This window comes from Komagataeibacter oboediens (assembly GCF_018491655.1).
GTDB classification, from domain to species: domain Bacteria; phylum Pseudomonadota; class Alphaproteobacteria; order Acetobacterales; family Acetobacteraceae; genus Komagataeibacter; species Komagataeibacter oboediens.
The window spans coordinates 57,672-114,313 of sequence record NZ_JABLUU010000061.1; the positions used below are offsets into that span (position 1 = coordinate 57,672).

Annotated in this window: 57 protein-coding genes and 4 pseudogenes (2 of these 61 cut by a window edge); 40 read left to right on the forward strand and 21 right to left on the reverse strand. The window is 59.2% G+C overall.

Features of this window, described 5'->3' with window-relative positions; all coding sequences use genetic code 11:
- Together HNO79_RS16645 and HNO79_RS16650 are read right to left on the reverse strand one after the other, a co-directional pair.
- Positions 1-460, reverse strand: the 5' portion of a protein-coding gene (locus HNO79_RS16645) for a segregation and condensation protein A (RefSeq protein ID WP_025813003.1). It extends 320 nt beyond the left edge of the window; the window shows 460 of its 780 coding nt (coding positions 1-460); its start codon is at positions 458-460; its stop codon lies beyond the left edge, outside the window.
- Complete coding sequence (locus HNO79_RS16650) at positions 447-1,787, reverse strand: site-specific integrase (protein WP_183481479.1); 1,341 nt, start codon at positions 1,785-1,787, stop codon at positions 447-449. The genes HNO79_RS16645 and HNO79_RS16650 overlap by 14 nt, the downstream gene beginning before the upstream one ends.
- A gap of 433 nt (positions 1,788-2,220) precedes the next feature.
- Here HNO79_RS16650 and HNO79_RS16655 point away from each other — a divergent pair, with 433 nt between their 5' ends.
- Positions 2,221-3,666, forward strand: coding sequence for a tyrosine-type recombinase/integrase (locus tag HNO79_RS16655; protein WP_183481476.1), 1,446 nt, complete (start codon positions 2,221-2,223; stop codon positions 3,664-3,666).
- A gap of 489 nt (positions 3,667-4,155) precedes the next feature.
- On the opposite strand, the gene HNO79_RS16660 is transcribed toward HNO79_RS16655, so the two are convergent.
- Positions 4,156-4,578, reverse strand: a complete 423-nt coding sequence (locus HNO79_RS16660; RefSeq protein WP_159104947.1) for a helix-turn-helix domain-containing protein — start codon at positions 4,576-4,578, stop codon at positions 4,156-4,158.
- Positions 4,579-4,679: 101 nt separating this feature from the next.
- Here HNO79_RS16660 and HNO79_RS16665 point away from each other — a divergent pair, with 101 nt between their 5' ends.
- Positions 4,680-5,387: a hypothetical protein gene (locus tag HNO79_RS16665; RefSeq protein WP_148299273.1), complete on the forward strand. Its 708-nt coding sequence runs from the start codon at positions 4,680-4,682 to the stop codon at positions 5,385-5,387.
- Between the two features lie 203 nt (positions 5,388-5,590).
- Here HNO79_RS16665 and HNO79_RS16670 read toward each other — a convergent pair whose 3' ends face one another.
- The 4 genes from HNO79_RS16670 to HNO79_RS16685 all read right to left on the reverse strand — a co-directional run bounded on the left by HNO79_RS16670 (position 5,591) and on the right by HNO79_RS16685 (position 7,553).
- Positions 5,591-6,244, reverse strand: coding sequence for a GNAT family N-acetyltransferase (locus HNO79_RS16670; protein WP_183481473.1), 654 nt, complete (start codon positions 6,242-6,244; stop codon positions 5,591-5,593).
- Between the two features lie 180 nt (positions 6,245-6,424).
- On the reverse strand, positions 6,425-6,730 hold the full coding sequence (locus HNO79_RS16675; RefSeq protein WP_025437987.1) for a CcdB family protein: 306 nt from the start codon (positions 6,728-6,730) through the stop codon (positions 6,425-6,427).
- Positions 6,731-6,931 (reverse strand): type II toxin-antitoxin system CcdA family antitoxin, encoded by a 201-nt coding sequence (locus tag HNO79_RS16680; RefSeq protein WP_010510340.1) that lies wholly within the window; start codon positions 6,929-6,931, stop codon positions 6,731-6,733.
- 259 nt (positions 6,932-7,190) lie between these two features.
- Entirely contained in the window at positions 7,191-7,553 is a 363-nt protein-coding gene (locus tag HNO79_RS16685) for a winged helix-turn-helix transcriptional regulator (RefSeq protein WP_025811845.1), read from the reverse strand.
- A gap of 115 nt (positions 7,554-7,668) precedes the next feature.
- On the opposite strand from HNO79_RS16685, the gene HNO79_RS16690 reads away from it, so the two are divergent.
- From HNO79_RS16690 to HNO79_RS16705, 4 genes are all read left to right on the forward strand, one after another.
- On the forward strand, positions 7,669-8,793 hold the full coding sequence (locus HNO79_RS16690) for an alkene reductase (protein WP_025811846.1): 1,125 nt from the start codon (positions 7,669-7,671) through the stop codon (positions 8,791-8,793).
- Between the two features lie 16 nt (positions 8,794-8,809).
- On the forward strand, positions 8,810-10,180 hold the full coding sequence (locus tag HNO79_RS16695) for an NAD-dependent succinate-semialdehyde dehydrogenase (protein ID WP_025811848.1): 1,371 nt from the start codon (positions 8,810-8,812) through the stop codon (positions 10,178-10,180).
- 960 nt (positions 10,181-11,140) lie between these two features.
- The gene (locus HNO79_RS16700; protein WP_025811850.1) at positions 11,141-12,424 is read left to right on the forward strand and encodes a chloride channel protein; all 1,284 of its coding nucleotides are present in this window, start codon (positions 11,141-11,143) and stop codon (positions 12,422-12,424) included.
- Positions 12,425-12,490: 66 nt separating this feature from the next.
- Positions 12,491-13,813, forward strand: a complete 1,323-nt coding sequence (locus HNO79_RS16705; RefSeq protein WP_183481470.1) for a ClC family H(+)/Cl(-) exchange transporter — start codon at positions 12,491-12,493, stop codon at positions 13,811-13,813.
- A gap of 45 nt (positions 13,814-13,858) precedes the next feature.
- Here HNO79_RS16705 and HNO79_RS16710 read toward each other — a convergent pair whose 3' ends face one another.
- Complete coding sequence (locus HNO79_RS16710; protein ID WP_025811852.1) at positions 13,859-15,121, reverse strand: cation:proton antiporter; 1,263 nt, start codon at positions 15,119-15,121, stop codon at positions 13,859-13,861.
- A gap of 157 nt (positions 15,122-15,278) precedes the next feature.
- On the opposite strand from HNO79_RS16710, the gene HNO79_RS16715 reads away from it, so the two are divergent.
- Positions 15,279-16,556, forward strand: coding sequence for a hypothetical protein (locus tag HNO79_RS16715; protein ID WP_014106948.1), 1,278 nt, complete (start codon positions 15,279-15,281; stop codon positions 16,554-16,556).
- A gap of 322 nt (positions 16,557-16,878) precedes the next feature.
- Positions 16,879-17,685, forward strand: a complete 807-nt coding sequence (locus HNO79_RS16720) for a helix-turn-helix domain-containing protein (RefSeq protein ID WP_244987592.1) — start codon at positions 16,879-16,881, stop codon at positions 17,683-17,685.
- 23 nt (positions 17,686-17,708) lie between these two features.
- Here the strand turns inward: HNO79_RS16720 and HNO79_RS16725 are convergent, their stop codons facing one another.
- From HNO79_RS16725 to HNO79_RS16735, 3 genes are read right to left on the reverse strand one after another with little or no spacing between them, the layout of a single operon-like run.
- Positions 17,709-17,873 (reverse strand): hypothetical protein, encoded by a 165-nt coding sequence (locus HNO79_RS16725; RefSeq protein WP_214165966.1) that lies wholly within the window; start codon positions 17,871-17,873, stop codon positions 17,709-17,711.
- 18 nt (positions 17,874-17,891) lie between these two features.
- Positions 17,892-18,980 (reverse strand): AbrB family transcriptional regulator, encoded by a 1,089-nt coding sequence (locus HNO79_RS16730; protein ID WP_183481467.1) that lies wholly within the window; start codon positions 18,978-18,980, stop codon positions 17,892-17,894.
- 3 nt (positions 18,981-18,983) lie between these two features.
- On the reverse strand, positions 18,984-19,553 hold the full coding sequence (locus tag HNO79_RS16735; RefSeq protein ID WP_025811855.1) for a hydrolase: 570 nt from the start codon (positions 19,551-19,553) through the stop codon (positions 18,984-18,986).
- Between the two features lie 116 nt (positions 19,554-19,669).
- On the opposite strand from HNO79_RS16735, the gene HNO79_RS16740 reads away from it, so the two are divergent.
- Positions 19,670-20,275, forward strand: a complete 606-nt coding sequence (locus HNO79_RS16740; protein ID WP_025811857.1) for a TetR/AcrR family transcriptional regulator — start codon at positions 19,670-19,672, stop codon at positions 20,273-20,275.
- A 159-nt stretch (positions 20,276-20,434) separates the two neighbouring features.
- Here the strand turns inward: HNO79_RS16740 and HNO79_RS16745 are convergent, their stop codons facing one another.
- Positions 20,435-21,328: an alpha/beta fold hydrolase gene (locus HNO79_RS16745; RefSeq protein WP_025811859.1), complete on the reverse strand. Its 894-nt coding sequence runs from the start codon at positions 21,326-21,328 to the stop codon at positions 20,435-20,437.
- A 952-nt stretch (positions 21,329-22,280) separates the two neighbouring features.
- Here HNO79_RS16745 and HNO79_RS16750 point away from each other — a divergent pair.
- Both HNO79_RS16750 and HNO79_RS16755 read left to right on the forward strand, forming a co-directional pair.
- Complete coding sequence (locus tag HNO79_RS16750; RefSeq protein ID WP_082084927.1) at positions 22,281-23,219, forward strand: replication protein RepA; 939 nt, start codon at positions 22,281-22,283, stop codon at positions 23,217-23,219.
- A gap of 87 nt (positions 23,220-23,306) precedes the next feature.
- Positions 23,307-23,990: pseudogene (locus tag HNO79_RS16755) on the forward strand (IS630 family transposase); the annotation flags it as partial.
- 547 nt (positions 23,991-24,537) lie between these two features.
- Here the strand turns inward: HNO79_RS16755 and HNO79_RS16760 are convergent.
- Both HNO79_RS16760 and HNO79_RS16765 read right to left on the reverse strand, forming a co-directional pair.
- The gene (locus HNO79_RS16760; RefSeq protein WP_007400691.1) at positions 24,538-25,236 is read right to left on the reverse strand and encodes a hypothetical protein; all 699 of its coding nucleotides are present in this window, start codon (positions 25,234-25,236) and stop codon (positions 24,538-24,540) included.
- Positions 25,233-25,907, reverse strand: coding sequence for a ParA family protein (locus tag HNO79_RS16765; RefSeq protein ID WP_232275864.1), 675 nt, complete (start codon positions 25,905-25,907; stop codon positions 25,233-25,235). The genes HNO79_RS16760 and HNO79_RS16765 overlap by 4 nt, the downstream gene beginning before the upstream one ends.
- Positions 25,908-26,456: 549 nt before the next feature.
- Between HNO79_RS16765 and HNO79_RS16770 the strand changes: the two genes are divergently transcribed.
- The 16 genes and pseudogenes from HNO79_RS16770 (at position 26,457) to HNO79_RS16840 (ending at position 42,008) form a co-directional block, all read left to right on the forward strand.
- A complete protein-coding gene (locus HNO79_RS16770) occupies positions 26,457-31,556 on the forward strand; it encodes a lactate dehydrogenase (protein ID WP_183481464.1) in 5,100 nt (1,699 codons plus the stop codon).
- A gap of 177 nt (positions 31,557-31,733) precedes the next feature.
- Positions 31,734-33,659 carry a ParB/RepB/Spo0J family partition protein gene (locus tag HNO79_RS16775; RefSeq protein ID WP_183481461.1) on the forward strand — a complete coding sequence of 642 codons (1,926 nt, stop codon included), beginning with the start codon at positions 31,734-31,736 and terminating at the stop codon, positions 33,657-33,659.
- Positions 33,660-33,842: 183 nt separating this feature from the next.
- The gene (locus tag HNO79_RS16780; protein ID WP_025813057.1) at positions 33,843-34,181 is read left to right on the forward strand and encodes a hypothetical protein; all 339 of its coding nucleotides are present in this window, start codon (positions 33,843-33,845) and stop codon (positions 34,179-34,181) included.
- Positions 34,174-34,587, forward strand: coding sequence for a hypothetical protein (locus HNO79_RS16785; protein WP_025813059.1), 414 nt, complete (start codon positions 34,174-34,176; stop codon positions 34,585-34,587). Before HNO79_RS16780 ends, HNO79_RS16785 begins: the two co-directional genes overlap by 8 nt.
- A 157-nt stretch (positions 34,588-34,744) precedes the next feature.
- Positions 34,745-35,776 (forward strand): phosphoadenosine phosphosulfate reductase domain-containing protein, encoded by a 1,032-nt coding sequence (locus tag HNO79_RS16790; RefSeq protein WP_183481458.1) that lies wholly within the window; start codon positions 34,745-34,747, stop codon positions 35,774-35,776.
- Positions 35,777-35,807: 31 nt separating this feature from the next.
- A complete protein-coding gene (locus HNO79_RS17565) occupies positions 35,808-36,116 on the forward strand; it encodes a DUF5983 family protein (protein ID WP_010515656.1) in 309 nt (102 codons plus the stop codon).
- Positions 36,117-36,239: 123 nt separating this feature from the next.
- A complete protein-coding gene (locus HNO79_RS16795) occupies positions 36,240-36,710 on the forward strand; it encodes a DUF3085 domain-containing protein (RefSeq protein WP_025813101.1) in 471 nt (156 codons plus the stop codon).
- 261 nt (positions 36,711-36,971) lie between these two features.
- Complete coding sequence (locus HNO79_RS16800) at positions 36,972-37,442, forward strand: DUF6878 family protein (protein WP_034959396.1); 471 nt, start codon at positions 36,972-36,974, stop codon at positions 37,440-37,442.
- A 1-nt stretch (position 37,443) separates the two neighbouring features.
- Entirely contained in the window at positions 37,444-37,812 is a 369-nt protein-coding gene (locus tag HNO79_RS16805; RefSeq protein WP_183481455.1) for a DUF6915 family protein, read from the forward strand.
- 282 nt (positions 37,813-38,094) lie between these two features.
- Entirely contained in the window at positions 38,095-38,505 is a 411-nt protein-coding gene (locus tag HNO79_RS16810) for a hypothetical protein (RefSeq protein WP_214165967.1), read from the forward strand.
- Positions 38,498-39,142, forward strand: a pseudogene (locus HNO79_RS16815) (antitoxin of toxin-antitoxin stability system). The gene HNO79_RS16810 and the pseudogene HNO79_RS16815 overlap by 8 nt, the downstream one beginning before the upstream one ends.
- A 408-nt stretch (positions 39,143-39,550) precedes the next feature.
- Positions 39,551-39,706: a hypothetical protein gene (locus HNO79_RS16820; protein ID WP_010512122.1), complete on the forward strand. Its 156-nt coding sequence runs from the start codon at positions 39,551-39,553 to the stop codon at positions 39,704-39,706.
- Positions 39,707-39,778: 72 nt separating this feature from the next.
- Positions 39,779-40,678, forward strand: coding sequence for an ArdC family protein (locus HNO79_RS16825; RefSeq protein ID WP_025812354.1), 900 nt, complete (start codon positions 39,779-39,781; stop codon positions 40,676-40,678).
- A 57-nt stretch (positions 40,679-40,735) separates the two neighbouring features.
- Positions 40,736-41,119, forward strand: a complete 384-nt coding sequence (locus HNO79_RS16830) for a hypothetical protein (protein WP_242402487.1) — start codon at positions 40,736-40,738, stop codon at positions 41,117-41,119.
- Positions 41,116-41,505, forward strand: coding sequence for a hypothetical protein (locus HNO79_RS16835; RefSeq protein ID WP_025812352.1), 390 nt, complete (start codon positions 41,116-41,118; stop codon positions 41,503-41,505). The genes HNO79_RS16830 and HNO79_RS16835 overlap by 4 nt, the downstream gene beginning before the upstream one ends.
- Complete coding sequence (locus HNO79_RS16840; protein WP_025812351.1) at positions 41,502-42,008, forward strand: hypothetical protein; 507 nt, start codon at positions 41,502-41,504, stop codon at positions 42,006-42,008. Before HNO79_RS16835 ends, HNO79_RS16840 begins: the two co-directional genes overlap by 4 nt.
- On the opposite strand, the gene HNO79_RS16845 is transcribed toward HNO79_RS16840, so the two are convergent.
- Positions 42,005-42,517 carry a hypothetical protein gene (locus HNO79_RS16845; protein WP_025812350.1) on the reverse strand — a complete coding sequence of 171 codons (513 nt, stop codon included), beginning with the start codon at positions 42,515-42,517 and terminating at the stop codon, positions 42,005-42,007. The two genes, HNO79_RS16840 and HNO79_RS16845, sit on opposite strands and share 4 nt — an antisense overlap.
- A gap of 364 nt (positions 42,518-42,881) precedes the next feature.
- Between HNO79_RS16845 and ssb the strand changes: the two genes are divergently transcribed.
- The 5 genes from ssb (at position 42,882) to HNO79_RS16870 (ending at position 48,385) form a co-directional block, all read left to right on the forward strand.
- Positions 42,882-43,352, forward strand: coding sequence for a single-stranded DNA-binding protein (ssb, locus tag HNO79_RS16850; protein WP_025812349.1), 471 nt, complete (start codon positions 42,882-42,884; stop codon positions 43,350-43,352).
- A gap of 580 nt (positions 43,353-43,932) precedes the next feature.
- Positions 43,933-45,132: a DUF3991 and TOPRIM domain-containing protein gene (locus tag HNO79_RS16855; protein WP_183481453.1), complete on the forward strand. Its 1,200-nt coding sequence runs from the start codon at positions 43,933-43,935 to the stop codon at positions 45,130-45,132.
- 82 nt (positions 45,133-45,214) lie between these two features.
- The gene (locus tag HNO79_RS17355; protein WP_034958453.1) at positions 45,215-45,772 is read left to right on the forward strand and encodes a hypothetical protein; all 558 of its coding nucleotides are present in this window, start codon (positions 45,215-45,217) and stop codon (positions 45,770-45,772) included.
- Positions 45,769-47,820, forward strand: a complete 2,052-nt coding sequence (locus HNO79_RS16865) for an ATP-dependent helicase (protein ID WP_183481450.1) — start codon at positions 45,769-45,771, stop codon at positions 47,818-47,820. The genes HNO79_RS17355 and HNO79_RS16865 overlap by 4 nt, the downstream gene beginning before the upstream one ends.
- 13 nt (positions 47,821-47,833) lie before the next feature.
- Positions 47,834-48,385 (forward strand): hypothetical protein, encoded by a 552-nt coding sequence (locus HNO79_RS16870; RefSeq protein ID WP_244987594.1) that lies wholly within the window; start codon positions 47,834-47,836, stop codon positions 48,383-48,385.
- Here HNO79_RS16870 and HNO79_RS16875 read toward each other — a convergent pair.
- Positions 48,379-48,984, reverse strand: a complete 606-nt coding sequence (locus HNO79_RS16875) for a nuclease-related domain-containing protein (protein ID WP_244987595.1) — start codon at positions 48,982-48,984, stop codon at positions 48,379-48,381. The two genes, HNO79_RS16870 and HNO79_RS16875, sit on opposite strands and share 7 nt — an antisense overlap.
- A gap of 108 nt (positions 48,985-49,092) precedes the next feature.
- Between HNO79_RS16875 and HNO79_RS17570 the strand changes: the two are divergent.
- The 4 genes and pseudogenes from HNO79_RS17570 to HNO79_RS16895 form a co-directional block, all read left to right on the forward strand.
- Positions 49,093-49,215, forward strand: a pseudogene (locus HNO79_RS17570) (zinc-binding alcohol dehydrogenase family protein); the annotation flags it as partial.
- Positions 49,200-49,457 (forward strand): annotated as a pseudogene (locus tag HNO79_RS17465) (cupin domain-containing protein); the annotation flags it as partial. The pseudogenes HNO79_RS17570 and HNO79_RS17465, both read left to right, overlap by 16 nt.
- A 524-nt stretch (positions 49,458-49,981) precedes the next feature.
- On the forward strand, positions 49,982-50,662 hold the full coding sequence (locus HNO79_RS16890) for a hypothetical protein (protein ID WP_183481447.1): 681 nt from the start codon (positions 49,982-49,984) through the stop codon (positions 50,660-50,662).
- 70 nt (positions 50,663-50,732) lie between these two features.
- Complete coding sequence (locus HNO79_RS16895; protein ID WP_025814456.1) at positions 50,733-51,035, forward strand: hypothetical protein; 303 nt, start codon at positions 50,733-50,735, stop codon at positions 51,033-51,035.
- A gap of 352 nt (positions 51,036-51,387) precedes the next feature.
- Here HNO79_RS16895 and HNO79_RS16900 read toward each other — a convergent pair whose 3' ends face one another.
- The 5 genes from HNO79_RS16900 to HNO79_RS16920 all read right to left on the reverse strand — a co-directional run bounded on the left by HNO79_RS16900 (position 51,388) and on the right by HNO79_RS16920 (position 54,635).
- The gene (locus HNO79_RS16900) at positions 51,388-51,795 is read right to left on the reverse strand and encodes a hypothetical protein (protein ID WP_025811717.1); all 408 of its coding nucleotides are present in this window, start codon (positions 51,793-51,795) and stop codon (positions 51,388-51,390) included.
- 13 nt (positions 51,796-51,808) lie between these two features.
- Positions 51,809-52,621, reverse strand: coding sequence for a hypothetical protein (locus HNO79_RS16905; RefSeq protein WP_025811715.1), 813 nt, complete (start codon positions 52,619-52,621; stop codon positions 51,809-51,811).
- Between the two features lie 110 nt (positions 52,622-52,731).
- Complete coding sequence (locus tag HNO79_RS16910; protein ID WP_010511944.1) at positions 52,732-53,226, reverse strand: hypothetical protein; 495 nt, start codon at positions 53,224-53,226, stop codon at positions 52,732-52,734.
- A complete protein-coding gene (locus HNO79_RS16915) occupies positions 53,226-54,056 on the reverse strand; it encodes an FAD-binding oxidoreductase (protein ID WP_214165968.1) in 831 nt (276 codons plus the stop codon). Before HNO79_RS16915 ends, HNO79_RS16910 begins: the two co-directional genes overlap by 1 nt.
- A 3-nt stretch (positions 54,057-54,059) precedes the next feature.
- Entirely contained in the window at positions 54,060-54,635 is a 576-nt protein-coding gene (locus HNO79_RS16920) for a hypothetical protein (protein ID WP_214165969.1), read from the reverse strand.
- A gap of 404 nt (positions 54,636-55,039) precedes the next feature.
- Between HNO79_RS16920 and HNO79_RS16925 the strand changes: the two genes are divergently transcribed.
- The 4 genes from HNO79_RS16925 to mobF all read left to right on the forward strand — a co-directional run.
- Positions 55,040-55,792: a BRO-N domain-containing protein gene (locus HNO79_RS16925; protein ID WP_183481444.1), complete on the forward strand. Its 753-nt coding sequence runs from the start codon at positions 55,040-55,042 to the stop codon at positions 55,790-55,792.
- Positions 55,793-55,851: 59 nt separating this feature from the next.
- On the forward strand, positions 55,852-56,145 hold the full coding sequence (locus HNO79_RS16930; RefSeq protein ID WP_025811710.1) for an HU family DNA-binding protein: 294 nt from the start codon (positions 55,852-55,854) through the stop codon (positions 56,143-56,145).
- Positions 56,146-56,272: 127 nt separating this feature from the next.
- Positions 56,273-56,494 carry a hypothetical protein gene (locus HNO79_RS16935; protein WP_407637079.1) on the forward strand — a complete coding sequence of 74 codons (222 nt, stop codon included), beginning with the start codon at positions 56,273-56,275 and terminating at the stop codon, positions 56,492-56,494.
- Positions 56,494-56,642, forward strand: the start of a protein-coding gene (gene mobF / locus HNO79_RS16940; protein WP_025811706.1) for a MobF family relaxase. Its footprint extends 3,070 nt past the window's final position; 149 of the gene's 3,219 nt are visible here — the first part of the coding sequence; its start codon is at positions 56,494-56,496; its stop codon lies off the right edge, out of view. Before HNO79_RS16935 ends, mobF begins: the two co-directional genes overlap by 1 nt.

Here is a 56,642-nt window from a genome sequence, read left to right on the forward strand (position 1 = left end):
CCTGCCGTGCAGAAACACTGCTATCCGCACGTGGCCCGCCCCGCGCGAAAACTGACACGCCAAGTTGTGGCCTACCCTCCAGCCAGTCCGCCGCCGCGCGCATCTCCAGCAGCTGCTCGATCTGGCCGACCGTCCGGCGCGCCTCATTTTCGGCAAGCTGTTTTTCCGTCTGCGTCGCAAACAGCCGCCGCGAGCGCAGGAACACCAGCCGGGCGATCCAGATCACCCAGTCCGCGCGCTGCATGAGCGGCGTCGTCTGGGACAGCCGCTCCGCCTCAGCGACAAACTGGGCCGCCAGGTCCGCGATGGATAGCACACCCAGATCCAGACGCTGCCGTTCCGCCAGGTCCAGCAGTAGATCCAGCGGCCCGTCAAACCCCTCGACATGGAACTCGGGCACCGCCGGGCGCGGCAGCCGACGTGGCGGAGCACCCCAGTCTTCGTCCTCATCCAGATGCATCGGCAGTCTCTCCAGCGTCAGCGCGCGCGTATTGCGGCTGGATGTCGAACACCAGCTCTGGCCAGTCCGTCCGCACCCGCTCCAGCGCCTGCCATGGCGTCCATTCCGCCGACCAGAAGCGGTAGACCAGCCGGGCGCTGCGGCGGGCGCGTTGGTCGCGCACAGCTTCGACCTCAACCCGGCGCAACGGCAGCAACGTGCCCCAATGCGCCTGCAGCCAGACCACCGCCGTGCGGGAGTCCGACCCGGCTTCTAGAATGGAACCTGGAACCGGCACCAGCCGGTGCAGGTCAAACGCGCATGACGGCGTGCCTGCGGCCTGATGCGACAGGGCAATCCGATGCAGGCGTTCGGATGCCTGGCGCAGCAGCCGGGCCAGCGTCACCGCCTGCGCCCCCTTCCCCGCCATCGGCGTCAGCAGGCGCGCCTGTTCGTAGTCAAAATCCACCTGCCAGGGGATGATCCCCGGGCCCTGAGCCGCCGCCCGGAACCGGGCTACCGCGTCCACCGGACCGCTTACCGTGAGCGTCGTCCGGACCCAGTCCGGGGCGGGCGTTGTCGTGCGTCGATGCGCCGCCGTCCCAACTGGGGACTCTGGCGGGGACGCAGATTTTGTCCGACGCGCGCGGTGGGCCGGGCGATCCGGGCGCCCCAGCGCCCGGTCCAGCACAAACCGGATCCCGGGCACCGAGAGCGGATCCCTGACCGTGCCATGCGCATCGATCCCCCGGAACGCCGCACCCCAGCGCAGTTGCGCGGCCTCGCGCCAGGCGGCCCAGTTCCGCACCGGACAGACGGCCGGATCCCGACGCCGCCGCAACCGGCGCAACTGATGATGCCCCGACCGGGGCCGCAGCAGGGCGACGGTCATCCCGTCTGTCGTGTCGCTGATGTCTTCCACCGTCAGACGGGCCAGCGCCTCGGCGCCGATGTCCAGCGTGGCCGCCAGTAACAGCAAAGCCCGGTCGCGCAGGCCGGACAGGTCGGGGCCGCAGCGTCGCGCGGCGGCCAGCAGCGAAGCCATATCGACCCCGGCCCCGGTCCGGCGCACTCCTGTGGCGGGCAGGGCGACATCCAGCTCCTCACCATTGGCAGCACACCAGGCCGTCAGCGCCGCGCGATCCACCACCAGGCTCTGCCGCGGCCGTCCCGCCTTCGCCCGGGCCTCCAGCCACGCTGCTACCGCGACAAGACCGACCGGAAAGCCGCTATCGGCTGGTTGGGTCCTGACAAAGGCGCGCCAGGAGGCTGCATAGGCCCGTGCCGTGGCCGGCGACAGGCCAGTCGGCGGTCGCGCCGCCTGCAGCGGTCGACCGGTCTCAGCCATTCTGATCGGATCCGCGGTTTTCGGCCCCGAACACCCTGGGGGCCAGCAGCGGACAGGCGCCCGAAGCGGGCAGTTCGTCCATCCTCAGCGAAAAACCGCGCCGCCTGACACAGACCATATTAAGGCGTTGGCGCATCATATAACACGTCGTATCACGTTAACGAGTTTTGGAGAACGGAAAAGCGCCCGATTGATCCCGAAAGGCGTGGTTTTCCGGACTTTCTGCCCCCTCCCCTCCCCGCCGGGCAAAATCCGACCAATCAAAAAACTACTTCCGATAAGTTATCTTGTCGGAAGTAGATGAAAAATTCCAAAATGCCTGCTAAAATTCCGAAATGTGCCTGTTTCCGAGCCTTTTCGCCAAGCCTGTCTGCGGACCCCTTCCCTGCTGCCCAGGTGACGGCCAGGGACCATACGCGCAGGCAACCCTGCCATGCTGAGCGACGTCCGGATCCTCGGCACCAGCAGGCGCGCGCAGGCCGCGCTGCATGCCCGCGTTGATCCGCTGACGCAGCAGCGTTTGGCCGAGACACAAGACCCGGCGCGCTGGCGCGAAATCCTCTCGACCGCGCGTTTCACCCCACCCCTGCCCCTGCTTCTGGCCGGCATCGAATTGCCGGACGGTACCTATTCCCCGGATACCCCCCTCGCCCAAGGCGTGCCGTATGCGTCGGCCGCCCAACAGATGGCTCAGGACCATGTCGCCGATATCCCATCAGGGTTTGAACTGGCCGTCGGTCTGGAAATCGATGATGGCGTGCCCAGCTTCCTGGCCTGGTTCCGGCCACTCCAGCCCGTAGAGCCCTGTCCCGGGACGGCAGACGCAGCGCCGCCTGCGCCGGTTGGCCAGCCGGCCGCAACCGTCGCGCAATGGTTTTCCGCCGTCTCGGCACAGCCCGTCCCCGAACATGATGGCCGCCTGGCCACGGCCCGTCAGGCGGCCGATGCCTATATGCACCGCAGCAAGGCCGAAAACACGCTGCGCACCTATCGCGCTGCCGTGCGGTCCTGGTGCCGCTGGGCTGCCGGTCATGCCCTGCCCGCCCTGCCGGCCCGCAGCGAGGATGTTGCCGCCTATCTGGCCGACATGGCGCTGCAGGGGCGCAGGACCAGCACCATCGACCTGCATCGTGCTGCCCTGCGTTACCTGCACCACCTGGCGCAGATTGCCGTACCCACCGCCCACCCGATGGTGACCGCAACGCTTGCCGGCATCCGGCGGGAGGCAAAGGAGGTGCTGCCCCGCCAGAAAACCGCGCTCACCTGGGACAGGCTGGTCCGGGTCGTCGAAGCCATCAGTTCCCATGATCTGGTCGGTGCGCGGGATCGGGCCATTCTTCTGCTCGGTTTTGCCGGTGCGTTCCGACGCTCCGAGCTTGCGGCACTGAAGGTGGACGACATCACGGTGGACGAGGATGGCATGCAGATCCGGCTGGGCCGGTCCAAGGGCGATCCCCAGCGCAAGGGTACTCTGATCGGCATCCCGCGGGGCCTGACCCGGAACTGCCCGGTTCTGGCATACGAGACCTGGCTCCGGCAGGCCGGGATCACGGAAGGTCCGGTCTTCCGGCGCATCTGGTCCGCGCGGGGCTACAGGGCAGGCGCCACGCCCGTCGGAACCCCGCCCAGGATCGGGCCGCACGCCCTGTCGGACCGGGCGGTCACGGACATCATCCGCAAACGCTGCGGCGACACTCACCTTGAGGGGGACTTTGGCGGACACAGCCTGCGCCGCGGCGCCATCACCACGGGCGCAAAGGACGGGTATGATCTCCTGGAACTGAAGCGCTTCTCGCGACACAAAAGCCTTCAGGTCGTCGAAACCTATATCGACGAGGCCAGCATCAAGGCCCGGCATCCGGGAAGGTCAAGATTCTGAGCCTGTCTTGACCCCATTTTCCAGAACGCCTCCACTCGCCTTCACATGTGAAGACGCACCAGTAGACATATCTGCTTCATAGATCATGCCAGCCTTATTCGAAGATAATTTCTCCCCGCATGAACCGCCGGACTGGAACGTCTGACTTGGGGGGATAGCGGAATGTCATCTTCGCGGCATGGAGAATCGAAAGCGGACGATATCTGTCAATCCCGGAGCGGTTCATTCTCTCAAACTCGCAACATTAAATTCGTACCAAAGACGCTGATGTAGGATGCTTGTTTGGCCACGCCGTCGTCTGTCGGCTTTGTATTGATTTGGCAGGCAGATCAAAAAGAAGTTTGGATGGATAATTTAATGGTGCAAACAGTTGAAAGCAGTATTTTCTGTGTATGTTCAAATGCACTAGGAACTCTTACTTTTAAGAAAATTATTTACCACACTATATGAAATGAATTTCATGAATGGCAGAATTTATATTATTTTGACTTATTTTTTATTCTTTAATTTAAACGCATGAGCAATCGAAGATCCAAATTTCTCGAATGGGAATGATATAAACAGCGCAGCCAATGCGGCTCCGGCTAATGAAATAGCTAAGGAACTATTCTCTTTTGTAATTCGATCTACTTCCGTGCGATATTTTTTTGTTATCACGCCTCTTTCTTTTAAAAAAAGAATTTTTGTTTCAACATCCCTCAACAATTCACTTGGTGTTATACACATCACTTCGGCAGCAGCGGCTAATTGCTCGACAGTCATAGCAGTTTCACCGTTTTCAATGCGCGACCAAGTTGACGTATTTACTCCAGCTTCTCTCGCTATATCGCCTTGTGAAAGGGTTTGCTTCTTTCGATAGAACTGCAGAACCGCGCCCAAGACAGCAGGATAAGAAGTGATAATTTCAGGCACGCTGTTCTCCAAAAAAGGAAATTTGCAATTTAGGGAAATTCCCCATATAGGGTATAGCTTGCGCTCGAAAACTCAAGAGCAAACATGGTGGGAGAAGGAATATGAGTTCACAAACTGGGGACGAGGTGCACAACAGGGACCAGCTTTCGACAAAGATAGGGACATCTGCAGATGCTGCGGAAACAAAGAATAGTGACCAAAATTCAAACCCTTGGTCCCCGCACACTTACGCGGACAACCTTCTTGAAGCCGTAAAAGAAGTTTTTTCTAATTCGCCAGGTCGAACAAACCGCGAATGGACACGAGGTGTCTTGACGGCCATTACTTTGGCAGGTCAACGGACAGCCCAGCAAAAAGCATACCCGTCTAACGAACCCGTCAACATATCTGCTCGATATCACGGTGCAACAGATCTTATGAAGGAGGCACAGGAGAAGACCCCTGAACTGTCCGGATTGACAATCATAGAGACAGGTCACACTCCGCCACTCGACGCGGCCATTTATGATCCGTCAGGCCAACGTGTCGTCATTGCAGAGCCGGAACAGGGTGGCCCTAAGGCTAGGGCAACCGATAACAGAAAACTCGTCCAAGTAGACCACGGAGAGATTGCAGTATCCGTTTTTCGACCAAGCTCAAAGAAGGACGCAGCATCGGCCCAGAAAGCAGCCAGACAACAGCTTGGACAACGCATAGCTCCATCAATATCTTTAGGTATTCATATCCCAAAAAAGGGTAAGATGTCTGATTTTGAAATTATGAACATTGATCGAATTAATTTTCCGCCAACTACGCCTCCTTTAGGTTAATTCGATTAATCAGCGGCGCGTTTTTGTCCGCTTATGGGAACAAGATGATGCGCTCGCCATGTCCGCAAAGAGGCGACTACAGCCTGTCTGCTGCCATTCATTGAGCAGGAAGGCTGTTTACAGAGGAAGGAGGCATTGAATGGTCGCTCAAGAGCAAACGTACACTGGAGTCATTATCGACGGAGATCTCCGATGATCGGAAATCAGCGCGGTTTCTGTCTGACCATGATCCAGTTCGGGAAACTACGGCCATTGATGGCAATGGGTTCGTCGTTCGTCACCTGAAATCCCAGCTTCTCATAGAAGGTCACATTTTGAGGTTTCTGGGTAACAAGTGATGCCGGGAATGGGGATGTATCCACTACGTATGACAGTTCGCGCCGCAATATGCTGGAACCCAACCCGCGCCCCTGGCAATCGGCACGAACAACCATATTATTGAGATACCAACTTGGGTGCCCATTCAGGCATGCTTTCCGCCGGGCCTCGATCATGTTGATGACTTTCAACGTGCATCGAAAGGTCTCCAACCCATGGCGGAAGGGCAACGCCAGAAGACCATGACGTGCCAACAGAGCAGGAGATGCTTCAGGAGAGCCGGGTGGGTGCCAGAACCCCATGGCGGCAACCCTTTCCCTATGGTCACGCGCCGCAAAACTCCGTCCCAGCGCGAACTGGACGCCAAGGTTCGCCTTCATCAGCCACATCAGGCGCGCGCGCCGGGTTACGGCATTGGGATAGAGGAAAACATGGGCCGGATTGTCAAAAAAAGCCTGGGTGAGGAGAACAGAGACTTCATCGCGATCGAAAATGGTCAGGACCGCATCACTGAAAGCACCTATCATAGTATCCTTCATTTCAAGGCAGTCATTAGTTGACGTTCTATTGATCTCCCAATCTTTACATCTCTTTGGGCTCCCTTCAGAATTGAATCCGTTTTTTCAAGAGAAGTCACCATCACGAATATCTGCTTTCTGGTTTATCTGGAATGACCTCAATGTCCGAAATGAAGGCATAAGCCAGATCACCATCGCGTTTCAGAAACCTGTGAGAAGGAGATCAAGCGCCTGAGTAATTTCGTCCTGGCAAAGCGACAATGAAGCAATGATCTTCTTCAGATCACGGTCAGGAACTGCGGCCATAAACTGCGTCATCATGACAAAGGGACAATCGTCAACCATAAACACCGGGTTCAGCCTCTTTGCAGGCTTTGGTGCGGTTCCCTGCGGCAGCAGCGGAACAACGACACGGGTACCCAGAGCATCCAGAAGATCTGCCTGCACATCCAGAACGAAACGTGCTTCTCCCCGTCCGGCCAGACGATACACATCAAAACGGGCCACTTAGAAGTTCCGATAGTCCGCCAGGGGAAGCCCGTTCTCTTCAACATATTGCCGTGAAGCTTCGAGGGAAGCGCGATTGTCTGCCAGCCATTGCTGAGCACGGATCGACGCGATCGCTGACTTAAGCCCCTGCTCGCAGGCCTGCGATATATTGAGATCTAATGACTTGGCTTCTTCGAGCAACTGAACGGGTAGCGTCACATTTGTGGGGCGACGTGATGGAGTGCCGGAATGCACGCGAACCATAGCTTTGCTCCTATAGACTGGTGGCCAAGATATAGCACATGTTTATGTGCATTTGTATGCCCATATTTTTGCGCAACGGTATGACCGCTTTCGGAAGGCCTCGACGGCTTTTCTTATGACCCACATGAAAGCGACTGCTGCCTGTCTGCTCCTGCATCACTGAGCAGACAGGCAGGTTGCTGCAGAAACTATCCATAACGCTTAGCCGTTAATCTCAATCAGCGGCTGTGTTCCGCTGGACAGAATGGGCATAGCGATCTCCCCAGGTCTTGAGCGCCTGAATGACCGGCTTCAGCGTCTTGCCCAACTCGGTCAGGGCATATTCCACATGTGGCGGCACCTCAGGGAAGACAGTGCGTGACACCAGGCCGTCGGCCTCGAGTTCGCGCAACTGGTTGGTCAGCATCCGCTGTGTGACGTTGGGCAGGCGGCGGCGCAGTTCGCCGAACCGCAGCACCCCGTCCTCGAACAGGTGATACAGGATCAGCGCCTTCCACTTGCCCCCGAACAGTTCGAGCGTGGCTTCCACCGTGCAGCCGGGGCTGCAGGCCAGCGTGGTGTGACGGATGCGGGGCATGGTATCATTCCTGACACTAGTGGCGGTTTATGTGCGTTTTTGCGCACACCGCAGGCTGGGTCAATGTTTACATGCGGGCCGGACGGATGGCCTGCATTTGTGAACAGGGTTGATTATGTCTTCATCTTCGTTATTCGGTCCCGTGCGACTGGGCGACCTGTCGCTGGAAAACCGGATCTTCCTGCCACCGCTGACACGCTGCCGCAGCACCCAGCCCGGCGATATTCCCAACGCGCTGATGGCCGAATATTACGCGCAGCGCACGCAGGCTGGCTTCCTGATTACCGAAGGCACGCAGATCGAACCCCGCGGGCAGGGCTATGCCTGGACACCGGGCATCTATTCACCCGAACAGGTCGCTGGCTGGAAACTTGTCACCGACGCCGTGCACGCAAAGCGGCGGCCCATCTTCGCGCAGTTATGGCATGTCGGCCGCGTGTCCCACCGCGCATTGCAGCCCGGCCATGAGGCGCCGATCGCCCCGTCCGCCGTGGCTGCAACAGGTGTCAACGTGTTCATCCCCACGGGGCCGGGCACGGGAAAGCTGGTGCCTCCCGACATGCCGCGCGCGCTGTCCATTCCTGAAATCCATGAACTGGTGGAGATGTATGCGCAGGCGGCGCGTAATGCACTGTCCGCCGGGTTCGACGGCGTGGAGATCCACGCGGCCAATGGCTACCTGATCAACCAGTTCCTATCCGAACGGGCCAATTTCCGCACCGATGCCTATGGCGGCAGCCTGTCCAACCGCCTGCGCTTCCTGCGCGAGGTGGTCGAGGCCGTTTCCGCCGTGGTCACGCCTGACAGGATGGGCGTGCGGTTTTCCCCGCTGTTCGGCACGACCACACAAAAGCGCGTCTATCTCGGCCTGCTGGAGGACAATCCGGCAGAGACCTACACCGCAGCCGTGCGCGTGCTGGCGGATGCGGGCATCGCCTATGTCTCGCTGGCCGAGGCCGACTGGGACAATGCGCCGGAAATGCCGGACGCCTTCCGCGCCAGCGTGCGCGACATTTTTGGCGGCCGCATCCTGTGCGCGGGCCGTTACGACCTGCACAAGGCACAGCATGTGCTGGCGCATGGCTGGGCGGACATGATCGGCTTTGGCCGGAAGTTCATCGCCAATCCGGACCTGCCCGCGCGGCTGGAACATAACTGGCCGCTCAATCCTCTGGACCCGGCGACGATGTATGGCGGCGGCGCGCATGGCTACACCGACTACCCTTTCCATAACCAATAAACAGGGAAACGGACCAATGAGTTTTTACCAGACCCTCAACCCGACCACGGAAACCGTGGAACGCACGTTCGAACTGCATACCGCCGCGCAGATGAAGGCGATTGTCGATCGCGCGGACCATGTGTGGAAGACCGACTGGAAAAAGCGCGACATCGCGGCCCGCAAGGTCATCATGTCAAAGGCCGCCGACCTGCTGCGCCGCGACCGCGTGGCCCATGCGCGCCTGATCGCGACCGAAATGGGCAAGGCGCTGCCTGATGCACTGGAAGAAATCGACATCACGGCCGATATCCTGTCCTTCTATGCCGATGGCGCGGCAGAATTCCTTGCCCCCACGCATCTGAAGGTCAGGGAAGGCCATGCAAAGATCATCAATCAGCCGCTTGGCCTGATCTACTGCATCGAGCCATGGAATTTCCCCTACTATCAGTTGGCCCGCGTGGCGGGGCCGAACCTGATGGCGGGCAACGTGGTCATCGCCAAGCACGCGCCAAACGTGCCGCAATGCGCGCTGGCGTTTGAAAAGCTGTTCCATGACGCGGGCGCGCCTGCTGGCGCCTATACCAATATCTTCCTCGACAATGACCAGTCCGCTGAACTGATCAAGGATTTTCGTATCCGTGGCGTCGCCCTGACGGGCAGCGAACGCGCGGGCCAGACGGTCGCGGCCGAAGCGGGGGCTGCGCTGAAGAAGGACACGATGGAACTGGGTGGCAGCGATGCCTTCATCGTGCTGGATGACGCGGACCTTGAACTCGCGGTCAAATGGGCGACGTGGGGCCGGTTCGCCAATAACGGGCAGGTCTGCACGGCGGCCAAGCGGATGATCGTGCATGAGAAGGTCTATGACGCCTTCCTCACGGGGCTGAAGAAAGCCATCACACAGTTCCGCATCGGCGACCCACTGGCCGAGGGCACGACCCATGGCCCGATGAGCAGTAGGAAGGCACTCGATACCGCACTGGCGCAGACCGACGAAGCGGTCAAGGCAGGGGCAACACTGGTTGCTGGCGGCAAGCGGATGGAGCGGACGGGTTTCTTCATGGAGCCAACCATCCTGACCAACGTGTCAAAGGACAACCCGGCCTTCTATCAGGAGATTTTCGGCCCCGTTGCGGTCGTGCACAAGGTCGCATCGGAACATGAGGCCATCGAACTGGCCAATGATTCCCCCTATGGCCTTGGCGGGTCCGTGTTCTCCCGCGACCTTGGCCGGGCGGAACGGGTGGCCGAGGCGGTCGAGACCGGCATGATGTTCATCAACACAGCTACAGCTGCGGCCCCCGAACTGCCCTTTGGCGGGATCAAGAATTCGGGCTTTGGCCGCGAACTGTCCTTCCTCGGCATTGAGGAGTTCATCAACCGCAAGCTGATCCGCGTTGCCTGAAGATTAGGCGAACGCTGCTTTCTGTCCCGGATAAAATCCTGTCCGGGGCAGAGGTGTGCTACTCATCAAGTTAAATGCCACCAGCGGCTCAAGTGATACGAAGAAATGGTATATGCCTGCTTTGGCAACCGCACGATTAGTCATCGAATGACCGGAACAAGGGCGAGACCTGACCCGGAACTGCCCGGTTTTGACGTAAGAGACCTGGCTCCGGCTGGGCGGGATCACGGAAGGTCTGGCCTTCCGGCGCATCTGGTCCGCAGAGGGCTATAGGACGGGAGTCACTCCCGCCAGGGGCCCTCCCAGGATCGATCAGAGCGCCCTGTCGGATCGGGCGATCACGGACATCATCCGCAAACGATGCGGCGACACCCACCTTGAGGGAGACTTTGGCGGACACAGCCAGCGCTGCGGCGCCATCACCACGGGGGCGAAAGACGGGTATGATCTCCTGGAACTGAAGCGCTTCGCGCGATACAAAAGCCTTCAGGTCTTCGAGACCTATATCGACGAGGCCAGCATCCGGGAAAGTCGAACTTCTGAGCCTATCTTGACCCCTGCCTCCAGAGCGCCTCAACACTCCTTCAGCTACGGGGGAATTAAAGAGGCCTGTTGCCCGCCCTTCAGGCCCGCTAAGCTGCTCCGGTCCGCGCGTTCTCGTAGAGCCAGAACTACAGGATGCATGAATGATCTACGTAGCAGTCCCATAGATTTTAAGGGTGAATATCAGCCGTCTTCCCGGTATGGGTTCCGAGTGGGCGCATATGAACATATGGTATATGCCTCATTTCCTGCATCACAGTGTGGAACTTCCCTACCGTGGCCGTTTTCCCGACATTGTCATATCCTGGTGCAGTTCCGGCTGGCCGCCAGTCCACTGAAGGTGGAAATCGCTCCAGACGTACCCGTCGCCTTCGTCGCCTGGCTCGTGTCAGAACACTGAAATGGCAGAGAACATTCATGTACTGCTCTGGGGCAGTGCTGATCGGTATTATTTCGGTGATCTTTGCCCATCTGGGAGATGCGGCAGCCGGTCTTCGTTACCGCATTGTCGCCCTGAATGCCTGGTCTATGCTTCTGATTGCACCACTTGGAATGATCACCATTACCTGGTTGACGCGCCTACTGTTCAATGGTGCCCAAGGCTCCGGCATTCCCCAGACAATCGCAACATTGCACATGCATAATTTCATGCTGGTGGACAAAATTCTGACATTGCGCATTGCGCTAGGCAAGGTCCTGATGACTTGCCTCGGGCTGATCTGCGGTGCATCGATTGGTCGCGAAGGACCCAGCGTTCAGATCGGGGCATCCATCATGCACGCTTTCTCGCGGGCCATGCGTCAGCACAACGATGTCACCCGGCATGGCATGATCCTGGCAGGTGGGGCCGCAGGCATGGCGGCGGCTTTCAATACACCTCTCGCAGGCGTTGTTTTCGCCATTGAGGAACTTGCCCACTCCTTTGAACAGAAATCGTCGGGCCGGACACTGACCGTCATCATCTTTTCCGGGATTACCGCAATCGCCCTTCTGGGAAATTATACATATTTTGGTCGTGCCAATACCTCTATCCCCATCGGGGTCGCGTGGCTGGCTGTTCTGGTATGTGGCGTAAGTGGTGGCTTGGCGGGCGGCCTTTTCGCGCGTTGTGTCATTCGCCTCTCCAAGGGACTGCCAGGATCACTTCGCCCGTTTGCGGCACGTTTCCCTCTCGGTTTTGCCGCTTTATGTGGTCTGCTTCTGGCCCTGATCGGCCTGGTTTCTGACGGGGCGACCTATGGTACGGGTTATCTCCAGGCGCGAGGAATCATAGACGGCACCCTCCATTATCCAGCCTCCTTCTTTCTCCTGAAATACCTCTCCATGCTAATCACCTTTTGTTCTGGCATACCTGGCGGCATGTTCGCGCCCTCCCTAGCCATCGGTGCTGGCATGGGCGGGTGGATCGGACAGTTCCTACCCCATACCTCCCCAGGCGCTGTCGTTCTGCTTGGGATGGCGGCATATTTCTGTGGCGTCGCCCAGTCTCCGCTCACAGCGACGATCATCGTGATGGAGATATGCGATAACCAGCAGGTCACGCTGGCGCTTCTGGCAACCGCGTTTCTGGCGTTCGGAGTGTCGCGAATGATCTGTCCCCATCCACTATATTCCGTCCTTGCTACAGGTTTCATGGAAAAGACCGAGCAGAAGGAGATTCAGAAAAAAACTGATCCGAGCCCGGAAACGGGTCCCTCATGAACAGCGACCCGGATCGCAGATGTCGCATTCGAAGCCGGGGAACCTCAGTCAACGAAAGAAGACGCCGTGCTACAGCAGGTGCCAGATAGAACACCGCACTCAGAACGAACCGACAGTTCCTGCAGTCTGGTTTTCCTCGCGTCAGCGTCAATCCTGATCGGTATCGCAACCGGTACGATCTGCGGAACCTTTCGCCTGTTTCTGGAGTGGCTGGAATTCACGCGAACGGAGATGGCCCCTCGGTTTCTGCATGGTTCGCCGTGGGGAGGCTTCTTTCTGGTCGTCGGCGTTGCCCTGGCAGCTCTGGCAGCTGTAGAAATGGTACGCCGCCTTGCACCGCTGGCGGCAGGCAGCGGCATTCCTCATGTCGAAGCCGTGCTATCAGGCATTACCGGCCCGGCGTCATGGCCACTCATCCCGGTCAAATTCGTCGGCGGTCTACTGGCGATTGGGAGCGGTCTGGCCCTGGGACGCGAAGGGCCTAGCGTACAGATGGGAGCCGCAGTAGCCGATGCGATCGCACGACGGCTCTCACTGGGACGTGCAGACTGCCGTGCCCTTCTTGCCGCTGGCGCGGGAGCAGGTCTTGCAACGGCCTTCAATGCGCCAGCCGCAGGTGCTGTTTTTGTCCTGGAAGAACTGGTGGGGCAATTTGAGGCGAGAATGGTCTGCGCAGCGCTCGGAGCGTCCATCTCAGCCATTATGTTCAGTCGTGGCATTCTAGGCAGTCAGCCCGATTTCATCGCATCTTATCCGGTTCTACCTACAGCAGTTGCGAAGCAGTTATTCTTTGTCATGACTGGTCTCATGACAGGCCTACTGGCAGTCGGATACAACCGAACAATTCTTGCAGCACTGCGCCTTGCCGACCGTCTGCCTGTCAGCATATACACCAGAGCCACCCTAATCGGCGGACTGGCCGGACTTGTCGTACGGCTTGATCCCCATCTGGCGGGTGGAGGCGACTGGATCACCCAGGCCGCAATAAGTAATACGATAAACTGGCATCTTATTCCCCTCCTGTTCGTTTTCCGCTTGGTATTCGGGGCAGTTTCCTATGCTGCCGCGACACCTGGCGGATTATTCGCGCCTATGCTTGCCTTGGGGGCACTATCAGGGTTGGCCTGCAGCTTTGTCGCACAAATACTGAGCCCGGACACAGCACTGGCAACTGCGCCGTTCGTGATTGTTGGCATGGCTTCAATGTTCGCAGGATCCGTTCGATCACCCGTGACGGGCATTATCCTCGTCATGGAAATGACCGGATCATCCGATCTTGTATTACCGCTCCTGTGCGGAAGCTTCTCAGCAATGGTGGTGGCAGGTGCATGCGGAGATACCCCGATCTACGAGGCCTTACGACTTAGAGCAGCAGTCGGCAGACGCTGACTGATTGACCTGCAGGCATTTTGTCGCCGCATGTTGCATGAGAAATCATTCTGGCCCGGATGTTGATGATGGGTAAAGCCTGCGGACGACCCATTCCATGGTCAGTCCCTGTACGATCGTGGTAAACACCACCACACCGTAACAGACAGGCAGCAACAGGTTGCGCAATTCACCTGGTGGCAATCCAAGCGCCAGTGAGACCGAGATGCCACCGCGCAAACCACCCCAGGTCAGGATACCAAGAACACGGCCCCGTTCCCATTGTCTGAGATGAATCGGAAGAGTGGAGAACAACACGCTCAGTGCGCGCACGACAATAGACAGCGGAATCACCATGAGCGTCGCCATCATGGTAAACAGACGCGGCGTGATCTCCAGAATTTCAAAACCGATAAGCATGAATAGCAGGACATTCAGCACTTCGTCCATAAGGGTCCACGCGACATCGAGGTTCTGGCGGGATGCTTCATCGAAAACGGAATCGCTATAGCTGGTTCCAAAACACAATCCAGCCACGACGACAGCTATCGCGCCTGACATGCCAAGATGGCTGGCGATACTGAAGGTTCCGGTCGCTAGGGCCAATGACGTCAGCAGATCGATATGCGGATCCCGTTGCTCCTTGAGTACACGAAGCGCGATCCATCCGGTCATGGCACCTAACAGACCACCACCAAGCGCCTCACGGCAAAAGCTGAGCACAATCGCAGAAGCGGCCAGACCCTGACTGTCTCCGGTCGCCAACTCGATCGTCACACCAAAAATAACAACTCCCACACCGTCATTGAACAGACTCTCGCCCGCGAAAACTGCCTGAAGTGGTCCCGGAAGTCGCAGACGCTTCAGCATGCCCACGACCGAAACCGGATCTGTGGGTGCGAGAATCGCACCGAGCACGATGCACCATGAAAACGGAACGGCATGGCCCATCAGGGGCAAAATACTCCAGACTGCACCCGCCAGAAGGACCACAGCCAACACCGTTCCAAGGACAGAGAGGGCTGTCACGGACATCAATTTGGCACGCAGGTGCCCGACATCAACCTGCATGGCTCCCGCAAAGAGAAGAAGTGATAACACACCGTTCAGAAGCGCTACGGGTAGATTGATGATCCCCAGCATAGACCGCGACAGAGCCTGCAGATCATAGTCCGGAATCAGCAGGTTCAAAGCCACAACCAGCAGGGATGCCAGCAGCGAAAAGATCAGGACACCGATTGTCGCTGGAACGCGAAACGTGTGGTGATTGAGAATGCTAAAGGCTGCGGCGAGCACGAAAAGCAGGGCAATAAGGCTGATAGTATCCATTATATGATCGCTGGCCCTTCTGATGTTTTGCGTCAAGGAAAACCGGCGTCGGCACCCTAAGCGAAATGCCGGCCACTATGCGAGACCCGGCAGGTATTGACCTATATCCCTGTTACAATCAGTATCTGGGGAGAACGGAATGTTAGTTTGCGGGTAAATGACAGACCTCATTCGAGACCTTATCCTTCGCTGGCGGGATGATCCGGCAGGGACCTATCAGAGTTGGTTCTTGTGGGATGAACGCCTCAAAAACTTCCGGTCTATCCGTCGCGGTCTGCAGCTGGTTGTGGCTGAGATAGCCGCTGGTACATTCGGGGTTGCCTATCGTGGCTCCTCCTTGGAAACAGTTGTACATTCGATTGCTGAGCAGCGTCAGATTTTCAAGGGTGCGGATCATGCATTCTTGTGGAAACCGAAGTTACGCATTCCCGACATCTACGAAAATCCCGCCAATCAGAAAGCATTTGGGCAGCTTCTCGATACCTGTCTGTGCTGCAATACCGAAGAGCATGTAGTCTCGGCCATTCATGCAATCGACGCCAGGAAGATAAAAGGGCTGGGGCCAGCTGTCGCCAATCTGCTGTATTTCCTGCATCCCACGATCATGCCACCTTTCAATACGGCGATCGTGAAGGGCTATAACGCCCTGACCGGATCAAAGGTGAAGCTGGGGCGATGGGAGGAATATCTTGCCATGCGGCAAGGGATACTAAAGCTGAATGCAACCTATCGTGCGCTGCTTTCCAATGATCTTGGTGCTATCGGAGGACTGCTGTTTGATCTCGGAAGCGGACGTTATACAGCGCCGCCTCTCGAAGATAACGAAACAGCACGAAAACTCTGGGAAGCCGATCTTCACCAGGTTAGGGAGCAGAGCGCAAAAGAGGCCCGAACTCTCGCTGCGGAGCGGGAAACAGATCATACTCATACCGAGATTCAGGGATGGCTTCGTGATCTGGGGCTCTCCTTGGGTTACGATGTCTGGATTGCCGCCAATGATCGCAGCCGTCCATGGCAGGACGGCAAGCTGGGGGATGGTTGCCTGTCGGTATTGCCGGGGTTCACGACGGAAACGCAGGGAGCGGAATCCGTGCGTCTGATCGACGTCTTATGGCTTGACCAGGAAAGCCATAGGATTGTTGCAGCATTCGAGGTTGAGCACTCAACGACCATCTATTCCGGTATCGTGCGGATGCTCGACCTTGCTCTCGGGTCAGCGGCGCAGGCTCTGGAAGGGATGTTCCTTGTCGCGCCGGACAAGCGGGAGATTGATGTGCGGGAACAGTTGAAGCGACCGGCTTTCAGCAGGATTGCTGATCTGAAAGTCCGGTATCTGCCTTATGGAGCACTGGAGAAGGATCGTGAGGCAATCAGGCGTTTTGGCCATGGTCTGAAACCGATACAGAGCATTTCCCATCTTCTGACCCCAGTGTGATATCTGCAGTACATCGCCTGTTCTGACGCAAGTTACGATAAGATTGAAGCGACTGCAGCCCACCCTCGCATTGACCCCTTATCGGTCGTATTAGGCTTCGCCTTATTCGCGGCCGTAACCGCGGCTTTCGCCATCGAATCAGCCTCGCCTGCAGTGATCATGATTGGTATCACGATATGGAGGCTGACATTTGGCGAAGTCACGACGTTGCTCCAAACCGCGCTGGCCGATACGGCCAGGAAGACGCCGGGATGATGATCCGGGCCTTTCCAATCTGGAACTTTAGGGTCGTGAAAGAAAGCCTGTTCCAGACCAACATTTTATGATGCGGATATTCCGTCGGCCGCAACACGAAGATGAAGAGCTTGTCCCGGCTGTGGCCGAACATTTTCTGGTGCGGATCATCTCAGGAGAAGCACAGGTCGAGGAACGCGAACTGACAGGTGAATGGACGAAAAGTGAGGCCGGGTCCGGATCATTTTTCCTGACACAGACCGATGCGCCTTACCTCCTGCGCTGGCAGGCTGATCCGGACCGTCCGTTTGAAGTCCTGCATCTTTATCTGGGCCCTACTCTGGTGAACCGCGTCGCCCGATCGTTAGGGCTTAATCCATCACGGCTTTCCATGCGCGAAATTTCCGGTGTTCAGGACGCATTTATCTCTGGCGTTCTGACAGGCCTGACGGCCGAGATCCAGACGACTCATTCGGCCAGTTCTCTATTTGTGAACGGACTTCTGGAAAGTCTGACTGTCCATCTTCTGCGTCATTATGCCCAGACACAGCCTTCGCCCACACCCAGACCCGCACAACTGCCAGCGTGGAAGCTGCGCAAGGCGCTTGATCATATGGAGGCCCATCTCGCCGAACCGTTCGATCTCGATTTTCTGGCCGGGTTGTGCGGGATGAGCCGGTTTCATTTCAGCCGGTCATTCCACAACACCATGGGGCAAAGCCCTTCACGCTGGTTTATCCGGCGGCGTGTGGACCATGCGAAGGACCTTCTATCGCAGACCAACAGGTCCATCATCGAGATTGCCCTGACCAGGGGCTATGAGAGTGCGAGCCATTTTGCACAGATGTTTCGCAGGGAAACCGGCATCAGCCCACGCGACTACAGGAAGCTATGACATCATCGGAATGGATATGACCGTCAAACGGGGATACAGCGAAAGAAGATGCTGCGCGCCAGACACGCGGGGTAAATGACTGCACCCTGATGGTCAAATCGCTGCTCCCGCCATCGACCAAAATTGTCGTCACGCCTCAGCGCGAGCGGGTTTGCAAGGGCGGGATCTGTCGCATTGGTCTTCAGCAAGCCCCTCCTCCTTTTCGCCTATTTCCCGTGTATTTCTTGCGACACATCGCGCTGCCCTTTTCCCGACGATCTGCGGGACAGAAAACGCGCCAGAGCTGGCCCGGTGACCAGAACACAGAAAAATCGGGCGACCTGCATGGCAATGACGAAAGGCATGTCCACTTTTGTGGTCGAGGCGATAATGGAGACGGAATCAGCTCCACCAGGACTGGTTGCAAGATAAGCCGTCAGCAGATCCACATGCGCCAGCCGGGCAAGTATCAATGCAAAGCCGCCACACACCGCAATCAGCGCGAGGATGGAACCCAGCACACGTGGAAAGACACGTCCGGCATAAGCCAGCACATCTGGCGTAAACCGCATGCCGATGCCCCACCCGACCAGGGCATAGGCCGCGACCAGCAGAAGATGCGGCTGTTCGATCGGCAGATGGGCGCCGAGCCTTACGGCCATCCCGATCCCCATCGGCACAAGCAGTCCCCCGGCCGGCACGCGCAGACGGGTGCCCAGGGCGCTCCCTGCCAGCGCGATCACCAGCGCCAGTAAAGCCCCCTGCCATGAGAGGGTCTGTGCCACGACCAGCGGGGCGGACGGCGTTCCGGCCACACGCGCAATAACCGCCGCAATGACGGCGCAGCAGGCCACGCGCAGATACTGCATGAAGGCGACGAGCCGCATATCCGCTCCATATGATTCCGCCATCAGCGTCATGACCGTGGCCGCACCGGGTGACGAACCCCAGATCGCGGTATTGCCGGGTAGCAGGCGCGAGCGTGTCAACAGCCAGCCGAGAAGGGCTGCCGCAGACAGGGTAGAAAACGTACCGGCAACAAAGACCGGCCAGCTGGCTGCCATTTCGTGAAAGATCGAGGCTGAAAGATAGCTGGCGATCATGACCCCGACCACGCCCTGTGCGCCGAGAAAGGCCCAGCGGGGAATACGGACCGCACTACCCCGTGTGGCCAGTACGACCGCCGCCCCCAGTGGTCCCAGCAGCGGCGCGGCCGGCAGGCGTAAGACGGCCAGAAGCATACCGAAAACCAGCGAAAGCAGCGCCAGTAAGCCCCATCGCCCGGTCAGCAGCCACGCTGATGGCCCTACCCTCACTGCTTAACCGCCAAACACGATTGTATCGGAAGGCAGCACGCGTGCAATCCGCGGGAGGATCGAGCGGACGGAAACATCATGAAGGTCTGCTGACAGGCTGGTGCAGAGATCCTCGGCGATGACAATATGGTAGCCAAGTTCCCAGCCGTGCCGTGCGGTGGATTCAACCCCGAAATTCGTAGCAATACCGCCCAGTACGACCGTTCGGATGCCCCGCCTGCGAAGCTGAAGGTCAAGTTCCGTGCCTGTAAATGCCCCCCACTGATGTTTGGTGATGACGATATCGCCAGGTGCTGCCAGCCCGTCCGCCAGGTGCGCCCAGTCCGCTGGCAGGCCGCCTTCCGGCGGGCTTAAGGGCTGGTCGGCCAGACCGGGTGGCGCGTCGGCAAAGTCGGGTGCAAACGCGACCCGAACCAGTACGACCGTAGCACCGGCATCCCGGAAGCAGGCAGCAAGCGATTTACCGCTCTCCAGCACCTGCGACGATGGCCGCGGGGCGGTTGGCAGGGCAAGTATGCCATTCTGCAGGTCAATGAGGACAAGAGCGGTGGTTCGTGGGTCAAATCTGTTCACGGATCGGCGCCTTCCGGGATCTGGATACATGGTCGGGTCAAACATCGACCGGCAATGGAAAATCGGTTATGCGAGGACTGTCTCGCATAAAAGAAAGTTGAGGGTACCCTCGCATTATGTCAAGCCCGCCCCGTTCATCACCACTCGCGCCCAAGCGGCAGCGCGGACGCGACCGCGTTGAAGCGATCCTTACGGCCGCGACAACGGTCTTTGGCGAGAAATCTTACGAGGCGGCGACAATGACCGAGATCGCTGCCCGCGCCAGCACGGCAATTGGTTCGCTCTACCGTTTTTTCCCGACCAAGGACGTGCTGGCCGCCGCAGTACTCGAACGCTACGGCGCGCGGCTCCTGCATGCCCTGGATGAGTTGGTCGACCGCGATCCGCCGCTGTCGCCACGTGATGCAGCAGAAGGACTGCTGGACATCATCCAGCGTCTGCGGACGGAACGCTCAGTCGTCCTTTCCCTGCTCGACAGCGGGATTACCCTGCCAGATGGGACAGGAACGCTCCGCAAGGCGCTGATCGGGCGCATGAGCCAGCTGTTGTCACGGCTGGGTGGTTTTCCGGGGCCACATGACGAACGGGCCGTGATGCTGCTGCATCTGGTCAAGACGATCTTTGCCCTGCCACAGGATCATTCGGCCCCCCGCCCGGCCCAGGACAAGGAAGCCGTTACGGTGCTGCGGCTCTATCTGGAACATGCTGCCGCTTCCCGCTGATCCGGGTCAGAGGTCGCTCCGTAACCTCTGAATCCGCACACAACCAATCGGTATCTCCAGCGATCGCGTCATCTGAATCGAACGGGTCTGCTTTTCAAAGCATAACTGACTATAATGCGGTGAAAATCGCGCTTTGACTCTCCAACTGTTTCGCGAAGGTCAGAGAAACGCATCAAGCCAATGCAACAGTTCTACCGGAGCTTCCTCCTGCGGACTATGACCACAGTCGATCGCGTATCCCCGCACGTCCACGGCTTTTTCGCGCCATGTCTCGACAACATCATATAACGCGCCCACGGTGCCACGTGCGCCCCACAGAGCCAGTAATGGGGCCTCAATCCGCTTGTCTGCATCAGCTGCATCATGGACGAGGTCGATGCCTGCTGCAGCGCGGTAGTCTTCGCACGCTGCATGGCGCATTGCCGGGTCGGCGTAGCATCGACGATATTCGGCCATGACACGCGGATCGACCGATCCTGGTATCTTGATCTGTCCTGCAATGTGGCTTTCGAGAAAAAAGTCTGGATCCCCACTGATCAGCCTTTCAGGCAAGGGGGCGGCCTGGATCAGAAAAAACCACCAGAAATAGCGTCGGGCGAATTCCATATTGGTCCGGGCATACATCGTTGCTGTCGGTGCGATATCGATCAGCACCAGTTTTTCCACCGCTTGCGGTGCATCCAGCGCCATGCGGTGCGCCACCCGTCCGCCCCGGTCATGCCCGACAACCATGAACCGTTCAAATCCAAGCTGGTGCATGACGCCAACCAGATCAGCTGCCATGGCCCGCTTGGAATAGTTGGCGTGATCCTTCCCACCTTCAGGCTTGGCGCTATCACCATAACCCCGCAGATCTGGGGCCACGATGGTAAAACGTTTCGCCAGTGCGGGCGCAACCTTATGCCAGGTCAGATGCATCTGCGGATGACCATGCAGCATGAGCAGCGGCGGTCCGTTTCCGCCGGTAGCCGTGCGGATCCGCACGCCATTCACCTCGATATCCCGCCAGCTAAAGCCCGGCAATAGATCGGGGAATTTCCTGATTGCGGTCATGCTTTCACCTGCATTCGTCCAGTGGCACACAGCAAAAAAGCAGAATATCAGGAAACCAGTATTTCCCCTGATGAAGACCTGTTGATTATCTCCCTGCCGCGACTCACAACGGCGTCACTGGGTAGATCAGTTGGGATATCCGAGAGGGTCGATTCGCAGAGTCTGCGGAAATAGACAGGGCCATGTCACGCGTGATCACGGACGTCAGCCCCCAGTGTAACCACAACATCCAGATGAGGACTTTGGCGGGCGTAGCCCACGCCACGACATTATCCCGACAGACCGTAAAACGTACATCGACGGAGCCAGCGTCTCAACGCGCCACCCGACCAAGTGAAAGTTCTGAACACCTGTTCCAGGCTACATTCCCGCCAGAGTCCTCATGGAGTTTCTTTCAGAGGCAAAAACTGAGGACTCTGGCGGGAACATGCGACGCGCAAGGTTAATTTCTGAGATATGCCGGAAATCTGGAGCCGAAATAGATCGCAAAACGGTCCTCGAAGTGAGGACTCTAGCGGGGTTTTGTGCGCCAAAAACAGGTTCATCCGCCGAACATCAAGGAAAATCGGGCTGTTAGAAGCCTCCTAACCTGAAAATTTCTCAGTTTTGAGGACTTTGACGGGGGCCAAATTAGCGCTATCTGCAAATCGAGGACTCTGACGGGAAACTTGATGCCTTCAGAGATACCGATTCGCTACACCTCCCTTTTGCGAGGTGACCAACAGGGGACTGAGGACTGTAGCGGAAAAACTGAGGACTCTAGCGACACGTGCTTACGGAGCAAGCACGATTCGCATAAGTTATCCCGAGGACACTAACGGGACAAACTAATATTAGAATACAATTATCTTTAACTAGTATTAGATCCCGCTACAGTCCTCAGAGACATTCTGAACAAATCCGTGCATCATGGACGCAGAATCGAGCCAACATACATATGCCTAGGGGAGCCATGATGGCGGAAGTGCATGACTTGCTTCAGGAGCATGGTCGACAGCATGTACTCCAGCTGGACATGGACCGCCGTGTCGTTGATGCGGCCGCCGCATATCTGACGGACGAAGATGCCGGACTAGGTTTCATGTATAGCGGCTGGGCACAAGCACCGCTCCCACATAAAAAACAGCCCGACTCTGCACCTTGGCAGGTTCGCACCGACAGAGTTACCCTTCTCGTAGAACCAGGTCGACGAACACTTCCGAATGGGGAACTTCAATGGATTGGTGTCCCATACGGAAGTCGAGCAAGACTTATACTGCTATATCTACAAACCGAGGCTCTAAGAACCCAGAGTCGCGAAATTGAGCTCGGAAAGTCGCTTCGCGACTGGCTTAAGAAGATGAACATCTCTCCTGGCGGCAAAACGATAGCCGACGTAAGAGAGCAGGCACTCCGCATCACGCGCTGTCGTCTCACTTTCGAGGTCCAACAAGCAGGAAAGTCAGCATTAGTACAACAACTTATAGTCGACAAAGCACTGTTTACGGAAGATGGCGAGGACTCTAGCGGGGGACAACTTTTAGCGCGGACGAAGCTAAGTGAAACATTCTACGATCAGCTTCGTCGACATCCTGTTCCTATCCAGGAATCCGCAATTCGAGCGATCAGTAAACACTCGATGGCTTTAGATATATATTGCTGGCTTGCATATCGGCTGCATGTCCTCCAGAAGGACACGCCAATCACTTGGAAGGGTCTTCACGCCCAGTTCGGCGCTGGCGTAAAACGCCTAGACCATTTCCGTGATACCTTCTGCGCTCAACTCAACCTGGCACTAGCAGTATATCCAGAGGCGGCAGTCAAACTGAGTGCTGTGGGCCTAACGTTAGTTCCCTCACCTCCACCTGTTGAGCCAAAACGCACGGTAGTCGCGTTTCCTAGGTCCCGCTAAAGTCCTCACTCAACGTAGACGATGAAAACGTCTGCGTCGCATAGAGGCAAATCAGTAGACTAATTGCGGACGAACAGTCGAAGATAGCCGCATCGGGCTGAAACCTTCAAACTGTCGACGGACCCGCTCTTTGTCGACAAGGTTCGGGATATTGTCGGTCTTTACATGTCGCCACCGAACCGCGCGATCGTGCTGTGCGTCGACGAGAAATCCCAGATCCAGGCGCTGGACCGCGAACAGCCCGTCCTGCCCATGGTACCGGGCGTGCCGGAACGACGTACCCATACCTATCTCCGGAACGGTACGACGTCGCTGTTTGCAGCCCTCGACATCGCAACAGGTGCGGTAATCGGCAAATGCTACAAACGTCATCGTACCACGGAATTTCTCGACTTCCTGAAACGTATCGACGCTGAGATCCCTGATGACCTGGATGTTCATCTCGTGATGGATAACTACGCCACACATAAAACGACCACGATCAAGACGTGGCTCGCGCGCCGCCCGCATTGGCATGTTCACTTCACACCCACCTCGGCTTCCTGGATCAATCAGGTAGAGCGCTGGTTCGCCGAACTGACGCGCAAGCAACTCCAGCGCGGCGTGCATCGGTCAACAACCGCACTCGAAGCCGACATCACAACTTTTATCGACGCACATAACGAAAATCCAAGGCCGTATCGGTGGGTCAAATCAGCCGACCAGATCCTCGCCTCGGTGAAGCGCTTTTGTCACAAGACAATGAGCCGAACTTCAGATTCAGGTGACTAGTACTAGGCACTCTCGCGTGTAGTCGTCCTCAACGGTCAGCACGCGGAAGCGACATCCGTTGTCCAGCGCGAATTAGGACCGTCGGGCACCGGCGTCGGCGAGTAGGTGCCCATTTCCTATTTCTGGCCACCACACTAATGGACCGACAACCCTTCCTTGCGATACAACCGGAACAGCTTCTTGTGGATCAGGATTACTCCTTCGCATTCCAGAAAGATGTGCCGACCCTGATAGGGAAACTGGCATCGTTGCTCACGCAAGGTGGCGCGGTAGGCCGCGCACCTCGGTATCGCATGAACGGTACGACGCATAGCGCCACGTCCTTGGGTCGACGGTGATGAGACTACGGGCCCGTCCCCGCCGTTGCGAGTAATCCCGTTTGGACACCGCCTTAGTCAGAGCACTACGCCGTAATGCCGGGCGTCTCACGAGTTTCCTACTTGCTGCTCCTCAAGCCCACCGTATTTCGATCGTCTTGTGTAGAGGGTCGCGTTGCCGATCCCGTAATAGATGCAGGTGTTGGCCTCCTAATGCTCTCTCGAAACTTTTACTCGTCACCGATAAGTTCATCGATTTCACGTAAGCGCTTTCGGATGGCAACAAGCTGTTCCAGCATTTGGCGCCTGGTGGATCTAAGGCGCCGCGCCTCTGTTACGAGCGCGGCAAAATCAACATGAGATGCAGGCCGCTTGATTGACTTTCGGAATGCTATGATTGCAGAACGAGACGCGCTGGGTCCGACTAGGCCCTTTTCGCGCGCCGCTTCAAGCTCCTCTGGTCCCAGCAAAGTCAGCTGATACGCTGCACTATATGAACCCGGTAGTAACGTCTCGCTAATTCGGCCACTATCCACCATGCTTGCGATCCGACGCAACTGGGAGGCCACCGGTTCGGAGAAAGGGAAAAAGCGTTCGAAACTGGCTTTAAGACGGTTTTTTTCTTCTCTCGAAAAAAGTGCATTTTCTAGCGTATTTAATGCTCGGCCGATTTCCAGAAAGGAACGCGCAGCCTTTTCCCACGCAGATGTTACGGCGCGCTGGGTATCAAGAATGATCCGGATGCGGCCCTCGTCCTTCGCAAGGTCCGTTCCGGAAAATACTGATGCAATTGTCTCCAAGGTTTCAGAAGATACGGTGGTGAGTTCATGTAGCTCGCTAGGACGCGCATCAGATGGCTGTATTTCGTCAGCATCAAGGCCCTGCAAGGCTCGCAGCGAGATGCCGCGCGTCGAATTGGCTTTGCTCACAGGTCCAACTCCTGTCGCAAGTATGACCAGAGTGCGCCAAACGCTTCCGCGTTTTTGGGCCGACTTAGATCCATGACGCCTAACCCTTTACCATTTGCGAGTGATATTTCCTCTGCTTGGGCGATTTCTACGGGACACACGGGGCCGACATTTAGCAATTTGGAGCGGATAGTCGCGTAGGAACGAGTTCGAATATTCGCCCGATTAATGATGAACGCTGCTTTCGCACCGCTCTGTTTCAAATGGCGCATCCACGGTATCACGCTGTCTAAATCGTCTTGGCTTTGCTGGCATGGAACCAGAACAAAATCAGAACCTTCACACAAGCCCAAGATTGCTGTCATGTTGATTTCGATCGAGGGCGGCGTGTCGATGACAATAAAATCGGCGGAGGATTGCCTCGCCATTTTCAGGGTAGACCGCCAGTCATCAAGGGACGCGCGATGTACAGGAATATGGGACACGGCCGGAATACTCGCACGGACGCGTTCCCTGCGTTCCGCCCATGTGGCTAGAGTTGCCTGTTTATCCATATCCAGTCCTAATACTTGTCTGCCAGATTGAGCAGCTAAAACAAGTATATTCCGGGATAACGACGATTTTCCAACACCACCCTTTGGCGATGATAGCATCACGATGGATTGTTTTGATGGAGAGGGATGTTTTGTCATTGGGACCTTATCGATGCAGGAGTTCCGCGGACCGCCACCGTATAGAAGGAGTTTTTACAGGACAGCTTTCTGAAGACAAGAGAAGAGTTCCAAATCTTTTACGCCGTAAAAATTTTACCGCGTAAAACGCTTTTGTCTGTTGATTTGGTGCGTTGCTTGCGCAGGACGTATCGTCCGGGGTCACAGTTAGATTACCTATGGTCGGGAGCGCCAGAGCTTTGAGCCGATTGCCCGTTGTTTGCCGAAGAGGAACGGCCAAAAAAAGGTCTAAATAAGACAAAACTGCACCAGATCGGCCAGCGCGCCGCAAGGGGTAGCTCCTCCCCGTGCTCGGCGTCTGCGTCGCCTGCGCGCGGGTCCGGTGCTGCCGCTACGCGGCACCCTTGCCCCGCACTGCCCGACCCGGTTGCAATGAGAGCTGAAGGAAAGAGTAATCAGGCGACACAACCTGATTAGCACGCCCGTTCCTGACATCCCGAAAACCTGACCCGGAAACATCCCGGCCTGCAGAAGCAGCGCCGGGTGCCGGCGTTTGTACGGAGCACGGCCATGTCGTTCCAGCTCAACCTCTTCGGCACAACCGCTCTCGCAGATACCCAGAACGACCTTTTCTGGGGCGAACTTGAAGGCGAAGACGGCGCGTCCTCCGTCCCGCCTGCCACACCGGCCGCGATGGTCCTTCCCAAGATCGACTTTCATATGGTGGCCGACCGAGGCCTCGCTGACACCTGGAACCAGCGGGCCCGTGACAATGCACTGGCTATCGCGCTGCTCAAGGAGATCGAAGAAGCAGATCGAAACGCCGCGTCCCCCGAACAGATCGTCCTGTCACGCTTCATCGGCTTTGGAGCAGGAGAACTGGCGAACAACCTGTTTCCATCGGGAAGCGATAGCACCCGCCCAGGCTGGGAAGAGATTGGCGAGGCGATCAATGCCTCCACAACAGACGTTGAAAGGGCAGGACTGAAGCGCGCGACACAATATGCGCATTTTACGCCTGAACTGATCGTGCACGCACTCTGGAACAAAGTGCTGCAGATGGGCTTCAGAGGCGGTTCCGTGCTTGAACCCGGCTGTGGGACCGGTCTTTTCATCGCAGCCCGACCGGAAACGCTCGAGGGACGCATCGCCTTTACCGGGATCGAGAATGATCCGATTACGGCAAGGATTGCACGCAGGCTCTATCCGAACCAGTGGATCCGCAGCGAGGATTTCACGACAGTGAAGCTCGCAGACGGGTATGACCTTGCGATCGGTAATCCACCCTTTTCCAATCGCACCGTGCGTGGCCCGGAAGGTCTGGGGCGGCTTGGCCTGAGCCTGCATGACTTTTTCATCGCCCGATCCATCGAAGCACTCCGCCCGGGCGGCATCGCAATGTTCGTGACGTCCCGCCATACGCTGGACAAGACGGACAGCACCGCGCGCCGGACCATCGCCGAGATGGCTGACCTCGTGGGGGCGGTCCGGCTCCCCGCCGGGGCAATGCGCGATGACGCCGGCACGGACGTGGTGGTGGACGTACTGGTGTTACGCAAGCGCATGATCGGCGACATGGCCGATGACGAGACCTGGCTGGAAACCGACGCCCTTACGGATAGCGACCAGGGTAACGGTCCACTCCTCGTCAATCGCTACTTTCTCGACCATCCGGAGCAGGTGCTTGGCCATCACGGCTGGACCACCACCCAGTTCGGTCCCGATTACACATGCGACGCGCGTGCCGACGGCAGGCTCGATGTGATGTTGCCCGGGGCCCTGAGCCGGATCGGGCAGGACGTGCGCTTTCCGGAACCCCTGGACCAGCGTATTGTCCGGCCGGTGGGAGCCGGTGTGCTGGTCGGCACGGCTGCCGATGGCGCCCAACTGAAAGAGGGCTCCTACTTCGTCACGAAAGGCGTCCTGCAGCAGATCTGCGACGGACAGGCCACCACGGTCGCCATCAGGAAGGGGGATCAGAAGGATGGCCTCTTCCAGAAGCATGCCCGGATCATTACCGCGCTGATACCCGTCCGGGATGCGGCACGCGCGGTCCTGCGGGCGCAGATGGAGAACCTGCCCTATGGACGCCTGCAAGGTGACCTGAAGCGTGCCTATTTCAGCTTTGTCCGACAGTTCGGGCCGATCAACCTGATGAATGTGACGGTCCGCATCGATCCAGAAACCGGGGTCGAAAACGAAACCCAGCGGCGGCCGAACCTTACGCCATTTTACGATGATCCCGACGTCTGGCTGGTCTCGTCCATCGAGGAATACGACGAGGCGACACAGAAAGGCCGGATGGGACCGATTTTCTCGGAACGGGTCATTCATGCGCCTGTCGAACCCGAGATCCATTCCGCCCACGACGCCCTGGCCGTCTGCCTGCATGAAACAGGCAGTGTGGAAATGCCGCGGATCGCGGAACTGATGGGACAGTCCGAAGCTGAGGTCGCGGCCGCATTGGGGGACGCGGTCTATCTCGATCCGGTACGAAGCGTGGATGGTCGCGATATCTGGGTCACGGCTGATGAAATGCTCTCCGGCGCCGTGCGGACCAAGCTGGAAGAGGCACGCGATGCAGCCCGGATCGATGGGCGCTACGCCCGGAACGTCACGGCGCTGGAAGCCGTCCAGCCAGCCGATCTGCGTCCGTCGGAGATCACCGCGCGCCTTGGCGCTCCCTGGTTGCCGGTCAGCGACATCATCGCCTTTACCGCCGAAGTGCTCGGGGTCGAAACGGTCATCTATCACGCGCCTGCGGTCGCCTGCTGGACCGTGGAGAAACGGGCGTTCATGGGCAAGGCCGAGGCGACGTCAGTCTGGGGAACGGAACGGCGACATGCCGGCGAACTGCTGGAAGATGCCCTGACGCAGGCATCGCCAAAAATATGGGATGTCTGGCGTGATGGCGATGGCAATGAGCACCGCGAACTGAACACACAGGAGACGGAAGCCGCAAAGGAAAAACTGGCGGCGATCAGGCGTGCGTTCGAGACATGGGTCTGGCAGGATAGCGATCGGGCCGAGCGGCTGGTCCGGCTGTACAATGATACTTACAACAATCTGGTTGCACGCGCGTTTGATGGCTCCCATCTGCGCCTGCCCGGTGCAAGCACCACGATCAGCCTGCGCCCCCACCAGAAACGGGTCATCTGGCGGATCATCGCCGCGGGCGGCACGTATATCGCGCACGCGGTCGGCTCCGGAAAGACCTTCTCGATGGTTGCGGCCGTCATGGAGCAGAAGCGGCTTGGGCTGATCAGCAAGGCGATGATCGCCGTCCCCGGTCACTGCCTCGCCCAGATGGCCCGCGAATTCCTCATGCTCTACCCGACCGCACGGATCCTCGTCGCCGACGAGACGAACTTCGTGAAGGCAAAGCGCCAGCGGTTCCTCGCCCGGGCCGCGACCGGAAACTGGGATGCGATCATCATCACGCATGATGCATTCAGGTTCATCCCGGTAGAGGGGAATTTCGAACGCCAGATGATCGAGGCGCAGATCGCGTCTTACGAGGAAGTGCTGGAAAGCGTCGACGCGGCCGACCGCCTGTCGCGCAAGCGGGTCGAGAGCATGAAGGAGAAGATGCAGGCGAAGCTGGAAGGCCTTGCCGCTCGAAAGGATGATCTCGTGCATCTGGGAGAGATCGGCATCGACCAGATCCTCGTTGATGAAGCGCAGCAGTTCCGGAAGCTGAGTTTTGCAACCAACCAGTCCGACCTCAAGGGGGTCGATCCGAACGGCTCGCAGCGGGCCTGGGATCTCTTCGTAAAGACGCGCTACCTGGCGGCAAAAAATCCGGAACGTCCGCTGATCATGGCGTCCGGCTCCCCGATCACCAATACGCTCGCCGAAATGTGGACGGTCAGCCGCTATATGGATATTGAGGCGCTGCAGAAGCGCTACCTGCATGAATTCGATGCCTGGGCAGCCAATTTCGGCGAAACCCGTACCGAACTGGAACTGCAGCCAAGCGGGCTTTACAAGCCGGTCACGCGCTTCACCGAGTTCGTCAACGTAGCCGACCTCATGGCGATGTATCGCGACTTCGCGGATGTCGTGCAGCACGATGACCTGCGCCAGTACGTGAAACTGCCTGCGATCCGGGGCGGACGCCGCGAGATTATTGTCGCGCCGACAAACGATAACTTCAGGGCCTACCAGAAGACGCTGGCGGCCCGCATCAACGCTATCGAAGCACGCCAGGGGCGTCCCCAGAAGGGCGATGACATCCTCCTGTCCGTCATCACGGATGCCCGTCATGCCGCGATCGACCTGCGCTTCGTCGCCCCTCTCGCCGCGAATGATGACACGTCGAAGCTCAACCTGTTGATCGGGAACGTGTTCCGGATCTGGCAGGAGACATCAGAAAGCCGTTACAGCGATCCTGAAACCGGTCGGCCGTACGACCTGCCGGGGGCGGTGCAGATGATCTTTTCGGATCTGGGCACCGAGAGCGCGATGGAGACACGCGGTTTTTCCGCCTACACGTGGATCCGCGATGAACTGATCCGCCTGGGCGTGCCGCGCGCGGAAATCGCGTTCATGCAGCACTACAGGAAGAGTGCGGCGAAGCAGAAGCTGTTTGGTGATCTCAATGCCGGCCGCAAGCGGATCCTGATCGGCTCGACGGCGACCATGGGCACCGGCGTCAACGCCCAGCAGCGCCTCAAGGCCCTGCACCATCTCGACGTGCCGTGGCTGGTCTCCGACATCATCCAGCGCGAGGGCCGCATCGAGCGGCAGGGCAACCAGCACGCGGAAATCGAACTCTACGCCTATGCCCAGCAGGGTTCTGTTGACGCGACCAACTGGCAGCTCCTCGAACGCAAGCAGCGCTTTATTGGCCTTGCGATGTCAGGTGACCGTTCCATCCGGCGGATCGAGGACATTGGCGGGGAAGGGGGAAACCAGTTCGCCATGGCCAAGGCGCTCGCCTCAGGCGATGCCCGGCTGATGCACAAAGCCGGGCTGGAGGCCGATCTTGCGCGGCTCGAGAGGCTGGCGGCCGCCCATTATGACGACCAGTTCGCCGTAAAACGTGCCATCGACCGGGCCGAGCGTGAGATTGCGGGCGCGGAGCGCCAGATCCCGCTCATCGAGGCGGATATCGCCAGCCGTCAGCCCACGAAGGGGGATGCGTTCGTATTGCGCAGGAACAAGGGGGACCTCACCGAGCGCGAGAAGGCCGGGTCATGGCTCCTGTCCCAGGTCCGCCTGGCGGCGAAGAACGGTGAGGCAGGGGTCTGGAACCTCGGACGCATCGGTGGGTTCGCCGTCATGTGCGAAGCTGGGCCAGGCCGTCGCGTGTACTACGAAAAGCGCGCGGTCGACGTGACGCTGTTTGTGGAAGCACGCTCGGGTCGCATTGAGATCGCCGTCGAGGACGACACGAAGGGCCTTGGGCTGACGTCGCGTCTCGAGCATGCGCTGCTTCGGATCGACGACGCGCTCCGTGACGCAATCCGGATGCGGGAGGAAGCGCAGCGTCGCCTGCCATCCTACCGGGCCCGTCTGGGCCTGCCGTTCGCGGAACAGGCGATGCTTGATGAAAAGCGCGCCGAGCTGAAAGCGCTGGAAGACGATCTGGCGGCGACCGCGACCGATGAAGACCCGGTGCATGACGACACCGAGGACAGGGAGAAGGAAAAAGAGGCGGCAGCCTGAGAAGGGCTGCCATCTCCGGTCAGGCGCCGCAAGGGGTGGCGCCTCCCCGTGCTCGGCGTCTGCGCCGCCTGCGCGCGGGTCCGGTGCCGCCGCTGCGCGGCGCCCTTGCCCCGCCAGCCCGGTGCTGGCCGCCGGAGTGCATCAGGAAAGGCGTCCTGAGAACACGGAGTAAAAACCATGGAACTGCGCGAAGTTGATCCGAAAACCCTGCTCGACAACCCCGAAAACCCGCGGAAATCCGCGCCCAACGAGGCGGAAGAGCGCCAGCTGGCGCTGAACGTCAAGGCCGTCGGGATCATCCACCCGCCTCTGGTCCGCGAAACCCCGGGCGGCCTGATGATCGTTGCAGGGCATCGCCGCCGGCGTGCCGCGGTCAAGGCCGGCCTGAAAACCATTCAGGTGACGGTGGCAGGCGATGATGCGGAACTGGACCGGATGCGTGCCGCGTCGGAGAACATGATCCGTCAGCCCATGACCCAGGTTGAACAGTGGCGGGTTGTCGCCAGGCTCCGGGAGGAAAAAAAGTGGAATGACACCGCGATCTGCAAGGCGCTGATGCTCACACCGGTGCAGCTGAAGCAGATCGGCCGCCTGTCTGCCATCCTGCCTGAGATTCTGGCGTGGATCGAGGCGGGCAAGGGGCCCGGCAATCGTGAACTGGCGAGCATCGCCCTTGCGTCCACCGCGCTGCAGGAACAGGTCTGGGGCCATTTCGGGTTTCCGGTTGGCTCGTCGCCGCCCGAGGATGTCGAAGCCTGCGAAGATGAGGGCGAGCAACAGCCCGACGGAAATTGGGAACCCGGTGCTGCCATCCCCGATTGGGACCGGATTGCGTCAGCCCTGCGGCAGGACCGTTTTTATGCAATCGAGGCCTCGTTTGATGACGCCATTGCAAAAAGCTGCCGGATCGCCTGGCAGGAAGATCTGTTCGGTGAAGCCGGGAAGGACGGCCGTTATACCGATGACGGCTTCGCCTATGAGAAGGCGCAGCGCCAGTGGCTGGGTCAGAACACGCCTGAAGACGCATTGATCCTGCAGAGCGACGAGAACGGCGAGCCGATCTTCGAACCCGGCATGGTGCGGATCTACTGGCAGCGCGAGGGCGCCACGAAATTCTTCTGGCTCGATCATCGCCTGAAGGTTCGCGAGGGCTGGTGCGTCCTGCCGGGCAGCGAGGCGGCAGGCCGCGTGACGCCGTCCGCCGTCATTGAAGCCCTGCCCGAAGGGCCACGGGAACGGCCCGATATCTCGGGGCGCGGTTTTGACATGATCGGCAGTTTCCGCACCCAGGCGCTGCATGCCGCATTGGACGGCATGCGGGGCTCTGCCGATCCATGGGTCCTGGTCGGGCTGATGATCGCGGCCCTCAACGCGCAGAATGTCCGGGTGGACGGGGATTCCAACGCGCACTACCCGCAGCGCCGTCCGTCACGCCGGCTCGTGGCTGCCGCCGGACTGTTCCAGGATGGCGAGATGGCGCTGGACGAGGCGCTCCTGCGTGGCGCTGCTGTCGACGTGCTCAAAGCCGTTCTGTCCTGCGAGAAGAACGCGACGAATAGTGGCGACTGGGGTGTCCTGGTCGGCCATATCGTGAAAGCGGACGACCATCTGCCTGTCATGGCGGATGAAGACTTCCTGAAAACGCTCAGCAAGTCCGGCATCACGAAGGCCATAAAGGCGGAAGGTATCCTGCCGCGCAATACCGGTAAGGAAATGCGCCGCGCCCTGATGGACCATGTCGGGCAGGGGATCTGGGTGCATCCTGCTGCGCGTTTCCAGGTCGATGTCGCAGCGCTGAACGCCACCTTCGCGGAAGCGCTTGCCCCACCATCCGGAGCGGATGACGATGATGGGGAACTGGAGCATGACGACGATATCGACCCGGAAGACGACGTGGATGCTGGTGCGCGGACTGATGGCCCGGGAACCGATGATCCTGCCGCGACGGGCATTGAGCTCGATGAAGTGACTGACACGCCCACAGACCTGGCGGCAGATCAGGGGGATGAGGTGCCGCATGGCAGGGCGGAAAGTCCGGCTCCGCCATCGCAGACACCAGAAGAATTCCTCAGGACGCATGTTGAGTTTGTAGGCTTCAGCTGAGCGAGGCTGTTGCCGTCGTACGGCTCTGGCTCACGGCCCGTCGCCCCTAGTGGTGACGTCGGGCGGTGAGCCAGCAACGGCCTCTGGCAGGACGTCGACCGCGAAATTCTGCGATGCGCCCCAACCAGGCTTATCCGGAACGTCAGGTTACGCGTTCACCTGCGTCGGCGAAGGAGAACCGTGATGACCGATGAATACATGACGGAAAAGCGTCTGATCGGCAGGTATGTGGTTGAACTGGGTTTCCACCCGGATGGTGGGGTTCTGATCCGGACGCCTGAAATCTATCCGCCCGCGGCCCGCCGATGGCGGGGACCCTATGAGAGCGTGGAGGCGGCAGTAGTCGAATTTTCCGCTTTCACGGCGGTTCCCAGAGTCACGTCGGCCGAGCTGGCCCGGCTGAGAGAGCGCGGCTCTGTCACCGAAATCTGCGGAAAGGACGTGATGGTGTGGCACTGCCCATGGCGGGAAGCCAAGACACTGAGCGAATTTGTCCTGGTAAGGGAGGACGGCAATGCCTGATTTTCGTGTCACGCTGGTTGAGCGCCTGTTTGAAGCGGATGCCGGCGATTTTAGGGTCACGGCGACGGACGCCGAGGCGGCTGCGCGGATCGTTCTCGATGCGGTCCCCGACAGTGCGGACTCTGACGGGATCCGGACCACCATTCTGCCTGACGGTCAGGAAGTGGACCTTGAGGTCGAGGAAGTCGTCCATGGCGAGATCGTGGCCATGGTCCACGATGCCGGGACCGGCGTGCTGCAGGGACAGTTTGGGTTTTCCCTTGTTTTCAGCCCGGGCCGAGAGGCCGCCGCCGTTCTCGCCAGGGTGATGGATCGTGTCCTTGCGGATGACGGTGAGCGGGACACTCATGCAGCCTGCGTGGTGCTGCGCCGGTATCTGCACGAATACCTGAACGCGGACGCATAGGAAAAGCAGGAAGGCACAGGAAAAAATATGCCCGAAGGGCCATCGCGCCTCAAACGGTGGCTCTTGTCCCGCTCCGCGGGCCTGCGATGCCGGCGCACGCGCCGCGTTTGACCCGCGATATCCCTTCGGACCGCCAGAAGACATTCAGACAAGGAGAATGTCCATGATGACCGCAAGCCTGTCATCCCGCCAGGGAACTGTCGTGCCGGAGCCCGGAGAGAGACCTGACCTGGCGGGTTATGATCACGTCATCGTCGCCTGTTCCTTTGGCAAGGATTCCCTCGCCAGTACGCTGCATCTGCTCGAAAAGGGCGTGACGCCCCAGCGCATCGAGTGGTGGCACCATCTTGTGGACGATGACGGGGACGTTTTTGACTGGCCACATGTGCCCGATTACGGGCGGCATCTGGCTGCAGCCCTTGGCGTCAGGCTGTATTTTTCCGCGCGCCGGGGCGGGATCGTGCGGGAAATGCTGCGCGAGAATGCGCCGACCGCACCGGTCTGGTTCGATACGCCGACAGGGCGGGTCACTGTCGGTGGCAAGGGACCGCCCAATACACGACGCCGCTTCCCGCAGGTTTCGGCGAACCTGTCGGTCCGCTGGTGTTCCCCATACGCCAAGATCATGGTTGCGGATGGCGCCCTGCGGAACCAGGCGCGCTTCAGTCATGCCCGGACCCTGTTTGTAACCGGAGAACGCGCGGCGGAATCCGCGAACCGTGCCCGTTACGCTGTCTTTGAGCGGCACCGGGCAGACTGTCGTGATGGTCGGGCCCGACGGCATATCGATCACTGGCGCCCGGTACATGCCTGGAGTGAAGCGGCTGTCTGGCAGATCCTGCGTCGGCATGGCGTGATTCCGCCGCTTCCCTATCAGCTCGGGTTTGGCCGTCTGTCCTGCCTGGCATGTGTATTCATGTCTGCCGATCAGGCTGCAACGCTGCGTCACATGGACCCGGATCGGTTCGCCCGGCTGTGTGAGTGGGAACGCGCATTTGGCTGCACCATCCGACGCGACCGGGACCTCGGCACGCTGGCCAGTGGCGGCACGGTCTACGGCCCCGTGCGCCGGTACCCCGATCTGGTGCGCCGCGCGCTCTGCCACCGCTGGCGTGGCCGTGTCCTCACATCCCCCGAACAATGGGTCATGCCCGCCGGCGCATTCGGCGACAGCACCGGGCCGGTCTGACCCGCCTCATCTTCCAGCAGGGAGAAACCCGATGTTAGCGCCTTTCCAGATCCGGAAATTCCTCGACCTGAGCACCGGTCACCTTCCCCTGTCGGACCGTGGACACCTTGAGAGATATGCAAGGTCAGGTGGTTCCTTTGGCCTCACCTGCCTGTCCGGCCCGCACGGATGGTTTGTCCATGTCCCGCTGGATCCATACTCCCATGATTGGCCGGGGTCGCGGTCACTGCGGGCCATTCTTGCCCTGGCCCGGAATCACGACTGTGATTATGTCCTGTTTGATGCGGACGGCCCGGTCGATGCTTCGCTTCGTTTCTTTGATGACGATGAAGATGAATGATCGGCAACGGCATCGGGGGGCACTTCGGGCCAGATGCGCCAGTTTTCATTTCTTGAGGCGGTATACTTCGGTGTTCCGCCTTTTTTGTGTCCCAGCAAGGGGCTCATACAAAGGAATACTGCCATGAAACTTCATTTCGACCGTGCCCTGGTGGCGCGTCTTCTTGCGCATGCGCAAGCCGCGAGCGAACATTCCCCTACCTATGATCAGCTTGTTAACCCGGCCTTTCTCAAGGCTGGCGTGTCGTCGCGCCATCCGACCGGTGTGGATGTCGACCGTACCAAAATACCGGCAGGCCTCATGCTGGTTGGCGATCATGGGGTGTACCTGATGTCGAATGGTTATCCGGGCTTCAGTGACGCCGAGGGTCAGGCGAACCTTGTCGCCTATGCTGTCGAAGCGGACCCGCGCACATGTCCTGACGACTGGTACGATGTCAAACGCGTATCGTTTGGCGGTGACGATGGCGCGGAATTTCTTTCTGCCAACACCATCCGCAAGGCACTGGAGGCGACTGCGGGCAGTCGTTTGTGGATTGATGTCACGCCTGCGCAGATCAGTTGCCCCTATCTGGCATCCCCGAAAACACCCTGACGCGAACAAGCATATGGCGGATATCGCGAGGACTATTCTTTATTAACGTAAGCAAAAATGTGGATAACGGGCGAGGTCTGGGCGTAAAAAATAATAAAAATCATGGTAAATACGATCGGAAACGCCATGCTTAACAAGCCTATAGTAAGGAATTCCCTGTCATTGTTCTGCTTACGACATGGTTTTCAACGTCCGGCCCGCTTCATTTCCGATAACGAGTGCGGGTATGTGCCCGTGCCTGAGCAACTGAGGGAACTCGCCATGACTGAGAACTTCGAACGAAGCTTTGCGGAGCATGCAGAGCGGTTACTTCGCCATGAAAAAGCATGCAATCAAGCTTCAGCGCAAAATCGCAGGATCATCTTTGAAGCGCTTTCGGTATCCAGGATTACAGCCGTTACAGTGTCGTTTGACGGTGAAGGAGATAGCGGCCAGATCGAGGAGATTGCTGTTGTGCCTGAAGGGGAGGATACACTGCTCGACGTCCTTGTCGATGCGGTGACGGCGAGGTGGACTGATTGCGAGATTGTCTCGGAACGTACTCCCCTGCGGGATGTCATCGAACAGGTCTGTTACGCCGCACTGGCCGAGACCAACGGTGGTTGGGAAAACAATGAGGGTGCTTTTGGCGACTTCAGGTTTGACGTGGCCAACAGAACGCTGACGCTCGAATTTAACGGACGATATATGTCCACTGAATATTCCGAGCATAGCTGGACAGAGGAGGCCTGAAATGGCGCATAGTTATTATCATGCTCTCTCGTCGGTGCGGCAGTGGGGAGGTACGGCTGATGACTTCCTGCCTATCCATGCCTGGTTCGACGAATCAAAATTGATTTCGGCCGATTTTCGGCATCGTGCGCTGAGACATCACGCGGAAGGTATCTTCCTCGCTGAGAGACTTTTTGGCGTTGTGCTGACAATTTCCACCGGGCGGGTTGTTCCGGTGCGGCTGATCGCCGAGCAGCATATGCGCGAGGACTTTGGATTTATTCCGAGCTTCGTTGATTGGCTGAAGGAAATTCGCCCCCAGCCCTGGATGGGACGGGCGCAGCCCATTCATCGAAGCCTTGATCCCGCTTATGCCAAACTTTCAGAATAACAGAAGACTTCTGGAATACTGGCCGTGACGTAGCCCGTATGCGGCGTCGTGGATATGTCGATACGAGGACCATGGGGCTACAGCTTTTCGCCCTATAAATTAGATAAAATAATGATTGAGGCGAACTTCCGGATGTCACGGGGATAAACGCGTGAAAAAAGCTGCGTAGCCCCTTGTCCGGCAGTCCATCCCATGCCTGCACAAAGCTTCCGACCCCGTCTGTCATTTCTCTCGCGAAAGTCCGGACATGCTTCGGGCTTTTGTTTTATGGGGAGTTTCCCGATGGTCAATTACTTCACTCATTTTTCGTGTGTCCTTGATGTAGGGACGGCTGAAAATGCGGAGAGGGCGCTTGAATTCTATCGGAACGAGCCGGAAGATCCTGACGGCTTCTGTTTTTCAAGTGGGTTCTCTCTGAGCGTATCAAGCGAAAACAGGTCCAGACTGTGGATCCAAGACGACGGTAGTGGTGACCCTGAGTGTGTTGTTATTTTCGTTTTGAAGTGTGCCGCCACATTCAGTTTGTCGGGAGTGTGGGGGTTTGATTACGCCAACACCTGCTCGCGCCCACGTCTCGAAGCCTTTGGTGGAGGCGCACATGTGATCGATCTCGGCGCGCGACGATCTGTCGGCTGGGTTACCACCAATGACTGGCTGGCGGCTGCTCTCGAAGGAGACACTTCCGATGCATGAAATTATTGCCGTTCCTGTCTATCAAATTGATGAATTGTCCGGATCAGCTCGTGAAAAGGCTCGCTGCTGGTACCGGGACTTTCTTCGCCGCTTTTCCTGATGGGATGCGGTCTATGAGGACTTTCTGCAGATATGTGGCATACTTGGTGTGGACATTGCTACGTTTTTACCCTGGGGTGCAGCAACTCCAGAGCAAGGCGGTCCGTGCCTCTATTTCCGAGGATTTTCTAATCAGGGGGACGGAGCTTCATTCGAGGGGATCTACCGATATGAACGGCATGCATCCCATGAAATCCGCCGTTACGCGCCACAGGATACGCAACTCCACGCGATTGCTGACACCCTGGCGCAGATCCAGAGACGGAATTTCTACCAGCTAATCGCCCGGATTAGCCAGACCGGGCCCTATTATCACGAATTTACAATGACCGTCACTGTGATACGTGAAAGTAAGACCGGCTGCGAAATGACCGAAGACGCCGCGCAGATACTCTCTGATGTCATGCGTGATCTTGCACGATGGCTGTATCGCTCTCTCGAAACAGCATGGGATTACGAATCCTCCGATGACGCCGTCGATGAGGCCATTCGCATCGATGAATATACGTTTACGACGAACGGTATCCGGTTCGGATAGATCGTCTGCGCGCAAGGCCGTGGCGGCCTGAAACCGGTCGGGGTTGTCATGTGAAGCATGAATATACGGCGTAGCTTTGAGAGGGTCCATTAGGACATGCATGTGAACCGTGTTTGCAGGCAGAGAAACAGAAATTTTTACAAATATAAAACATGGTATTTTTGAATAATGTTCCGATACGGATGTATAAAGCAAGATAATATGAAATAATTATAATAAATAAAAAACAAATATAGGGAGGATCGGCACCACAGTCCAGCCTGCCGCGCAAGGGGTGGCTCCTCGCCGTGCGCGATGGCTGCGCCATCTGTGCGCGGCTCCGGTGCCGCCGCTGTGCGGCGCCCTTGCCCGCCAGTCTGGCCTGCGGTCGCCGGAAGGGGTCGAAACCCCCGAAAAAAGGATCTGGAAATGGCACAGAACCGCATCGCGCCGCCGTCCCGCCCTGCCGTCGAAATCGCCAAATTCGTCGCCATCGTGCTCCTCTGGACGGCCTCCATGGTCACTTTCCTCCTGCTGCCCGACGTCTTCCTCGATCCGTGCACGGGCATCATCGATCTCAGGTGACACCACCCTCGCCATCCGCTGCCCATCCGCGCCGCCCTTCGGGGCGGCGTCTGCATTTTCTGGAGACTGATCATGGCCAGAACCGAACGTACCGACATCCATCAGTCCGTCACTGACCGCATCATCCGCGAACTTGAAGCAGGAACCGTGCCATGGGTCTGCCCATGGAACCGCGCGAAATGCGGCATTGCCCTGCCGCGTAATGCTGCGACCGATCGGGCCTATTCCGGGATCAACATCCTCATGCTGTGGGGTTCGGTAGAGATGCAGGGGTTTTCTACCCAGAAATGGCTGACGTTCCGCCAGGCGCATGCGCAGGGCGGCAATGTCAGGAAAGGCGAGAAGGGGACGACGGTGTTTTATGCTGACCGTTTCACGCCAAAATCAGAAGCGGGTTCCGACGAGCCCCGCCAGATCCCGTTTCTAAAGCGGTTTACGGTGTTCAATGTTGATCAGTGCGAGAACCTGCCGGAGAGCATGGTCGCGCCGACCGCGCCGTTGCCGGAACGCGAAATCGTGCCGCACGCGGAAGCGCTGATGCGCGAAACCGGGGCGGACATTCGCATCGGTGGTGACAAGGCATTTTATGCCCCGGATGCGGACTTCATCCGGCTTCCGCCCCAGCAGTCCTATTTCAACCAGATCGACTGGTACAGAACCGTCTTTCATGAGATCGGGCACTGGACCGGGGCTGAAAGCCGGCTGTCGCGCACCTTTGGCAGGCGGTTTGGGGACCATGCCTACGCGGCCGAGGAACTGGTGGCAGAGATGACATCAGCTTTCGTGTGCGCGGAACTGCAGATCGAGCCGACGGTCCGCCATGCTGATTACATCGGGAACTGGCTGGAACTGCTGAAGGCTGACAAGCGCGCCATTTTCACCGCAGCGAGCGCTGCTTCAGCCGCGGCCCAATACATTTTCAGCCCATCGGCACGTCAGCCGTCCGTCGAGGACGTGGCTTCTGCCGCCTGAAACCCAACCGTAAAAACCAGTGCGCCCGCGAGGGCGTGCTGAGCGATGGAGTTCATCATGCCTGTCTTTGTCCTGATTGCCACTCCCGCCGTGCGCATCCGTTCCGACGGCTGCGCCATCCTTCAGGCGCTGCCTATGGAACACCTTGGTGCACGGGGGATGACAGAAGCCCGGACGCTCGCGGAAATCTCGACTGCCGTAACGCTTTACGGTGAGAGGATCGCCGGCGCGCATCCCGGGCGCTCATTTTCCATCAGTGTGCATATCCGTCGGGGCGATCGTAAGCCACGTGACTTTGATGCGGCTTACCGCGCTGGCGCCCTGGGGACGGACAGATGGGTTCTCATGGTCGATAACGACGCTGATGGCGCGCGGATCCTGCATGGACGATCCGCAGCCGAAACTGGAAACATGGCGTCCTGCAAAGGAGACGTGGCATGATCCGCCAGTATTATACGTCTCCATTCCAGGGCGGTAATAACCCGCTTCGGGTCGGGACCATCGCCAGCGGAACCATCTTCCGTCTTCCGGCTCCTGTTTCGGGACGTCCCTATCGGACCCGGCCGTGGATCGTGGAATGTTTTCTGAACGCCACGATGGGGGCGGCTGCGCTGAACCCCGTCACGGGTCTCTGGGAAGACCGTTATATGCGAGGCCGCTCGGATCTGGTCGTATTGCGCAGCCTCGCCAATGCCCGCCGTGTGACCATGGCAGTGCGCTATCTGGAAAGGATGAATGAAGAGGGCCTGGGGGAGGGGCATTATCCGGATCTGCCGGATGTGAACCGCTTTCATAACGGCTATCGATGCCGGAGCCAGGTGTCATGACGGCGGGGCCGATCCTGTGCGAGCGGCTTCGGATCCCGCCTGTCGACCCGGCTGTCCTGAAACCCACCCAATGGGCGACGGCCCAGCAAAAGGCAAAGCTTGGTAATGCGATCCTGCGGTTCATCGCACTCGGAATGCCTGCAGAAAAATTTACCCCGGCCCTGTATAACCGGCTGAGCAATATGTACGGATTTATCGCGCATTATAATCGGACCGGCTTCGCGCAGACATGGTTCGACAATGCAGCCACACGGCGCGATTTCCTCGATCAGGTTGCGCGATATCCCTGCTGGGGCGACCCGACTTTTGTCTGGTCGGATGTAGAGAAGGAAATCGGGCAGCGTGTCCGGGAAAACCTGCTGGTCGAGGCATGGACGACCCGTGCCCGCGAGGAACAGGTTGCGCGCGAGAAAGCAGAGCTGGCCCGTCTGCAGGCAAAGCATGGCGGAACAGCGACGGCAGCGGATGCACCCGTGCCCACCGTGCAACTCGGGCTGCTCTAGCTCTGGGCTATGCGCCAGGAGCCATGCCCGTCGAGGCACCTGCCCAGGAACGCCAGTGCGGCACGCGGATATTTCCGGATTTCCAGAACGCTGCCGGTGGGTACCTCCATGTGGTAGGCACCGATCCGGGTGGCGCAATGCGGCTGGCCGCGCAGGAATTTTATGCCCCTGCCGGTGCGAACTGCCTGCCGTGGACCAAAAACGCCGACAACGTGACGGCCACCGAGGTAAATACCGGCGTTGAACTGGCGCCACAGCGGTGCCCGGATATCCTGCTCGTCGACTTCGACCTGCACGGTGCAGCAGTTATGCCACGCATCTGGCGTGCCATCCACGCCATACAGGGTCTGGCAGAGCTGGCGGATCGCCTGCTCATGTTCGGGCAGGAAGGACCAGCCAATTTCCTTGCCGAGAAAACGTCCTCTGTAACGCCGGGCTTGGATTGCCAGTTCGGGATGAAAGTCGGCCTTCAGGGTGATGCGTCCTTCCGACGCAGTAATCACCGCCATGATGAACTCCCAATGTAGAGACAGGGAAATTCTAGGACGACTATCATAATTGTACAATAATAAATGACACGATTATGAGCGAAATAGAAAAATAAAACAGAAATCAAAATTCAAAATCCAAAAGCATGACCTCGGCCCCTGCCGGGTCTCTGACTTGGTTTTTGCGGTCTGAAGCGGTCGTCGTCGGGCGCAACCCCCAGGCCTGCGGTCGGGACGGCACCGTGAAGCCGCATGCGCGGCTTCCGCACCACTGCCGCCCCGAGGGGTTGCGCCCGCCGCCTGTGGCCCGCTTCCGCGCGACCGCACCAGGTCAGAGTTCCGGCAGGGGCCGGAGACGACCAGGAAGGAAAAAAGGAACAAGACCATGAGCCAGTCAGTCAATCGCGCCATCATCATCGGTCACCTGGGCCGGGATCCGGATCTTGCCGCACGTAGGGAAGGGGAGGGCAAAATCGCATCCTTCGGCGTGGCGACAAGTGAAACCTGGACCGATCGCGCCAGCGGTGAGCGACGGGAAAAAACCCAGTGGCACCGTGTCGTCTCTTTCAACGATCACCTTTCGGCTGTGATCGAACGTCGGTGCCAGAAGGGAACGCTGGTCTATGTCGAAGGCCATCTCGAGACACGCAAATGGACCGATCAGCAGGGACAGGACCGTTATGTGACCGAGATCATCATTGATCGGTTTGATGGAAACCTGAAGGTGCTGGCCAATGGTCGAAGCACGGGCGATGGACGTTTTGATGAAGAGCGTCCCTCGCGGAGCGCTGCACAGCGCCCCGTTCCTGCCGCAACTTCCAACGCGCAGGAAGTGGATGACGAAATCCCGTTTTAGGCCGCGTGGTGTTCCGGGTCGTCAACGACCCGGAGCATTGTGCCCGTTCAGGGAGAAGAAACTGCGGCTTCTGCCGCGCCAGTTCCCGTCATGAATACTTGTGAGGACTGACAGGCCTGATGGCGCGGGCGATCGGGAAAGCCTGTCGGCCGACACCGGAACGCCGGTCGTCCGTCCACATCGGGGATGAACTGTGTCTCTCCTGTTTCTCCATCGGCCTTCAGGCGGGTTCGTGAACCTTATTTTTTCGTCAGTCGCATGATGTGGGCGCAGACGGGATCCTCCACAGGGAGTATCAGGCGTCGTGAGTGCCCGCTCGTCCATAGTCCCGGTAATGCGTGCGCAGTGGCGCGGGCATATGCCGTTTGCTGCCGCGTGTAAACTGCGGCCATTCGTGCGTCCTGTATTCTTTTGCAGTTCACGCAGAATAAAAACCCTCAACGCGGATCATCAGGACGCAATATCTCGACGAACCATACAGAGGTCGTCGTGTGTTTCCGCACGATCATCTCAAATACTCACCGTAAATACCGGAGCGGTCTGAAACACAATCCATGCTGTTCGTGAAGGAGTGTCTTTCATGGCTTACACGTCTTCCCCAGAAGCACAGCAAAGAGAACTTGATGAGCTTCGCAATGCTGTAAACTGCGCCGTTGTTCTGGAGAAAGCCGGATTCCGGCTGGATCGGCAGGCCACCGCGCAGCGTTCCGCCCGTAACCTGAAATTTCGCCGTGACAGTGAGGCCATTATTGTCAATCACGATGGCAAGGGCTGGTGGGACCCCAAGGGCGACGGCAAAGGTGATGTCTTCAAGCTTGTCCAGTATCTCGATCCCTCGAAGAACCTCGGTCATGTCAGGCAGGAACTTCGCGGCCTGATCGGCAGGAGCCCGACGCTCGAAGTTGTCGAGCGTACGAAGGGAGCCGGTGACAGACCGCGCCGCGATCCCGCTGAACTGTGGAACCGTCGTGCCGCACCCGGGCAGGGGACGGCTGCATGGCGCTATCTGACGGAGATCCGTGGGTTGCCCGACCATATTGTCGCGATTGCCGGACAGCAGGGGGCGCTGAAGGAAGGCCCGCACGGAACCGCCTGGTTTGGCCATCGGGATGCGGACGGGCAGTTCACCGGCATGGAAATGCGCGGGCCGGATTACAAGGGGTTTTCGACGGGCGGCATTGGCAAGCGTCTCTTCGGTTTCCGGGCCGACGGGGGAGAAGCGCCCGTGACGCGCCTTGTCGTCACCGAGGCGGCCATTGATGCATTGTCCTTTGCAGCACTCGATCGCTTCCAGCAAGGAACGCTCTATACCTCGACGGGTGGCGGCATGAGCCCAGAGAGCGAAGTGAACCTGAAACGGGTCATGATGCAGGTCGCCGCCCAGCCTGAAGCGCGACTGGTTGTTGCCGTTGATAACGACCCGCAGGGGGATCGTTATGCCGGGAAATTCGCTGCGATGGCACGGGACGTCGGTCTCTGGTCAGGACGGATATCTCCGAAAGGGCCGGGAGAGGATTGGAATGCGGTCCTGAGGACCCGCAGGGAAGGAATGGAGGCAGGTTCTGTTCCCGTTGCGCCCTTGTGCCGCCTGTCCGAAGTCCTGGGTTCAGGGGCGAAAGCGCAGCCGGAGACGGTTTCCCCGTCATGGCTGGGTCAGGCCGAGGCGCACGGCATGCAGCGGCCGCTGCGGGTTTCGGTTCCCTCATTGCCTGCTTCGTCTGAACCTGTCGAGAAGCCTGCCGGACCACGGCTAGGTTCATCGCCGGGGATGTCCTTGTGAGCCAGCGTGAATCCTTTCGGCTCACCGGGCAGACGGCATCGCGGGCTGCAGGCTTTGTCCAGATATATGCAGGCCTGCGCGCATGCCCGAACGCCTATGCCAGGGTGGCGACGGATATGTGGAATTACGTGGCGCGTCGGTTGCGGGGCAACGCGCGGCCTCGATGGCTCGAGGCCGGGACTTGGCAGGCCGCATCGCCTCCTTCACCGACGATCACGGGATGATCGTCATTTACGGCTGGCATGCCACAGAGGTGGGCGCCGAACGGTCCTGCGCGCAGGATCATCTCACACAGGAGAGGGTCATGGGATCTGTTTCAGACTATGCGGATCGGGGGATCGCGCGTCTGGCGATGAAGGTAGACCTTTCACGGATGTTTGTCCGGTCGCCCCTGGCCCAGACCATCTGGAACCGCCACCTGCGCCAGCATTTGGCGCAGGCCGAAGATGATCCCCCGATACCGCAAAGTGCAGTCCGCCTCTACGAACGGTCGGGCTGTCCTGTCGGCCTGGTTATCGATGGACGCTGGGAACGCAGGCTTGGGAACTGGGATCTTTCCTATCCGGCGACGATCCTGCTCTCGACCGGTAAGATCACCACGACCCCGGGTTGCATGGCGGAAGGGCTGGAAGAGCTATGACCGGTAATCTTCCCGTTCCGCGTGCGCTTGCGCCAGTCCTTGATAGCCTGACGCCAGAACAGCGGCGCGCGGCGATGGCGCTGGGATATGTTCTGGTTCTGGCAGGGGCAGGCACCGGCAAGACCAAAACCCTGACAGCCGGGGTCGCAACCCGCGTCGGACTGCATGGCATGGTTCCTGGCCAGATCCTCTGTGTAACCTTTACCAACAAGGCCGCCCAGGAAATGCGCAAGCGCATCGGAGACGTTCTTGGGACGTACTCGGTACCCACATGGCTTGGAACGTTTCATGCCCTTGCGGCCCGACAGCTACGGGCCGAGCCTGAAGTGGCGCAATTGCGTAGCGGTTTTGACATTCGTGACGCCGAGGACAGTCTCGCCATTGTCCGCCGCCTGATCAGGACTGTCCCTAAGGAAAAGCTTCCCGTGCCGCAGGAAGGAGCGCCAGGAGATGCGAGACAGATCAAAAAAATGGCCGAGCGGATTGCGCGGCTGAAAGAGGATCTGATCACACCGGTGGCTGCTTTCGCGCATGTTGAAAGCCTGATCGGCAGGCGGCAGTCGGCGAATCTCCATGTGGATCACGAAAGCTGGCGCTTTGTCGTCGGGTTGTATGGTCGTTACCAGGCGATCCTGCGCGAGCAGAACGCGGCGGATTTTGGTGATCTGCTGATGTGGCCGACCCTCGCGATGCTGCATGATGCGGCATACCATCGCCGGTGGTCCGCCCGTTTTACGGCCGTGATGGCGGACGAGTTTCAGGATGTGAACCGCGCCCAGTACCTGTGGCTCACGTTGCTCAGCAGGACGTCTGGTGAACTGTTCTGTGTGGGTGATGATTCCCAGAGCATCTATTCCTGGCGGGGGGCGAAAGTCGGCTTCCTGCGGAACTTCCCGCGTGAATTTCCTGCTGTGAAGACGTTCAAGCTCGAGGAGAACTTCCGTTCTACCAGCAATATTCTTGATGCGTCGAATGCGGTGATTTCATTTGACCCGTCGCGGATCGAAAAGACACTGTTTACACGTCGGGGCGAGGGCCTCCCGATCGAGGTTCTGGGGTTCTCCTACGCCACCGAGGAAGCTGCGGCGATCGTCCGGGAGATTGGCCGTCGCGCAGCGACCGGCGTCGCCTGGCATGACATGGCTATCATTTACCGCCAGAACCGGCTTTCCCGAACGCTGGAGGAAGCATTGCTCCACGCCCGTGTCCCCTACGAGATCATCGGGGATGTGGGTTTCTATCGGCGTACCGCCGTCAAGGACGCTCTGGCCCTGCTGACGCTTTGTGCATGGCCCGATGAGCGCAGGTCGGACGAAGCCTTTCGGCGGATGGCCAACCGGCCCCCGCGGGGCCTTGGCGCCAGGGGCCTGGGGAAAATCGAGATAGAGGCTTCGGCGGGGGGGCTGTCGCTATGCGCGGCGGCCACACGGACCCGGCTGTCCCCGAGATGTGCCGTGGCGCTGCAGGGATTCGTCCAGATTCTCAGACAGATCGGATGTCGGGAAGGGGAAAGCCTTGGGGAGCGCCTTACCGGCCTGCTCGAGGCAACAGGGTATCTGGACATGCTGCGGGCTGATGATTCGGATGAAGCTGCAACCCAGCGCGAAAACCTCGTGGAACTGATCGAACTGGCCCAGGGTTTCCGGCGCGTGGAACACCTCCTCGAACATGCGGCACTGGCAGGCGGAGCACCTGGAGAAAAAGGTCGTGATCGCGTTCAGCTCATGACCATGCACCGGTCGAAAGGACTGGAATTCCGGCATGTCTTTCTTCCTGCATGGGAAGAGGCGATTTTCCCCGGTGCGATGTCGCGCAATCCCGGAGAGGAGCGTCGCCTTGCCTATGTGGCGCTGACCCGGGCCATGGAGCAGGCCACGATCACGTTCTGTGATTATCGCCAAGGCGGATCTTCCCGTCCGAGCCGGTTCATTGACGAAATTCCACTCGAGAACCGGGTCAGCAGCTGGAATCATGGTAGGAACGAACCACCTCAGTCTGACGGCCGTTGGAGGCAGGTTGATCAGGAACTGAATGCGCTTGGCTTGTGAATGCGGACAATGCATGCTCCGGCAGCGGCGACATGCGTTCGCGTGGCCGGGGCATTGCACCAAACAGGCTGGTTCCGTCCGACGCTTCGGTCTTAAATTGCTTTTCTTTTGGTCGAAGGACGTCTGCTTTATGGCGAAAAAGCCAGTGCCGCCGATTGAGCCCGATGACTGGGATGATGACGAGGCGGGTTTCCTGCAGCCCCTGGAGCCACCGCCGCCCGTCCGGGATCCGACGGATCTCAGGCCGCATACGCGCCAACTCACCGACCTTCTCCGGGCCAGATTTCCCGACAGATGGGTCGGTGTGGAAATCGGCACGCTTCCGCTTCGGTGTGAGGACGACCTGTTCTCCGATTTCATCGACCTTGGAGATGGCCTCGGGGTTCGCCTTGATTATGATCCCGAGGAGCCGGAGCGTGTACTCTGGATCAGTGCCGGCAACCGTGACCATGGTGGTGAGCCGCTCGATTTTCCCCGCGATAGTGAGGCCTGTCGCGGGCGTATGCTTTCAACTGCGGAAATCGCGGAACTGCTCGATTTTCTCGACAGGGAGGCCGCTTACTGATGCCCGCTGACATGGCAGGCACGCCCGATGCGCCGCCATGCGTCAATCAGTGTGCCCCGCGGCACGTTGCGCTCAAGACCATGCAGCAGGGTTTCCAATCCGGAAAGGGAAAGGGTGCAGGCCACAAGCGCAGGTGACAGGACCGCAGTTCCCGTCATCACAACGTGGCTGAAGACCTGGATGGTCGGGTCCACGAGGCGGGCCAGCGCGTAGACGGCCCGGCAATGGGCGGCATTCTGCATCACCGGGCTGTAAATCAGCCGGGGCGGGGCGTCGGGCGCCTCGCCAGCAAAACGCTGTCGCCACCGTTCGTCTTCCGGGTGTCCGGTCAGTTCGCCGCCATACCGCTTTGTCTCCACGACATGGATGCCCCTTGAGCCGAGGAACAGATGGTCAATCTGGGTCGTCCTGCCGTCACCCGTCGGCAGTATGGCGTCGTGCAGCACGGCCAGGCCGCTCCGGTCGAGCACGTGGGCTACGGCGCTCTCTCCTTTCTCGCCCTGGATGGCGGCGCGAAAGGATCGCCAGACCTGCGCCTCATGGGCCGTCAGCCGGCATCTGCCGGGAGGCTTAATGCGATGACGTCGAAGTCGTGCCACGCAGTTTCCCCCTGTGGTTCCATGGCCCGATAGCGTGTCCCGTATATCTGTCCGTCATGCGACTGGGGCGGGAAATACCAGGAACCGTCTATGTTCCGGGTGAAGGGCCGGGTCCTGACCGATGTCACGGTCATCGCCACCGCCTCCCGGCCAGAAACACGCGACTGGGTAAAACCCCTCGGGGCACATCATGTGGTGGATCACAGCAGGCCTCTTATCACACCCAGTGTGATGAAGTCCTCCATGTCCTTTCGGGAGAAGGGACATTCTGGATTGACGACCCGGCTGAGGAAGCGCCGTTTGTCCCCGGGCACCTGCTGGTCTTTCCGCGGCGTGCGGTGCGTGCGGTGCCGCGTATCCTGCGTGATCCTGTCATTTTTCTTGCCATCGACACACCGCGCCGGGCACCGGATGACGTGGTGTTCGTCAATCCTGCCGAAGGCACGCCTTCCGGCTTCATCAAGAGTATCTGAAGTAATGCCGCGGGTCACAGATGAACTGGATCTGTGTCCCTGCAGTGCATGCCCGCAAAACGCGGCGTAAGCCCAGGGCATCTGGAGACGGTTTCCTTTCCCGAAAGACCTGGTCCGGGAAACATCTCTGTTCAGCAGGAAAAAAATGAAAATCAGGGGCGGCCCCTTCGGGGTTCTCTCACTCTGGTTCGCTAAGCGGCTGCGCCGCTAACCTCACTGGAGCCCCCTGCGGGGTCTCCACGCTTTCGCGCAACGGTTCGACCGCTCGCCCTGGGGTTCTTCAGAATGAATACTTGTGAGATTCCCGATAATACTGCGATTAATAAAATGGGCATAAGGAAATAAAGGGAATAAAAACAGAAGTAAACTAATGTTTACTTCTAATTCATTGTCTTTTTTATTGCATTTATAGTCTGTCTGTACTATTCTTTATTTGTGGAGAGGGAAATGGTTCCCGCCACAGACGCCCCGCCCGGTGGTGGAACACCGGACAGGGCTGACGCCAGACAGAAAGGCCTAGTTTCATGTCCAACGCTACCAACACAATGACCGCCGCCCTTGCTTCCGCGCAAGAGAAGAAAGCCGCCAGCAAGGCAAAATCGGGCCAGAAGGCTCCCGCTGCCCGCCGCTTCGAGGAAGCGGCCCGGCGCGCGCCTGTCATCACCATCGAGGCCGCCGAAGCCCTGATCCCCGTTCCCGACCAGATCACCAAGATCGTTTCCCATTTCGGCCTTGAGGACTTCGACGCCGACGCCCTCGCGGAAACGGCCCGGCAGGCTTTCACCGTCATCGCCCGCAGCCTCTCGCCCGTGCTGGTCGTGACCACATGGAACGGGGAGCAGAACGACAAGGGGCTGGAAATGCACCTCCAGCGCATGGCGGGTGCCGCTGTCGCGTCCGCCTTCGGGGCTGCCCAGTTCTATGACGCCAAGCGCGCGCAGGCCCGCGAACTGTCCTCACAGTTCAACGAGTATCGCGAAGAGGACCGGATGGGCGTCGACGGGCTGGAAAACAGGGCGGCCAACGCCCGCCGCTTCGCAGCCGAGCAGGGGATCAAGGCCGCCGCTCTGGTCGCGTCCGCCCGCGGGGTCCTTGCGGCCTACGAGGACATGATTGGCACTCCGTGGAAGCCCTACACGGCCAGCAACGCCCGCACCATCGACCAGCGGGCCGCAGCTGCCGAGATGGACGCCCTCGGCTTCTGACCGACCCGGCCGGACCCACGGCGGGTCCGGCCACCCACGGCAAGGTACCTTTCCGCAAGGATCGACCCGCATGAGCGAATATGAATCCATGGCAGACCGCGATGAAGCCCTTGCGCTTTCGCGTGCTGCGCCCCACCACGCCTGGGTCCTGACGGACCGGGACGTCTGGCATCGCAATCCTTTTTATCATGGCCCGGAAATGCCACACCCTGAAGATGACGGCGCCCATGACTTTATTGCCGACCACGGCATCGACGCATGGCGGGAGGCGACCAGGGCCGCAAGGGCCGCAGCCATCGCCGCAGCCGAAGCGAAAGCGCGCGAGATCGCGGATGCCCCCGACCCCTGGTGGCCTGACGATCCGACGCCTTGAGAGACTATGCCGCAGGAGCCCGGAAACCGGGTTCCTGCTTCTGGTGTCCGGGGTCACCATCGTGCTTGCAAAAAAATGCCCTGACACCAGCATGCCGTCGCGAGGCGCCCGCCTCAAGCCCGCTGCGCGCCGCGCTTCGCGCGGTGAGGACACGCCCCTTTCAGTGAACAGGGCCGCCCGGATCGCAGGGCGGTGCCCCGCGCTCCGGGCAACCCGGTCCACCTCAGGGGCATGCCCTCAGGCTTGACCCGGGCACCTCGCGGTCTTCCCGGCGGGCAGCGGCCTTCCCTGATCCGCTCCCGGGGAAAACAATGTAGGCCATGCAGCATGCCGGACTGTGGAGATGACAAACCTACTGTGTCGCCCTGCCGAATACGAAGCCAAGCTTGCCGTCATTCATGACATAGGGCGTGCAGGTCATGCCGGGATGGACCGCGTCGTAGGGTTTCAGCCATCTTGTCGAGACCCAGCCGGGACGCAATGCGAGGGTCATGCTCCGGACGTAGCCGTTCGTAGGCGGTGCGTCCGTGGCGATGGGGAGTACTGCCAGCGCAGGAGCAATGCTCGGGGCACCGTCCCGTGGTTCGCTCTGCAGCGGGATCGGATGCCTGAAATCCATCATGACCCGTTCCGGCGCATCAAGGGCCATGCATCTGTACCCGTCGAGCGCACGGACCGGGGTTCTGTGCAGCGCCAAGGCCGGGTGGCTGATGCTGCAGGTGAGGGCCGCAAGGATCGCGGCCCGGTGGGAAAACCTCATGCTGGACTCCTCGTCAGCCGGTCAGGATCAAACTGGACGCGGCACTGCCCATTTTTGCTGCGACCGCCGCGCGCCATTGGCCGACCGTGGTGGTTGAACTGATATTGTTCCCCGACATCGCCGTGCTCGATATGTAGGACGACATGAGGCTGCTGTCGTCGGCCGTCGCGATTTCAGCGCCCCCGCTCGGGCCAAAGTTATAATAGGCCCGGGCATCAAGGGCCGTCGGGTTACTGATGCCGCTCTGCTGCAGGCTGGTTGCGGCATCCTTGAGATACTGCGCTGCAGCTACCGCTTGTGTTGCCGGGTCCTGCTGGCCCGCCGTGCCGCTGGTGATGGATGAGGCCAGCGAGGGGTCTGCTGCCAGTGCCTCTCCAAGGGTCTGGCTGTAGGTCCCGTTGCTCATCTGGAACGCGCCGGTGATCGTACTGCCGTTTCCGGCCGTGTAGAGGTTCTGGCAGCCGGATTCCACCACGCAGGTCGCTGCCAGCGCTGATGGATTGACGCCCAGCGCCTCGGCGTTCTGGGCTGCCGCATAGCCCCAGGACTGCTGGTATAGGGTCTCGAGCGCATCGCTGTCGGACGTGCCTGCCGTCGCTGTCTGGGTGACGGCGCCGCTTCCGCTGGTGGCCTGGGCTGTGCCCGCCGTGTCCGGGGTCCAGCCACCGAGCCCCGGTTCCTGATAGGTTGCGTTGACATGTGTCGGGAGCCCGCCGGGCACGTTTACTGTCTGCGCGCGCCCGATCGGCGGCGCGACGAGGCCGCACGTTACGAGGACCACGGTCGCTTGCGCCGTGCGGCGGCATGGGAAGGGGAGCCGGATCACCGTGGCCTCCTGTTGCGAGGCGGACAGGATCGGCCAGCATCATGCGACCTGTGTCAGAACTTCGTACGGCGTTTCGGTTCTGGCCCTGAGCGTGTCCGTCGTGGACACGCTCAGGGCATCCGTCCGAGCGCAAATCCCGCTATCAGGACGATGGAACTGTATCCCAGGATGCGAAAGGCCGTCTGCAGGTTGTACCGTCTGGTCATGGCCGTGGCCTGGCTCTCGATGGCGCCCCTTAATCCTTTCGTCATATCCGCCGTGATCGCGAGGAGTTTCTTCTCGACCAGCTTTTCGTTGATGGTGCGCAGCGTGTGCACCGCTTCAATGCCGTCCCTGAGGTGGCTGCGGATGGCGATCGTGTCCTGCGCCAGGGTTTCGCGCTGCTGTTCGACCACCAGCCTGCTCTCGGCAACGGAGCGGATGGAGGCGCGCCTGGCTTCAATGCAGAGGGTGCCGATCTGGTCTATCGCTGCGACCAGCGCCGAAAGGACCTCGACTTCGGGCGCGATCGGACGCTCGACCCACTGGGCGGCGACCCGGCGCAGGTTCTCCATACGGACCGCGAATTCACGGTCTGCCGCCTCGATGTCGCCCTGGGCTGCCATCAGACATTCTCCATAACCACGTCGGGCAGCCCCTTTGGCATCCGGGGTAGATAGTCCGCTCCGAGGTCGCGCAGGAAGAGGGGCACGTCCCGCTTGAGCCAGCGATTGACCCGTAGCCTGTCGAAGACCGAGCTTTTCGGCTGTCCGGGAACCGGCTTGTTCGCAGCAAAATCCATGAACGACTGCCCACGATCCGCGATTTTCTTCAGCCCGTTGATCGCGGGGAACACACCGTGCGCGGCGCCTCGGTCCAGAGCGTTGAGCACCGCTTCGTTTTCAAGGATCTGGCTGACCGCCTGAGGTGTGTCGATACCGACGGGAAGCAGGCCTTCATTTATGACAATAGCCGTGCGGGGCGGCAGGAAGCCATGCTGCTCCTGAAGGTCCTGCAGATAGTCGATGTCCGCATTCTCCATGCCGATCATGAAGATCGTCACAAGCGAGACCCCGAGCTCGTCCAGCGCCGCGACAAGAGGAGATGAGCGGATCAGTTCGTGCATCGCGGTCCATCCTCCCCCGATGTCGAGAATCGCATCATGGCGGGATTCAACCAGCTTCTCGATCTGCCCTTCGAGCCAGGCAGCCTGCCCGGTCGGGGACATGCTGTCCGCTTCCAGAACCTGCGGACCAAGCGATGAAAGCGTATGCGAGCGGTTCATGGAATCCGTGTTCCAGATCTCCGGTCTGCCTCCCTGCTGGGCCGTGATCTCGGCCAGTGATTTGAGGAATGTCGTCTTTCCCACCCGCTGGCGCCCGATGGCTACGAGCAGGGTCGGGCGTGTCACCAGCTCCGTTGGGTCTGCGGCGTCTGTGATCGTGGCGGATGCCATGCCTTACTCCCGATGAAAACCGGGCTCCTTCCGCTTCAGTCGCGCAAGAAGATCCCGCTTGATGGCCTCAGCCCGGGCGCGACCAATGGGAAAGTTCTTCTCCCCGGTTGTCTCGCTGCCAGAGCATGCTTGCACTGTCGCGGGCAATGATGCGACCTGCGCGTTTTTTTCGGCGGGCACTATTTGTGTGGGAACGCCAGTTCCATCGGGCGCGCGGCTTACGCGACCGTCATCGACAACAGCGGGCCTCCAGCCGTGAGGGAAGCGGCTGGGTTGCATGGCGCTTTCGGCGTCAGGAGATTGTGGAACCTGTTCAGCTTCCGGATGCATGCGGCGGGTGCCGGCCATACGACGCCAATAGCGCTCCATACGCTTCATCGCTTCCTTTTCGTCCGGAAGGTCAAGGCCATCTTCTCGGGCTGCCGCAACATAGGGAGCCCAGGAATCCCCTTTTGATCGCAGTGCGCTTATGTCCTCGCAATTGGTGAGCAGCCACCGATAGAGAGGTGTCGCACTGTCTCGGGCCCTATGGTTCTCGATGAGCGATTTCAGCCGTTCCTTGCCGAACCTGCCTGTCATGATTTATCCCCTCCTGCATCCTCGATCGAATGCAATACGGCCAGATCATACCTGGGTCGCAGCTTCGTCAGCATGCAGATTCTCACATGTAATCTGCGCGCGCATACTCATGAGCGACCCATATCCCTACCCTTGACGCACGGACGGAACGACTGTTTCACGACCCAACGACTACCCTTACGACGACCCATTGACATACCCGAGGCCGACATCGCAGCTACCCATAAATCGCCGGTCCTCATACACCATTGCACCGTTGGTGCGGGCGGCTTCGCCGCCAGGAGCGGGGGAGTTGGAAAGGGTATAAGCAATGCTTAGACCCTTCCGGATGCCGCTGAGCTCATTTTAACAAGAGGTCGCATGTTCCCCGCGCACAATTCCCTTAGGAAAAGGGGAGATATGAGATGCGAGATACCATCCCTAAGAGGTCGCGAGTCAGGAAGCCGGTCAGTGATCCGGTTCAACCTATTCTGCATAAGAGCGAACGAGACTATCTGACATTCGAAGACACCCGGATCTCAGTTCAGGAAGTCACCGGAAGGCGATGGATCTCGGCCCGGGAGATTTGCTCCATATTGGGCCTCAGCAATCCATCTGCGACGGTCAAACGGCTTGATAATGATGAATATTGCCGTATTGGCGTGGTGACGGCAGGCGGGATGCAGGACCAACTCTTCGTCAGCGAAAGCGGAGCCAATCACCTGACGTTCATTTCTCGAAAGCCTGTTGCCAAACGGGTCCGACGCTGGATTACCGGGGAGGTGATACCACAGATCAGTCGAACCGGTGCCTATATCCCCGGTGGATGCCCCGGAAGTGGCGTGCAACTCACGATCACCAGCAGCCAGATGGATCTTCTCAGGCGTCTTTCGCGGCCTGGTCCTCACATGGTTTTTGTGATGCCAGGACAGGAGCCGTACATTGAGGAGGTTGATCCTCATCAGTTCATTCGCGATCTGGATCGTCACGACGTGGAGGGGCTGGTTCACGCCATGAACCTGATCGGGTCGGTCTGGAGCGTATGCTGCAAAATCGACGGGGCGATGTATTGCTCCGCCGTCTTGCAGAGTGGTATCGGTCGCCAGCTTGATGACGCCATTCGCATCGGGGTGGACCTGTCCCGCAGCGTCATCGTGCCTACCCGAGAGAAATCATAAAGCCGCCACGGTTGTGATTCGATCTTTCCGTGTCACCTTAATTGAAAGAGACAGCGTTGATGAAAAGTACCGATCTGATTGACCGTATCGCCGAAGCCACGGGCGGCACGAAGGCCGATGCGAAGACCGCTCTTGAGACCGTCCTGACCTCTATCGTTCAGGCTGCAGAGGTCGGCGACGAGGTATCGCTGCCCGGCTTTGGCAAGTTTACCGTCCGGCACACCGCTGCCCGCATGGGTCGCAATCCGGCGACCGGTGCTGAGATGCAGATTCCGGCCTCGCGCAAGCTGGTTTTTGCGCCGGCCAAGGCCGTCAAGGACCAGCTCACCGGGGCTAACCAGAAGAAGGCCTAAACGGTCGCATGATTCTGCGTCACGCTTCCCGTGGTTCTGACACGGGGGGGTGACGATGATGAGCGAGTCAGTCGGAAAACCTAACACAACCGCAAGTTGGGACGACGATATCCGGGAACGGCTTCGAATGATCGAAGACAAGCTGTCCCTGATCATTGAAATTCTCGCCCCGAAGGAATCTGATGGTCCGACACTTGATGAGATCCTCGGCCGACTGGTGACACTTGTCGCCGCGCAGGGCCCTGTTCTCAGGCATATTGACGCCACAACCGGCAGAACCCTCGATATTCAGGAGGGCCGGGCGCCCCTCACCTCTCGATCCGAGGAAAAGGACGGAACGGGTGTCTGATGATGACGTTCCGGAAAATCTCGGCTGAGAGTAGTGGTCGCCTGATCACTGCCTATTTCACGCAGGAGCTGCCAGAGCCAGAGCACGATTTCCGTACCCAGCCCGGAAAAGTGCCTGACGCAGATGGTGGCCGACTGACCAGCTATTA

Excerpts from the sequence above, each read along its gene's own strand:
- HNO79_RS17565 (WP_010515656.1), top strand. The coding sequence starts at position 35,808 with ATGTTAGCGCCTTTCCAGATCCGGAAATTCCTCGACCTGAGCACCGGT.
- HNO79_RS16910 (WP_010511944.1), bottom strand. The coding sequence starts at position 53,226 with ATGGCAGCCCAGGGCGACATCGAGGCGGCAGACCGTGAATTCGCGGTC.
- HNO79_RS16890 (WP_183481447.1), top strand. The coding sequence starts at position 49,982 with ATGTCCAACGCTACCAACACAATGACCGCCGCCCTTGCTTCCGCGCAA.
- HNO79_RS16690 (WP_025811846.1), top strand. The coding sequence starts at position 7,669 with ATGTCTTCATCTTCGTTATTCGGTCCCGTGCGACTGGGCGACCTGTCG.
- HNO79_RS16765 (WP_232275864.1), bottom strand. The coding sequence starts at position 25,907 with ATGACAAAACATCCCTCTCCATCAAAACAATCCATCGTGATGCTATCA.
- HNO79_RS16920 (WP_214165969.1), bottom strand. The coding sequence starts at position 54,635 with ATGACAGGCAGGTTCGGCAAGGAACGGCTGAAATCGCTCATCGAGAAC.
- HNO79_RS16665 (WP_148299273.1), top strand. The coding sequence starts at position 4,680 with ATGAGTTCACAAACTGGGGACGAGGTGCACAACAGGGACCAGCTTTCG.
- HNO79_RS16710 (WP_025811852.1), bottom strand. The coding sequence starts at position 15,121 with ATGGATACTATCAGCCTTATTGCCCTGCTTTTCGTGCTCGCCGCAGCC.
- HNO79_RS16870 (WP_244987594.1), top strand. The coding sequence starts at position 47,834 with ATGCTCCGGCAGCGGCGACATGCGTTCGCGTGGCCGGGGCATTGCACC.
- HNO79_RS16740 (WP_025811857.1), top strand. The coding sequence starts at position 19,670 with ATGTCAAGCCCGCCCCGTTCATCACCACTCGCGCCCAAGCGGCAGCGC.
- HNO79_RS16715 (WP_014106948.1), top strand. The coding sequence starts at position 15,279 with ATGACAGACCTCATTCGAGACCTTATCCTTCGCTGGCGGGATGATCCG.
- HNO79_RS16925 (WP_183481444.1), top strand. The coding sequence starts at position 55,040 with ATGCGAGATACCATCCCTAAGAGGTCGCGAGTCAGGAAGCCGGTCAGT.
- HNO79_RS16780 (WP_025813057.1), top strand. The coding sequence starts at position 33,843 with ATGACCGATGAATACATGACGGAAAAGCGTCTGATCGGCAGGTATGTG.
- HNO79_RS16915 (WP_214165968.1), bottom strand. The coding sequence starts at position 54,056 with ATGGCATCCGCCACGATCACAGACGCCGCAGACCCAACGGAGCTGGTG.
- HNO79_RS16650 (WP_183481479.1), bottom strand. The coding sequence starts at position 1,787 with ATGGCTGAGACCGGTCGACCGCTGCAGGCGGCGCGACCGCCGACTGGC.
- HNO79_RS16745 (WP_025811859.1), bottom strand. The coding sequence starts at position 21,328 with ATGACCGCAATCAGGAAATTCCCCGATCTATTGCCGGGCTTTAGCTGG.
- ssb (WP_025812349.1), top strand. The coding sequence starts at position 42,882 with ATGAGCCAGTCAGTCAATCGCGCCATCATCATCGGTCACCTGGGCCGG.
- HNO79_RS16900 (WP_025811717.1), bottom strand. The coding sequence starts at position 51,795 with ATGAGGTTTTCCCACCGGGCCGCGATCCTTGCGGCCCTCACCTGCAGC.
- HNO79_RS16685 (WP_025811845.1), bottom strand. The coding sequence starts at position 7,553 with ATGCCCCGCATCCGTCACACCACGCTGGCCTGCAGCCCCGGCTGCACG.
- HNO79_RS16825 (WP_025812354.1), top strand. The coding sequence starts at position 39,779 with ATGGCCAGAACCGAACGTACCGACATCCATCAGTCCGTCACTGACCGC.
- HNO79_RS16655 (WP_183481476.1), top strand. The coding sequence starts at position 2,221 with ATGCTGAGCGACGTCCGGATCCTCGGCACCAGCAGGCGCGCGCAGGCC.
- HNO79_RS16795 (WP_025813101.1), top strand. The coding sequence starts at position 36,240 with ATGAAACTTCATTTCGACCGTGCCCTGGTGGCGCGTCTTCTTGCGCAT.
- HNO79_RS16775 (WP_183481461.1), top strand. The coding sequence starts at position 31,734 with ATGGAACTGCGCGAAGTTGATCCGAAAACCCTGCTCGACAACCCCGAA.
- HNO79_RS16855 (WP_183481453.1), top strand. The coding sequence starts at position 43,933 with ATGGCTTACACGTCTTCCCCAGAAGCACAGCAAAGAGAACTTGATGAG.
- HNO79_RS16670 (WP_183481473.1), bottom strand. The coding sequence starts at position 6,244 with ATGAAGGATACTATGATAGGTGCTTTCAGTGATGCGGTCCTGACCATT.
- HNO79_RS16695 (WP_025811848.1), top strand. The coding sequence starts at position 8,810 with ATGAGTTTTTACCAGACCCTCAACCCGACCACGGAAACCGTGGAACGC.
- HNO79_RS16865 (WP_183481450.1), top strand. The coding sequence starts at position 45,769 with ATGACCGGTAATCTTCCCGTTCCGCGTGCGCTTGCGCCAGTCCTTGAT.
- HNO79_RS16805 (WP_183481455.1), top strand. The coding sequence starts at position 37,444 with ATGGCGCATAGTTATTATCATGCTCTCTCGTCGGTGCGGCAGTGGGGA.
- HNO79_RS16800 (WP_034959396.1), top strand. The coding sequence starts at position 36,972 with ATGACTGAGAACTTCGAACGAAGCTTTGCGGAGCATGCAGAGCGGTTA.
- HNO79_RS16785 (WP_025813059.1), top strand. The coding sequence starts at position 34,174 with ATGCCTGATTTTCGTGTCACGCTGGTTGAGCGCCTGTTTGAAGCGGAT.
- HNO79_RS16895 (WP_025814456.1), top strand. The coding sequence starts at position 50,733 with ATGAGCGAATATGAATCCATGGCAGACCGCGATGAAGCCCTTGCGCTT.
- HNO79_RS17355 (WP_034958453.1), top strand. The coding sequence starts at position 45,215 with ATGCCCGAACGCCTATGCCAGGGTGGCGACGGATATGTGGAATTACGT.
- HNO79_RS16790 (WP_183481458.1), top strand. The coding sequence starts at position 34,745 with ATGTCCATGATGACCGCAAGCCTGTCATCCCGCCAGGGAACTGTCGTG.
- HNO79_RS16820 (WP_010512122.1), top strand. The coding sequence starts at position 39,551 with ATGGCACAGAACCGCATCGCGCCGCCGTCCCGCCCTGCCGTCGAAATC.
- HNO79_RS16830 (WP_242402487.1), top strand. The coding sequence starts at position 40,736 with ATGCCTGTCTTTGTCCTGATTGCCACTCCCGCCGTGCGCATCCGTTCC.
- HNO79_RS16720 (WP_244987592.1), top strand. The coding sequence starts at position 16,879 with ATGATGCGGATATTCCGTCGGCCGCAACACGAAGATGAAGAGCTTGTC.
- HNO79_RS16700 (WP_025811850.1), top strand. The coding sequence starts at position 11,141 with ATGTACTGCTCTGGGGCAGTGCTGATCGGTATTATTTCGGTGATCTTT.
- HNO79_RS16835 (WP_025812352.1), top strand. The coding sequence starts at position 41,116 with ATGATCCGCCAGTATTATACGTCTCCATTCCAGGGCGGTAATAACCCG.
- HNO79_RS16750 (WP_082084927.1), top strand. The coding sequence starts at position 22,281 with ATGATGGCGGAAGTGCATGACTTGCTTCAGGAGCATGGTCGACAGCAT.
- HNO79_RS16935 (WP_407637079.1), top strand. The coding sequence starts at position 56,273 with ATGATCGAAGACAAGCTGTCCCTGATCATTGAAATTCTCGCCCCGAAG.
- HNO79_RS16770 (WP_183481464.1), top strand. The coding sequence starts at position 26,457 with ATGTCGTTCCAGCTCAACCTCTTCGGCACAACCGCTCTCGCAGATACC.
- HNO79_RS16810 (WP_214165967.1), top strand. The coding sequence starts at position 38,095 with ATGGTCAATTACTTCACTCATTTTTCGTGTGTCCTTGATGTAGGGACG.
- HNO79_RS16845 (WP_025812350.1), bottom strand. The coding sequence starts at position 42,517 with ATGGCGGTGATTACTGCGTCGGAAGGACGCATCACCCTGAAGGCCGAC.
- HNO79_RS16930 (WP_025811710.1), top strand. The coding sequence starts at position 55,852 with ATGAAAAGTACCGATCTGATTGACCGTATCGCCGAAGCCACGGGCGGC.
- HNO79_RS16840 (WP_025812351.1), top strand. The coding sequence starts at position 41,502 with ATGACGGCGGGGCCGATCCTGTGCGAGCGGCTTCGGATCCCGCCTGTC.